This window comes from Mycobacterium sp. SMC-8, from assembly GCF_025263565.1.
Taxonomy (GTDB): Bacteria; Actinomycetota; Actinomycetes; order Mycobacteriales; family Mycobacteriaceae; genus Mycobacterium.
The window spans coordinates 4635798-4692377 of record NZ_CP079865.1 but is presented as its reverse complement, the minus strand read 5'-3'; the positions used below and the strand labels follow the sequence as shown (position 1 = coordinate 4692377).

Genomic DNA, 56580 nt, shown 5'->3' with positions numbered 1-56580 from the left:
CGCGCGGCGCGCAGGATGTGCACACCGGGGGCCACGCCGGTCCTTTCTGCACCTTCGTTCCGTTCAAAAGAGTTGTGACGCAACCAATTTCGAACCGCATTGCAACGCGCATGCAACGTCACGGGAGTAGTGTGCTACCCCACACGTCGAAGGGAGTTCGGTTCATGAGCGGCGAGAGTCGTGCCCACCGCGCCACGCGCGGTGTCGAGGAGCACCGCGAGTCACAGGAATATCTGCAGAAGCGGCAATTGCAGAAGGGTACCGCCGGCTGGATCCTGCTGGCCGGGCTGGGCATCAGCTACGTGGTGTCCGGGGACTACTCCGGATGGAACTTCGGCCTCGGGCAGGGCGGCTTCGGCGGTCTGGCCATCGCCGCGGTCATCATCGCGGCGATGTACCTGGCGATGGTGCTCGGCATGGCCGAGATGTCGTCGGCGCTGCCGGCCGCCGGCGGCGGGTACACGTTCGCGCGCCGGGCACTCGGCCCGTGGGGCGGGTTCGCCACCGGCACCGCCATCCTGATCGAGTACGCGATCGCGCCGGCCGCGATCGCGACGTTCATCGGCGCCTACGTCGAATCGCTCAACCTGTTCGGCATCACCGACGGGTGGTGGGTCTACCTCGCCGCGTACGCCATCTTCATCGGCATCCATCTGTCCGGTGTCGGGGAGGCGCTCAAGGTCATGTTCGTGATCACCGCGATCGCGCTGGTCGGCCTCGTGGTGTTCGCCATCGCGGCGATCCCGCGGTTCGACAGCGCCAACCTGACCGATATCGCGGTCACCGACGCTGCCGGCGCCTCGCCCCTGTTGCCCTTCGGTCTGCTCGGAATCTGGGCGGCGATCCCCTTCGCGATCTGGTTCTTCCTGGCCATCGAAGGCGTCCCGCTGGCCGCCGAGGAGGCCGCCGAACCGGAGCGCAACGTCCCCAAGGGAATCATCGCCGGAATGGCGGTGCTGCTGGTGACGTGCGTGACCGTGCTGGTCCTCACACCGGGCGCCGGCGGCGCGGCCGCGATGTCGGAGTCGGGGAACCCGCTCGTCGAGGCCCTCGGTGACAGCACCTGGGCCAAGGTCGTCAACTACATCGGACTCGCCGGGCTGATCGCCAGCTTCTTCTCGATCATCTATGCCTACTCGCGCCAGCTCTTCGCGCTGTCGCGGGCCGGGTACCTGCCGAAGATCCTGTCGGTGACGAACTCGCGCAAGGCACCGACGCTGGCGTTGATTGTGCCCGGCGTGATCGGGTTCCTGTTGTCGCTGATCGGCCAGGGGGCCCTGCTGTTGAACATGGCGGTGTTCGGAGCCGCGCTGAGTTACGTGCTGATGATGGTCAGCCACATCGTGCTGCGCAAGAACGAGCCGGACATGCCGCGGCCCTACCGCACCCCGGGCGGCGTGATCACGACGGGCTTCGCCCTCGTGATCGCGGTACTGGCGGTCATCGCGACGTTCCTGGTGGACAGCGTCGCCGCGTTGTGCTGCCTATTGGTCTTCGCGGCGTTCATGGCGTACTTCGGTCTCTACAGCCGGCACCATCTGGTGGCCAACTCCCCCGACGAGGAGTTCGCCGCCGTGGCCGCCGCCGAGGACGAGCTCAGGTGACCTACCGCCAACAGGTTTGCGGGCACACCTACCAGTTCGACGGTCTCGTCGAGGTGATGGCCAAGGCCACCCCGGTCCGCTCCGGCGACGAGCTCGCCGGGTGCGCGGCCGAATCCGATGCCGAAAGAGCCGCTGCGGCATGGATTCTCGCCGATCTACCGTTGGCCACCTTCCTCGACGAACAGGTGGTGCCCTACGAGACCGACGACGTCACGCGGCTGATCATCGACACCCACGACCGGCAGGCGTTCGCCCCGGTGGCCCACCTGACCGTCGGCGGCCTACGAGACTGGTTGCTGGACACCGCATGTCAGGCCGGCAGCGCCGAACGCATCGCGGCGGTCGCTCCGGGGCTCACCCCGGAGATGGTGGCGGCGGTGTCGAAGATCATGCGCAACCAGGATCTGATCGCGGTGGCCGCGGGCGCTGCCGTGCACGCCGCGTTCCGGACCTCGATCGGGGTGCCGGGCACGCTGGCGACGCGGCTGCAACCCAACCACCCGACCGACGATCCGCGGGGCATCGCGGCGGCCACGCTGGACGGGTTGCTGATGGGCTGCGGTGACGCGGTCATCGGTATCAACCCGGCCACCGACTCGCCACAGCACACCGAGGATCTGCTGCATCTGCTCGACGAGATCCGGCTGCGGTTCGACATCCCGATGCAGTCCTGCGTGCTGACCCACGTGACCACCACGATGGAGCTCATCGAGCGGGGTGCCCCGGTCGACCTGGTGTTCCAGTCGATCGCCGGAACCCAGGGCGCCAACGCCAGCTTCGGCATCACGCTGCCGATGCTGCAGGAGGCCAACGAGGCAGGCCGTGCGCTGGGCCGCGGCACCGTCGGCGACAACGTGATGTATCTGGAGACCGGGCAGGGTTCGGCACTGTCGGCGGGAGCGCACCTGGGCACCGGCGGCCGCCCGGTGGACCAGCAGACCCTGGAGACCAGGGCCTACGGCGTGGCCCGGGCGCTGGACCCGCTGCTGGTGAACACCGTCGTGGGTTTCATCGGCCCCGAGTATCTCTATGACGGCAAACAGATCATCCGGGCGGGGCTGGAGGACCACTTCTGCGGCAAGCTGCTCGGGCTGCCGATGGGTGTGGACGTGTGCCACACCAACCATGCCGAAGCGGATCAGGACGACATGGACACGCTGCTGACCCTGCTCGGTGTGGCCGGTGCCGCCTTCGTCATCACCGTGCCCGGCGCCGACGACGTGATGCTGGGCTATCAGAGCCTGGCGTTCCATGACGCGCTGTATGTCCGCAATGCGCTGAAGCTGCGGCCGGCGCCGGAGTTCGAGGCGTGGCTGGCCCGGCTGGGCATGGCCGACGACGACGGCAGGGTGCTGCCGGTCGATCCAGCCGCCTCTCCGCTGCTGGCCCTGGCGGCTGGGTCATGAGCGCCGCGAAAGACGTTTCCCCCGAGGATGTCTGGGCGCCGCTGCGCAGCGCCACCCGGGCCCGTATCGGTCTCGGGCGGGCCGGCAACGCCCTGCCGTCGCGTCGCGTGCTGGAGTTCAAGGCCGCCCACTCGGCGGCCCGCGACGCCGTCCATGTGCCGTTGGACACCGACGCATTCGCCGCCGAGGTAGAGGCTCTCGGTCTCGGCGCACCGCTGCTGGTGCGCAGCCGCGCGGCCGACCGTGCCGAATACCTGCGCCGGCCCGACCTCGGGCGCCAACCGGCCGACGTCGACGCGCTGCCCCAGACCGGGGCCGACATCGGCGTCGTGCTGGCCGACGGGCTGTCCCCGCGCGCGCTGGCCGAGCACGGCGTCGGACTGCTCACAGCGCTGGCCGATGAGTTCGACGGCCACTACCGGCTGGCGCCGCCGGTGATCGCCACCCAGGCGCGGGTCGCGCTCGGCGACCACGTCGGCGCGGCACTGGGCGTGACGACACTGCTGATGGTCATCGGCGAGCGTCCGGGCCTGTCGGTTGCGGACAGTCTTGGGATCTACCTGACCCATCAGCCGCGGGTGGGCCGCACCGACGCCGACCGCAACTGCATCTCCAACATCCACCCACCGGACGGTTTGGACTACCGCACCGCCGCCCGCACCGCGGCCGTCCTGGTCGCCGGTGCCCGGCGGCTCGGGCGTTCGGGGGTGGCGCTCAAGGACACCTCGCGGGCCCAGTTGCCCGGCTGATCACGCGGTGGTGTCGGCCAGCGCCTCGATCCGCTTCAGCGCGTCGGCGGCCAGCGCCGGCACGTCATAGCCGGGTGCGCCACCGCAGGTGGTGATCTCAACGGCGGCGTTGTGCGCGGCCACGAACAGGTTGTCGCAGTTCCAATCAGACGCGCGCAGGGACCAGAGCACGGTGCCCTCCGGTGCGGTCGACGGGTGTGGCCGCACCTCGAAGTCGTAGGAGCGGTCCCGCATCGTCGTGACGCTCAACGCGGTGCCGCCACACCGTTTTACGGTCTGCCGCACCGTGTCCAGCGCCGTGGCGGGATCAAAATCCGATCGGTAGACCGCAACCATCTCCTCGACGTAGAACCGGCCGTCCTCGGTCATCCAGTGCCCGCCGTCGGTGGCCAGCGGGCCGGGCGCGTCGAGGAACGGCGGGTCCACCTCGCGGGCCAGCCCGGCGCAGCGCTCCGGCTCGGCGACCACGAACAGATTGCCGTCCTCGCCGGACACCTTCGGGCTGAGCAGATCGGCGACCTGAAGCGTGGTGATCGGCGCGGCCAGCGATGCGGGCCGCGCCTGCGGGTTGTCCACGTGCCGGGTGCAGGAGGTCAGCAGCGCGACGACCCCGACCCCCGCCGAGCACCATCGCGCCGCCTTCGTCATCGGCCGAAGCCCGCGTCCCGTAACGCCTGCGCCATCGAGCCGGCCGGGCGGCTCTGCTCACGACGTCCGGAGTTGTTGGTGCGCTGCGGATTCCGCTTCGGAGGTCCTGGCCGTTCGGCGCGCCGGGGGCCGCGCTCGGGCTTGGCCTCGTCGTTGAGGCGCAGGCTCAGGCCGATGCGCTGCCGGTCGACGTCGACGTCGACGACCTTGACCCGCACCACCTGACCTGAGCGCACCACTTCGTGCGGGTCGGAGACGAAGCGGTCGGCCATCGCCGAGACGTGCACGAGCCCGTCCTGGTGCACACCCACGTCGACGAACGCGCCGAACGCCGCCACATTGGTCACCACGCCCTCCAGGATCATCCCGACCTTGAGGTCGGCGACCTTCTCCACTCCGGCGGCGAACGTCGCAGTGGTGAACGCCGGACGAGGGTCGCGGCCGGGCTTCTCCAGCTCGGCGAGGATGTCGGTCACCGTCGGGATGCCGAACCGGTCGTCGGCGAAGTCGACGGGCCGCAGTTGCCGCAGCGCGCGTTCGTTGCCGATGATCTCGGCGAGCGTGACGTTCGAGCGGTCCAGGATGCGCCGCACCACCGGATAGGACTCGGGGTGCACGCCGGACGCGTCCAGCGGGTCCTGCCCGTCGCGGATCCGCAGGAAGCCGGCGCACTGCTCGAAAGCCTTGGGCCCCAGCCGGGGAACGTCGAGCAGCGCGCGGCGGTTCTGGAACCGGCCGGCCTTGTCGCGGTGAGCGACGATCGCCTCGGCCAGCGACTCGGTGATCCCCGAGACCCGCGACAACAGCGGAACCGACGCGGTGTTGAGGTCCACGCCGACGGCGTTCACCGCGTCCTCGACCACCGCGCCAAGGCTTCTGGCCAGGATGCCGGGGGTGATGTCGTGCTGGTACTGCCCCACCCCGATGGACTTGGGCTCGATCTTGACGAGCTCGGCGAGCGGGTCCTGCAGGCGCCGGGCGATGGACACCGCACCCCGCAGGGTGACGTCGAGATCCGGCAGCTCGTGCGCGGCGTAGGCCGACGCCGAGTACACCGACGCGCCGGCCTCGCTGACCATCGCCTTGGCCGGCGCCGTGCCCCCCGCTGCCCGAACGTCGGCGATGAGTTCACTTGCCAATGCGTCGGTTTCGCGGGACGCGGTGCCGTTGCCCACCGCGATCAGCTCGACGCCGTGGCGCACCACCAGTGCTGCCAGCGTCGCCTTGGCCTGGTCCCACTGCTTCTGCGGCTGGTGCGGATAGATCGCGCAGGTGTCGAGCACCTTGCCGGTGCCGTCCACGACGGCGACCTTCACCCCGGTCCGGAAGCCGGGATCGAGCCCCATCGTGGTGCGGTTGCCCGCGGGCGCGGCCAACAGCAGGTCCTTGAGGTTCTTGGCGAACACCGCGACGGCGTCCTGCTCGGCCCGCAGCCGCAGCCGCACCCGGGCGTCCACCGACGCCGACACCGACAGCCGGGTGCGCCACGCGAAGCCGACCGTGGCAGCCAGCCACGGGGTGGCCGGTGCGGCCGCGGTCAGGTCGACGCCCAGCGCGGCGGCGATCATCGCCTGGTAGGTGTCCTCGTCCCCGCCGTCCAGGCTCAGCGCCAGCACCTGCTCCTTCTCGCCGCGCAGCACCGCCAGCACCCGGTGGGACGGCATCGCCCAGAGCTGCTCGCAGTGGTCGAAGTAGTCGCGGAACTTCTGCGCCTTCTCCGCGTTCACGGATCCCTCGGATGCGGGCCTGGTCCTCAGCACGCCGTGCTCCCAGAAGCGTTCCCGCAGTGCGCCCACCAGCTCGGCGTCCTCGGCGGCGCGCTCGACGATGATGTGGCGTGCCCCGTCGAGTGCCGCGGCGGCGTCGGGCACGCTCTCACCGAGGTACTCCGCGGCCGCCTCCTCGGGCACCTGGGCCGGGTCGGTCAGCAGGCTTTCGGCCAGCGGCTGCAGGCCTGCCTCGCGGGCGATCTGCGCCTTGGTCCGCCGCTTCGGTTTGAACGGCAGATAGATGTCCTCGACACGGGCCTTGGTGTCGGCGGCCATCAGCGCCGCGGTCAGGTCATCGGTGAGTTTGCCCTGCTCCTTGATCGAGGCCAGCACCGCGTTGCGCCGGTCGTCGAGCTCGCGCAGATAGGCCAACCGCTCCTCCAGCACACGCAGCTGACCGTCGTCGAGGCTGCCGGTGACCTCCTTGCGGTAGCGGGCGATGAACGGCACCGTCGCACCCTCGTCGAGCAGGCGCACCGCCGCGGCGACCTGCGACTCCCCTACGGCCAGTTCTGCAGCGAGACGGGCGTTTACGGATTTGACCGGGCCAGACTTGATCACGCGCGGAACCCTACTCGGTTTCACTGACAGCCCGGCGGGTAGCCGCCGGTATGCCCACCGATGTGTCCGACTTCATCCTCGACCGCCTCCGCCAGTGGAACATCACCCACGTCTTCGGCTACCCGGGTGACGGCATCAACGGGCTGATCTCGGCGCTGAGCCGCGCCCACGACGATCCCCGGTTCGTCCAGGCCCGCCACGAGGAGATGGCCGCGATGGCCGCCGTCGGGTACGCCAAGTTCTCCGGCGAGGTCGGGGTCTGCCTGGCGACCTCCGGACCGGGCGCGGTCCACCTGCTCAACGGTCTCTACGACGCCAAACTCGACCATGTGCCGGTGGTCGCGATCATCGGGCAGACCGCGCGCAGCGCGATGGGCAGCAGCTACCAGCAGGAGGTGGACCTGCAGGCGCTGTTCGCCGACGTGGCCAGTGACTATGTCGTCGAGGTCAACGTGTCCGAACAGCTGCCCATGGCGCTGGACCGGGCCATCCGGACAGCGAGGACCCGGCGCGCGCCGACGGTCGTCATCGTCCCGTCCGATCTTCAGGACACGGAGTACGAACCGCCAGAGCACCAGGGCAAGCACCTCCCGTCCAGCGATCCCGTCGACGAGTTCGGGGTCATCACGCCCGCCGAGGGCCAGGTGCGGCGGGCGGCGGAGATCCTCAACGACGGCGAACGGGTCGCCATCCTGATCGGCCAGGGCGCACGCGGGGCACGGCGGGAGGTCGTCCGGGTCGCCGAACTCACCGGCGCCGGAGTGGCGAAAGCCTTGCTGGGCAAGGACGTTCTACCGGACGACCTGCCGTTCGTCACCGGCCCGATCGGCATGCTCGGGTCCCGACCGAGCCACAAGATGATGCGCGCCTGCGACACCCTGCTGATCGTCGGCTCGAACTTCCCCTACACCCAGTACCTCCCAGAGTTCGGTCAGGCCCGCGCGGTCCAGATCGACGACGACGGCACCTCGATCGGGATGCGGTATCCGACCGAGCTGAACATCGTCGCCGACGCCCGGGTCACCCTGGCTGGGCTGCAACAGCATCTACGTCCGAAGCCTCATACCCACTGGCGCGAAAGCATCGAAACGGACGTGCGGCGGTGGTGGACTGATCTGGAACAGGAGTGCATGCGTCCGGCTCAGCCGGTGAATCCGATGCGTATCGCCTGGGAGCTGCCGGATCGGTTGCCGGACAACGCGATCGTGACAGCCGATTCCGGATCCTCGACGGCCTGGTATGCGCAGTGTGTGAAGTTCACCGCCGGTGTCCGGGGATCGGTGTCGGGAACGCTGGCCTCGATGGGGTGTGCGGTGCCGTACGCGATCGGCGCGAAATTCGCCTATCCCGACCGTCCCGCGATCGCGCTGGTCGGTGACGGCGCGATGCAGATGAACGGCCTCAACGAACTGCTGACCATCGCCCGCTACCGCGACGAGTGGGACGACCAGCGCCTCGTGGTGTGCGTGTTCGGCAACGGTGACCTCAACCAGGTGACCTGGGAGCTGCGCGAGAGCGGCACGCCGAGGTTCGAGCCGTCCCAGACCCTGCCCGCCGTCAGCTACGCCGCGGTGGCGCAGACCATGGGCGTGGACGCCAGGACGGTCGAATCGGAAGACGACCTCGGCCGCGCGTGGGACTGGGCGTTGTCGGCGCCGGGTCCCACCCTGCTCGATGTGCGCTGCGATCCGGAGATCCCGAGCGTTTGACACGTTCTCCAACGGGTACGTCGGAAGGGCTCCCCCACCCGTCGATACGGAGGCACCACATGCCCGCTCCGCGTAAGCGAGACCAGTCCGCCCCTGCCAAGGTCAGTCCCACCGGTGCGTCGAAAAGCACTGACGAACAACCTGATCCGCGCGCACAGACGGGCCGGTTCCTCACCACCGCGCAGGGCGTCCGGATCCCCGACACCGATCACTCGCTGAAGGCGGGCAGCCGCGGCCCCACGCTGATGGAGGACTTCCACCTCCGGGAGAAGATCACCCATTTCGACCACGAACGGATCCCCGAGCGGGTGGTGCACGCCAGAGGCGCTGCGGCCCATGGCGTCTTCGAGGCCTACGGCAACGCCGCCTCGATCACCAAAGCGGCGTTCCTGGCGTCCAAGGGTAAGCAGACCGACGTCTTCTGCCGTTTCTCCACCGTGCTGGGTTCCCGCGGGTCCGCCGACACCGTGCGCGACACCCGGGGTTTCGCGGTCAAGTTCTACACCGACGAAGGCACGTTCGATCTCGTCGGCAACAACATCCCGGTCTTCTTCATCCAGGACGGCATCAAGTTCCCCGACGTGATCCACGCGGGCAAGCCGCATCCCGATCGTGAGATACCGCAGGCCCAGTCGGCGCACGACACGTTCTGGGACTTCGTGTCCCTGCACACCGAGGCCACCCACCACGTGCTGTGGAACATGAGTGACCGCGGCATCCCGCGGTCCTACCGCACCATGGAGGGCTTCGGGGTCCACACCTTCCGGCTGGTCAACGCCAAGGGCGAGACCAGCCTGGTGAAACTCCACTGGAAGCCGGTCGCCGGGGTGCACTCACTGGTGTGGGAGGAGGCCCAGCTGGCCGCCGGTTTCGATCCTGACTTCCACCGCCGCGACATGGCCGACGGCATCGAGGCGGGCGCGCCACTGGAGTATGAGCTCGGCGTGCAGGTGATGCCCGACGACGGCACCGAGACCTTCGAGGGCATCGACCTGCTCGACCCGACCAAGATCGTGCCTGAGGAACTGGTCCCGGTGCAGCTGATCGGGAAGCTCACGCTCAACCGCAACCCCACCAACTATTTCGCCGAGACCGAGCAGGTGGCCTTCCACACCGGCAACCTGGTCCCCGGAATCGAGGTCACCAACGACCCGCTGATGCAGGCCCGGCTGTTCTCGTACCTGGACACACAGCTGACCAGGCTGGGCGGGCCGAATTTCACTCAGCTGCCGATCAACCGGCCCCGCTGCCCGGTCAACGACATGTTGCGCGACGGTATGCACCAGAGCGCGATCCACACCGGGCAGGCGCCGTACCGGCCGAACAGCATCGACGGCGGCGAGCCCGTGGTCGCCGATGCGGACGAGGGCGGCTACGTGCAGACCGCCCGTCCGGTGGAGGGCCGGGTGGCGCGGGTCGCACCGACGTCGTTCGACGACCATTTCACCCAGGCGGCGATGTTCTACCGCTCGCTGACCCCGATCGAGCAGGCACACGTCGTCGAGGCGTTCACCTTCGAGCTCGGCAAGTGCTACGAGCAAGCCATCAAGGAACGGCAGCTGGAGGTGCTGTCCAACGTCGACGCCGAACTCTGCGAGCAGGTGGCGCAGGGACTCGGACTGCCCGCGCCGAAGGGTAATCCACCGGCCGAGGTGACGCTGTCACCGGCCCTGTCGCAGGTCGTCACCACACGGGGCCCGGTGAAGGGGCGCAAGGTGGCGATCATCGCCGACAGGGATTCCGATCTCGCCGGGGTCGCCAAACTCGTCAAGTCGCTGGACAAGGCCGGTGTCATCCCGGCGATCGTCGCGCCGGCGGGCGGCACTCTGAAGTCGGGCCGGCGCACCCTGACCGTGGACCGCACCTTCGACACCGCGCGCTCGATCGAGTTCGACGCCGTCGTGGTGGCCGGCGGCGCACTGGAGAATGTCGACATCAAAATGGTGATCCTGCTGCACGAGATGCTGCGGCACTGCAAGCCGTTGGGCGCGTGGGGCGATGCGCGTGCGGCGTTGCAGAAGGTCGACATCGACCTGCAGGATCCCGGCGTGGTGACCGACGATGACGCCTCGTCGTCGTTCGGTGCCGAACTGCTGGCCGCGCTGGGTCTGCACCGGGTGTGGGACCGCGCCGATTCGGTGATGGCCTCGGCGGTGGCACCGGTGCGCGCGGCGGCACCGGCCACCCGCCGGACTCGCCGCAGAAAGTGATGTTCGCTTTCCGGATACTGCTCCGCACAGCGTAGGACAGAAGATCAGGCGATCGCTGCGTCGTCCGCACCGCCCATTGCGGAGCGCAGGCGGCGCAGCGACTGGGCCAGGAGCCTTGACACGTGCATCTGCGACATCCCCATCCGCTCGGCGATCTCGGTCTGGGTCAGCGACTCGAAGAACCGCATGATGACGATCCGGTACTCCCGCCGCGGAAGTGACGCCAATTGCGCGCGCAGCTCGTCGCATTCGTCGACGAGGTCGAGGGCCGGATCGGGATCGCCGAGTCGGTCGGCGAGCGACGGGCTGTCCTCACCGGAGGTCGACGCGGCGTCGATCGACCGGGTCTTGAATCCCGCGGCGGCGGTGAGCGCCTCGGCGACCTCCATCCGGTCGACCTCCAACAGGGCTGCCAGTTCCGCCGCGTTCGGGGACCGGCCCAGGCGCTGAGTCAGCTCGGCGCTCGCCGGCGCCAGCGAGGGATAGAGGTCCTTGAGCCGCCGCGGCACGTTGACCGCCCAACCGCAGTCCCGGAAATAGCGTTTGACCTCGCCCAGCATCGTCGGGATCGCGAACGACAGGAACTCTGGGCCGGCCGCCGGATCGAACCGGTTGACCGAGTTCACCAGGCCCACCCGTGCCACCTGCACCAGGTCGTCGTGGGTCTCGCCGCGGTGGTCGTAGCGGCGTGCGATCCGGTCGGCGACGGGCAGGCAGCGGCGGATGATCTCGTCGCGCAGCCTGCCGCGATCGGCCGAGTCCGGGGGCAGCGCGCGCAGCCTGACGAACGCCGCGTGGATCCACGCGAAGTCAAGCTCGTCGCCGGAACTCATGTGGTTCGGGTACCCGTCGCGGTACGGGCGCCACCCGCTTACACGAACGCTTCGTTTGATGGATGACCGGCCGCGTCAGGCTGATCCTGGGGCCGGCGCCTGGCCCTGAGCCTCCATCAGCAGCAGCGCGCCGTTGACCGCATTGTCGGCGGAGCGGAACGCCGTGCACAGCACCCGAACCCGGGTGGCCCGCCCGCGCCTGTTCACCGCATCCACGGTGGTGTGCTCGCTGAGGTCACCGTCGACGAAGACCGCGCCGATGAGTGGTTTCAGCTCTTCGGTGGGCAGCCCGATGTCCAAGGTGGGCAGCGCTTTTCCGACGGCCTCATCGGAGCGCAGCCCCCACAGTTCCTCGCACCCGCGGTTCCACACCACCACCCGCATCTGCCGGTCCACCACCGCGAGGCCGAGCCGGATGGCCCCGATCAGGGATTCGACGAAAGCCGTCGACTCGTCGAGCTCAACGCTGCGCTCCCGCAACGTGTCGTTGATCGTGTGCAGCTCGTCGTTGGTCGACTGGAGTTCCTCGTTCATGGTCTCGAGCTCTTCGTTGGTGGACTGAAGTTCCTCGTTGGTGGTCTCGAGTTCCTCGTTGGTCGACTGAAGTTCTTCGTAGGCGGTCTCCAGCTGCCGGTTGGTCTGCACGATCTTGTCCACCAGCGCGCGGGTCGAGGTCACGTCGAAGAACACCACCGAGACGCCGAGCAGCGCGTTGTCGCCGTCCACCAGCGGGTTGACGTGGATCTCGAACCAGACCGAATCGCTGCCGGGCCGCTGCCACTGCACGTCCTGGATGCGTGCCGAGCGACGTTCCGACTTCGCCTGGTCGAGGTAGGCGCGCAGCTCGACCGGGCGGTACGAGACGTCGAGGTCGCGCAGCACCCGGCCGATGTCGCGGGCCGACAGCCCGAACGTGGTCTCTGCCTGCTGGTTGATCATGGCCACGGTGTCGTCGGCGGCCAGGACGATCTGCGCCACCGGACTGGCGCGGAAGGCGAGATCTCGGATTGTGGGCAGCCCGGTCGTGTCGGGGTGACGCTCGAACATCATCGCGGCGGGGTGACGCTCGCCGTTGTCGCCGGCCGTCGGCACCCTCCGGAAGACGCGGTGTCTCAGGTTCAGCGGTGTGAACCGGTCGGTGTGGCTGAGCAGCATCTCGGCGTGCCCGAGGAACAGCACCCCGCGCGGGGCGAGCGCGAAGTGCAGCCGGCTCACCATGTTGCGCTGGGTGTCGGCGTTCAGGTACATCAGGGTGTTGCGGCACACCAGCAGGTCCACGCGGGAGATGGGTGCGTCCTTGACCAGGTCGTTGCGGCCGAAGATCACGGCCCGCCGCAGGTCTTTCCGGAAGACGTACCGCCCGTTGACCTGGTCGAAATGACTTTTCAGAAGATCCACCGGCACCGATTCGACGGCCCTGGCGTCGTAGGAGGCCACACGCGCCTCGGCGAGGATCATCGCCAGCGTGAAGGCCTCCTGACCCGACGCGCACCCGGCGCTCCATACGCGGATCGGGTCGGCGGGGCCTCGCTCGGCCAGCAGTGTGGGCACCACCTCGTCGCGCACGTAGTCCCACGCGTCGGGGTCGCGGAAGAAGCTGGTGACGTTGATCAAGATCGTGTTGAACAGCGCCGCGAACTCGTCGGCGCTGGCCTGCAGCGTGTCCAGGTACTCCTCGTAGCTGCTGAACCCGGCCTGATCCATCCGGTGCCGGACCCGCCGAATCAGCGAGGTGCGCTTGTAACCGGTGAAATCGAAACCCCGGGCGTCGCGGATGTACCGCAACAAGACTTCGAAGGTCTCGTCCGCGTCATTGTCGGGCTGTGCGTTCAACCGTCATCGGTTCGCCGAGGTGCTCGGACGTGTCTGAACTTACTCGGTTTGACATCGTGTTCCCCGGGTACGGGGCCACAACGACGAGACTTCTGGGGACACCATGCGCGACGAATTCCATCAGGCCCTCGAGGTCCTGATCGAGGATCTGGCCGAGATGTGCGGCCGCGCCTCGGCGCTCGCACAGGGTGCCTCCACCGCACTGCTCGAAGGCGACGTCGCCGCCGCCGAGCGTGTCGCGTTCGACCTGAAACGGCTGACGCAGCTCGGTAACGCGGTCCACGAGCGCGCGTACAGCATGCTGGCCCTGCAGGCCCCGGTCGCGCGGGACCTGCGCGCCGTCGTCGCCGCGCTCTACATCGCCGCGGACGCCGACCGGATGGGCGGGCTGGCCTCCAACGTGGCGCGCACGGCGCGCCGCAGGCACCCGGAGTCCGTGGTGCCCGCCGACGTCCATGATCTTTTCGCCGAGATGGCTTCCACAGCAACGGAACTGGCGAATCTGGCGCAGGCGACCGTGCGGAGCCGGGACGCGGATCTGGCGCGCAAGGTCTGTGACAGCGACGTACGGATGAACGATCTGCACCGTGAGTTGTTCGCGCGGTTGATGAGCCCGCAGTGGCCGCACGGTCCGACCGTCGCGGCCGACCTGGTGCTACTCGGACGGTTCTACGAGCGCTTCGCCGACCACGCGGTCGAGATCGCCCGTCGTGTCCATTTCCAGGTCACCGGCACCCAACTCAGCGGCGGCGGGGACGAGCACGGCGCCACCCGTCAGAATCCGTCGGCGCATCCGCTGCCGAGGTAGCCGAGCCCGGCGGACCTGACCGCCGCGGGGTCGAGCATCGTGCGGGTGTCGGCGACCACCGCGCCCGGCGCCTGGTCGGCGATCTGCGACCAATCGAGGTCGCCGAACTCGGGCCACTCGGTGAGCAGCACGATCGCGTCCGCGGACTTGGCGGCGCGGTACGGGTCGTCGACGGCGATCACCCCGACCCGGTCCAGCGCACGGGCGTCTATCGCTGACAGTTGCGGATCGTAGCCGCACACCACCGCACCGTGGGCCGCCAGATGTGCGCACACCGCCAGCGCCGGGGAGTCCCTGGTGTCGCTGGTGTCCGCCTTGAAGGTGAGCCCGAGCGCGGTGATCCGGGCGCCGTCGAGACCGTCCCGCAGCGCTGCGAGCAGCGCGTCGCTGATGCGCCGCGGTTGCGCGGCGTTGGTAGTCCGCGCCGCTTCCACCTCGCCGAGTACCAGATTCCGCGATCGGGCCGTATGCACCAGCGCCGCAGTGTCTTTCGGTAGGCAGGAGCCGCCCCATCCGGGCCCCGGCCGCAGGAACGACGCGCCGATCCTGTCGTCGGCGCCCATGCACGCGGTCACATCCCCGATGTCGGCGCCCAACCGTGCGCACAGCGACGCGATCGAGTTCGCATACGAGAGTTTCACCGCCAGGAAGGCGTTGCTGGCATACTTGGCCAGCTCCGCGCTCTCGGGGCTCATCCGCAGCACCGGGCCGGCGTCGCCGTACGCGGCGCATACCAGCTCCGCGTCATGACAGGTCAGGGCGCCGACGACGATGCGGTTCGGGTGCACGAAGTCGGCGACCGCGTGACCTTCCCGGAGGAACTCCGGGCTGGACACCACCCCGATCCGCGCCGGCCTCAGTCGTCGCGCGGCCCGGCGCGTGGTGCCCACCGGCACGGTGGATTTCAGTGCGACCACCGCCCCCGGCTGCAGCACCGCCTTCAGCCGGTCCAGCGCCTGGTCGACCGCTCTCAGGTCGGAGGCCCCGTCGTCGCCCTGCGGTGTCGGCACACAGACGAACACCACGTTGCGGTCGGCCAGCCTCGCGAAGTCCGTCGAGAACCGCAGCGTGCCGGCCCGCGTGCCGGCGGCCAGCAGCGGCGCCAGTCCGGGCTCGTCGAGCACCGCGACGCCGGCGCACAAGCGGTCCACCTTGGCCCGGTCGATGTCGACGGCGACGGTGTCCACGCCGCGGTGCCCGCCCAGGCAGACCGCGGTCGTCAGCCCGACGTAGCCGGTGCCGACCACGCCGACACGCACCGGTCCGCTCATGGATGCCTGGCCAGCACGTCGCGGGCGGCGTCGAGCACCTGTGCGGCCGACAGCTGTAGCAGCCCGGGGTCCGGTTCGCCCGCGTGCGGGTCGCCGCGCTCACCGGCCCATAACGTGACGTGGCACCCGTCGCCGCGCGGGCCCCAGTGCGCGGGCGGGGTGGGGCCGAACAGCAGCACCGACGGCGTCCCGGTGGCCGTCGCCACGTGCCCGACGCCGGTGTCACCGCAGATCAGCAGCCGGCAGTCGCTGACCAGCGCGACAAGCGCGAGCAGATCCGAGGTGTCGGGCCAGATCGCCGAGCCCGGCAGCCCCGACGCCGCCCGGACCTCCCGGACCAGACCGGCTTCGGCGCCCGACCCGGTGATCACCACCCGCGCACCGTGCTCGGACAATGCCGCGGCGACCTCGGCGAACCGCTGCGCCGGCCACTGCCGCGCCGGCGCCCCGGCGCCGGGGTGGATCACCACCGCATCGGAGTGGTCGGGGTACCCGTCGGGCCGTCTGATCTCCAGATCTCCTGCGCGGCAGGTGATTCCGCCCCAGTGCAGGATCTGGCACCAACGGTCGACCTCGTGCTGGTCGGGTTGCCACGGCGGGCCGGCGATGTGCGGGAAGTCGTCGTGCCGGTGGGTCAGCAGCATTCGTGGCCGCAGGGCCAGCAGCGCCGCGATCGACTGCGGTCCCCGTCCGTGCAGGTTGACCGCAAGGTCCGGCCGGTCCGCAATGCCGCGGATCGGGCCCAGCTCCGGGGTGTCGACGACGTCGTCGACGGCGCCGGTGTGCAGGGCCAGCGCGCGGTACCGTGCGGGTGCGGCCAGCGTGATCCGAGTGTCGGGGTATCGGCGCCGCAGTCCGCGCAGCGCGGGCACCGCGGTGAGCAGGGTCGCCGAGCCCCAGCGCGCGCAGCACCACGATGGTCTGCGGGTCGCGACTGTCCGGCACTAGGGCCATGACGATTCTGTTGATGCGCACACCACGAGTTCGCGTATCTCACAGCCAGGGGGCTGTGAGAGTGCGAACAACACGGCGGCGGCCACATCCGAGGGCTGGTTGAGCTTGGCGTCCGGTGGCGGCTTGTACTGCTCGGTGCGGCTGTCGAAGAACGCGGTGTACATGCCGCCCGGGACCAGCAGGGTGACCCCGATGTCACCGGCAAGTTCGGCGGCCAGCGCGCGGGTGAACCCGACCACCCCGAACTTCGACGCGCAGTAGGCGGTCGCGTCGCTGACCGCCTTGATCCCCAGCGTCGACGCGCAGGTGACGATGCGGCTGCGGCCAGTCGCCAGGTAGGGCAGCGCCGACCTGATCACGGCCGCGGTGCCGAACAGGTTGACCATCACCACCCGCTCCCACTCCTTGGCGGGGACCTGGCGTAGGGTGCCGCAGGCGTCGATGCCCGCCGCGGTGAACACCCCGTCGATCGGCCCGCCGGTCTGCTCGGCCAGCGCGGCGACAGCGGCCTCCACGGCGTCGGTGTCGGCCAGGTCCGCGCACACGTGGGTGACGCCGTCGGCCGGACGGTCCTTGTCGATCACCAGCGGTGTGCCGCCGCGTGCCCGCACCGCATCGGCGACCGCCGCGCCCAGTCCGGACGCGCCGCCGGTGATCAGCACCGTCCCGGGGTTCGCGATGTCTGCCATGTGTCTCACCTTTCTTCGGTTGGCCCGGACCGCGCCGCGGCGATCAGGGCGGACGAGGAGTAGCCGGCCACCGTCGGCACGATGACGACGTCACCGCCGTGGCGTCTCACGACGCCGGCCTCGGGCAGGGCGTCGGCCGTGTAATCGCCGCCCTTGACCCAGATGTCGGGCCGGATATCGGACAGCAGCCGCTCCGGCGTCGCCTCGTCGAACACCGCCACGGCGTCGACGCAGGCCAGCGCGGCAAGCACCCTGGCCCTGTCTGCGGCCGCCACCACCGGCCGGCCGGGACCCTTCAGCGCGCGCACCGACGCGTCGGAGTTGATCAGCACGATCAGCGCATCACCGAATTGCCGTGCGGTGCGCAATAACCGGACATGGCCGGTGTGGAGTAGGTCGAAACATCCACCGGTGGCTACCACCGTGCGCCCCACCGCGCGCAACCGCTGCGCCAGCGCGACCGCATCGGTGGCGTCATGGTCGTCGGTACCCGGGTGCATCTCGCTGCACACCGGCGCCGACACCGCACCCGCCCCGCCCGCGGCGACGAAGCGGGCGGCGGCGTCCACCGCTTCGGTGACGGCGGCCACGGGGCCGGCGCCGGCGCCCAACGCGGCGGTCGCCGCCACGGCGAACCGGTCGCCGGCGCCGCACGCGTCGCCGGCCGATCCGGTGCCGACCGGCGCCGCGGGGCCGATGTGGGTGGCGCAGCCGTCCGCGGTGAAGACCCGGGCGCCGCGGACGCCCAGGGTCACGCACACCGCGTCAGCGTTCCAGCGCTCCCGCAGCACTACCTCGGGTAGTCCTTCGGTACCGCAGAAGTGTTGGGCCTCAGCCTCATTCGGCGTGACCAACCGGCATCTCGGGGTGGGTACGGCGCCGCGCGGGTGCGGATCCCACACCACCGGAACGCCGCGCGCGGCGTGGCCGAGCGCGGCACGCAGCGCCGGCAGTGCCGCGACTCCCCCGCCGTAGTCGGCGACGCAGACCGCCTGCGCGTGGGACAGCGCGTGCACCGCCTCGTCGGGCAGCGGCGCGGCAACCGGGGTGGCTGTGCCGCGGTCGATGCGCAGCACCGACTGACCGCGCGCCCTGACCCGGGTCTTGGTCACGGTGGCCCCCCGCATCGGCAGCGCGATCAGCCGCACCCCGGCCGACCGCAGTAGTTCGCGGAGTTGTTGTGCCGCAGCGTCTTCGGCGATTCCGGCGATGAGGACGACGTCGTCGCGGGTGCGCGCCGCCAACTGTGCGGCCAGCCCGGCCCCTCCCGGCCGCTGCCAGCTGCGTTCGACGTCGACCACCGGGACGGGGGCTTCCGGGCTGAGTCGCGTCGCGGACCCCTCGACGTCCAGGTCGAGCATCACGTCGCCGACGACGACCAGCGGTGCGGCGCTCATGCCGGCACCGATCCGAGGATGCGCTCGTCGACCGCCATGCACAGGGCGTGGACCAGCAGCAGATGCACCTCCTGCACGGTGGCCGTGCCCGGTGCGTCCACGCTGATCGCGTGGTCGCACATGGCCGCCAGCGGATTGGGCGCCGGCCCGGTGAGGGCCCAGGTGCTCATCCCGATCTCATGCGCGGCCTTGACCGCCGTCAGCACGTTGTGACTGGTGCCGCTCGTCGACAGCGCCATCAGGACGTCGTCGCGGCGGCCGTGGGCGCGGACGCCCCTGGCGAAAATCTCGTCGCCGCCGTAGTCGTTGACCACCGCGGTCAGCGCGGACGTATCGGCGTGCAGCGCGATGGCCGACAGCGGCTGCCGCTCGTCCTTGAACCGCCCGACCAGTTCGGCGGTCAGGTGCTGGGCCTCGGCGGCGCTGCCGCCGTTGCCGCACGCCAGCAGCCGTCCGCCGCCGAGCAGGACCTCGGCGAGCCGGTGCCCCCAGGTGTCGACCAGGCGGATGTGACCGCGGGTTCGATCCACCGCCTCGATGAGATCGTCGAAATGGGTCGCGATCATGGTGTACCTCCCCACTCGTGCACCGCGGCCAGCAGTGCGATGTCGGTGATGTCGTCGAGACAGGTGTGTCGGCTCAACGGGCAGGTGCGAGCCCGCGAGCCACGGCACGCGGCGTTCTGGTCGCCGAGGACGGTGACCGGGACCCCGTACGGGGCCCACTGGGACGGGGGCACCACCGGGGCGAACAGCGACACCACCGGGGTTCCGACTGCCGCGGCCAGGTGTGCTGCCCCGGTGTTGGGCGCCACCACCACCCGGGCGCCCGCCAGCACCGCCGCGAGCTCCGCGAAGCCGGTGCGGCCGCCGAGGTCGAGCGCGTGGTCGGCGGCGACCTCGGCGGTCAGGTCCCGTTCGTCGGCACCGCCCGTCACCACGACGCGGTATCCGGCCCGGTCCAGGGCGGTCACCATGGCCGCGCTGCGGTGTGCGCTGGGCCGGCGGGCCGGGACCGCCGCGCCGGGATGGAACACGATGTAACCGCCGGTGCCGGGCAGCTCGGCCAGCGCGGGCACCGGAGTCGCCGGCCGCAGGACGCGCAGCGCGCCGTCGTCCCCGTCGGGCAGCCGGCAGCCGGCCGCTTCGGTCAGCGACAGCGCGCGCAACGGTTCTGGGATCCCGTCGGGCACCTGGTGGCGCAGATCCAGCAGGCTGCCCGGGTAGTCGACGCTGATCGCCCCGACCCACGGCACGCCGGCCATGCGGCACAGCAGCGCCAGCGGCAGCGGCGACTGGTGGAACGACGTGAAGATGTAGGCGCGGTCCGGGGCGGTGTCGCGCAGTCGTTTGATCAGGCCGTCGGCGTGCGCCGCGGTGAGCTCGGGGGCGTCGAAATCGACCCAGGGCGCCTGCCATTCGATGATCTCGTCGACTCCTGGCAGGAACTGGGCGGCGGCGTGCCCGCGCGGGCCGGCCAGCATCACCACCCGGTCGTGTGACGCGGCGACGGCGCGGATCGCCGGGCCGGTGACGAGCACGTCGCCGGCGCTGTCCAGGCGGGCGACCAGGGCCGAGGTCATCGCGCCTCCCGCAGCACCAGATCCACCGCCGCGGCCAGCGTGGGCGCCACCGCGGCGCGCGGATGCGCACGTGCGGCGACGATCTCCTCGGGGCGGGTCCGCCCGGTGGGTACCAGCACCGCCCGCGCCCCCGCCGACAGCGCGGCAGTGACGTCGCCTCCGGTGTCGCCGATCATCACGCACCGCTGCGGTGGCACCCCGAGCTCGGCGGCCGCCGACAGCACCATCCCGGGCGCCGGTTTGCGGCAACGACATCCGTCGTCCTCGCCGTGCACACACACCTGCCAGCAGTCGAACGGGCCGAGCGCTCCGTTCACGGCCGCGTTGACCGCGACGAGCTGGCGCGGGGTGATCAGCCCGCGCGCAACGCCGGACTGATTGGTCACCACCGCCAGCAGCAGCCCGTGTCTGCGCAGCCGGTCCAGCGCGCGGTCGGCGCCGGGCATCGGCACGACACCGTCCGGGTCGTTGAGGTATGGACCGTCCTCGATCAGCGTGTCGTCGCGGTCGAGCAGCACGGCCAGCGGCGGCTCCGGCCGCGCGTGCCGGTGCTGCCACTCCCCGACCACCCTGTGCGCCACCGCCGCCGGAGGAATCATGGTGCTGCTCAATAGGATCCGGCTGAACTCCGGAACCGTTCGGGGACCGTGCAGGAACCGGCGGGCGGTGAACTCGGCGGTCAGCCCGGCCCACAGCAGCCCGGACACGGCGGCGGCGGCGCGCCGCCGCCAGAGCGCGGCGGCCAGGCCCGCGACGGCGCTCGCCGTGGTCGCCAGGTGCCCGGGAAGCCGTCCCCGGCCCTCCCCGCTCCGGGACCGCCAGTGGCGGCCGAACTTGCGGCGCATCAGTGCGTTGTCCCGGTTGCCGATCTGCACCCGGACCGACGTCAGCCAGGTCGCCGGCGCCACCGGGTGGCTGCAGCGGCGCGAGCCGTCCACGATCCGGTGCCCGGCCGAGACGATGCGCAGCGCGAGATCGGAGTCCTCGCGGTAAGCGCGGGGGAATCGCTCGTCGAAACCTCCGACGCCGACCAGGACGTCGCGCCGGTAGGCCATGTCGGCGGTGATCCACCGCGCGCCGGCCAGCCGCAGCGTGCGCTGCTCATCGTCGCTGGGCGCCCGGCTTGCCTCTGCGCGGGGCACCTCGATGCCGCCCTGCGATCCGGCCGCCCGCACCGACTCGGCGACCGTGAGGTCCTGTCGCAGTGCCCCCAGCCAGCCCGCGCACGGCAGCACGTCGTCGTCGAGGAAGCACACCCACCGGGTGGCGGCGGCCCGCCACCCGACGTTGCGGGCCGCCGCGGGGCCGCATCCGCCGCCGTGCAGCACCTGCACGGTCACACCGTCGGGCAGTGGCAGCGGTCCCGGCCTGGCACGGTCGTCGACCACCAGGATCTCCGCGGGCCGCGGCCCGGCGTCGCGCTGCAGCGCGGACAGCAACTGCGCCAACGACTTCCGGCCGATGGTCGGGATCACCAGGGTGACGTCCATGCTCATCGCGGCCGCCGGATCAGGTAGGGACCGATGGCGAGCAGGTCGATCGGCGCGCTGCCGAAGCACTCCAGCGCGTCCTGCGGGCTGTCGACCATGGGCCGGCCGGCGGTGTTGAAGCTGGTGTTCACCACCACCGGCACGCCGGTGCGGCCCGCGAACCGGGTGATGGCGGCGTGCAGCAGGGGCTGACCGTCGTCGACGGTCTGGACACGCGCGGTGCCGTCGACGTGGGTGACCGCCGGGATGCGGGCGCGCCACCGTTCGTCAACGTCGTGCACGAACAGCATGTAGCGGCTCGGCAGCGGACCGCGGCCGGAGATCTCACCGGCGCGGTCGGCCAGCACCATCGGGGCGACCGGGCGGAACTGCTCGCGTCCCTTGACGTCGTTGAGCCGTTCCAGGTTCGCCACGCTGCGCGGATCGGCCAGCAGCGACCGCCCGCCCAGCGCCCGCGGACCGAACTCCGAGCGGCCCTGGAACCACCCGACGAGCTGGTTGTCGGCCAGGGCGTCACCGACCGCGCCGGCCAGATCGGCGGGCCGCTCGTACGGCACCGCCGCCCGGTCCAGCACCGTACCGATCTGCGCGTCGGTCCAGCCGCGGCCCAGCTGGGCCGACGGCATCGGCGCGATGCGGTCACCGGCCTCGGCGGCCAGGGCCAGTGCCGCGCCGAGCGCGGTCCCGGCGTCGCCGGCGGCGGGCTGAACCCACACCCGGTCGAATCCGCTCTCGGCGTAGATGCGGGAACTGGCGACGCAGTTCAGGGCGACCCCGCCGGCCAGGCACAGACTGTCGCCGTCGACACGCCGGCGCAGCCACCCGGCCAGGTCGAGGAGCACCTCCTCGACCACGCGCTGGACACTGCACGCCAGGTCGGCATAGACCGGCTCGGGTCGGGCCAGCGCGGAGATCTTCTCGCGGGGCGTCGGTGTCCGCGGCGGCGCGAACTCGGTCCAGTCGACGGGCTCGGTCTGGAAGCCTCCGTCCCCGCGCGCGTACACCTTCTCGCGCAGTCGGTCGGCGAACCGCGGGCTCCCGTAGGAGCCCATCGCCATCACCTTGTACTCGTCGCTGGAGCGCGCGAATCCCAGGTGTTCGGTGAGGCTCTCGTAGAGCAGGCCCAGGGAGTGCGGCAACGGCTGAGAAGCCAGCACGTCGAGTTTCTGGTCGCGATACACCCCGGCCAGCATCGAGGTGCGCTCCCCGCGGCCGTCGACCACGAGCACCGCGGTGTCCGGGTGCGGTGAGGCCAGCGCGGTCGACGCCGCATGCGCGACGTGATGGCGGACGTGGCGCACGACGGACGGATCCAGTCCCGGCAGGGCGGTCGCCAGGAATCGCGGCGCCCGCTGCGCGTACGTCGTGCGCAGATACTCCCAGTCGCGGTCCAGGCCGTCGGTCTGCCCGTTCTCCCCGTCCATCAGCGCCGGTTCGTAGGAGTAGCCGACCGCATCCAGGTCCGGGGGCCTCAGGCCGGCCTCCTCCAGGCACCAGCGGGCCGCGGCCACCGGCAGCTCCCAGGTCGAGAACGGCACCGCCTGCTTGCCGTGCTTGCGCCGTGAGAATCGCTCCTCCTCGGCCGCGGCCGCGATCTGTCCGTCGACCACCACCGCAGCGGCGGGATCGTGAAAGACCGCGTTGATACCGAGAATTCGCATGTTTCTCCTCAGGTTCGGGGTTCCGACATCGGCTGGAGGGCGCAGCGGAACCACTCCACGGTGGCGGTGAGCCCGTCGAGGTAGCCGACCTTCGGCGACCAGCCCAGTCGTTGCCTGGCGACCGTGATGTCTGGGCACCGGCGCTGTGGGTCGTCGGTGGCGGCAGGGAGGTGCTCGATCGGCACCTGTGCGCCGACCAGATCGCGGATGATCTCGGCGCAGCGCAAGACCGGCAGCTCCACCGGGTTGCCGATGTTCACCGGCCCGGGACAGTCGGCGGCCGCCAGGGCGATCAGGCCGGCGATCGTATCGTCGACGTAACACAGGGAACGGGTCTGGGTGCCGTCGCCGGCCACGGTGAGCGGCTCGCCGCGCAGCGCCTGACCACAGAACGTCGGCACCATCCGGCCGTCGTCCGGACGCATACCCGGCCCGTAGGTGTTGAAGATCCGGGCCACCCCGATGTCGGTGCCCCGTTCCCTGCGGTGGGCGAAGGCCAATGCCTCGGCATAGCGTTTGGCCTCGTCGTACACGCTCCGCGGCCCGATGGGATTGACGTTGCCCCAATAGGTTTCGCACTGGGGGTGTTCCAGGGGGTCCCCGTACACCTCGCTGGTCGACGCCAGCACCACGCGGGCGCCGTGCCGGTCGGCCATGTCGAGCACCTCGGCGGTGCCCAGTGCCCCGGTCCGCAGTGTCGCCAGCGGCAGCCGCAGATAGTCCGGTGGGGACGCCGGGCACGCGAGGTGGAAGATCGTGTCGAACGCCGTGTGCCGCCACGGCTCGGGCAGTGGACGGCTGACGTCGTGGTGGACGAACTCGACACCGGGCACGGGGTCGGCGTCTCTTGAGCTGGTGGACAGGTTGTCGACACACACCACCTGCGCGCCGCACCGGACCAGTGCCGCGCACAGGTGCCTGCCCAGGAATCCCGCGCCGCCGGTGACCAGCACCCGCGCGAAGCGGGTTTGTCCGGCCTCGGGGCGGGTAGCACCGGAGGTCATGCTATCGGGCTCCCGCACCTCGTTCGTGATCGCCAGCCGGAACCGCTGCGAGGAGCTCGCCGTGGTGCTGCAGTTGTTGCTGGACACCACTCGGTCCCCGATCATCCTGGTGGACAACAATTCTTGCGACGATTCCGTCGCCGTGGCCACGCGCATCGCGGCCGCTTCGGGCCATCGGCTCTCCGTGATCGAGCTGTCCGACAACCTCGGTGCGGTGGGCCGCAACGTCGGGGTGGCGCACTGCGCCACCCCGTACGTGGCGTTCTGCGACGACGATTCGTGGTGGGAGCCGGACGCGCCGGCCGTCGCCGAAGAGGTCTTCGATGCCCACCCGTCGGTGGCGGTGCTCGCCGGCCGTACGCTCGTCTGGCCCGACCTGCGCGAGGACCCGATCGTCGCCGACCTCGCCGGGAGCCCGCTGGGCCGCGACCCGATATTGCCCGGACCGTCCCTCCTCGGGTTCCAGGCGTGCTCGGCGATCGTCCGCCGGTCGGCCTTCCAGGCGGTCGGCGGGTTCTCCCCGATCCTGCACTTTCGCGGTGAGGAACAACTGCTGGCGTTGGACCTGGCCAGCCACGGTTGGGACCTGTGCTTCTGTGACCGCTTGACCGCATACCACCGCCCGTCGCCGCGGCGTGAGTCGAGCTCGGCTGAGAAGGCGCGGGTGCTGCGCAACACCGTGCTGACCGCCTGGCTGCGGCGGCCGCTGCGCCGATGTGTGTGCAGCTCAGCGGATTTCGCGCGGGCGGCGACCCGCGATCGGGCCCATGCCAGGGCGCTGGGCGAGGCGCTGCGCGCGGTGCCCGCGGTCATGTCGGCCCGGCACCGGCTGCCCGCCCCGGTGGAGCGGGCGGTCCGGACGCTGGAGACCAGCTGACTCACCGTGCCGTCTCCGCGAGCCGGCCGTAGATGGCCGCGGTGTCGCGTGCCACCCGGTCCCAGGTGTAGCGTTCGTGCACCCGCTGCCTGCCCGCCCGGCGCAGCCGTGTCCACCGGCGACGAAGGCCTCCGTCCACGAACCGTGGACGTGCCAGATGAGCACCGAGCGGCGCCGACAGATCGGCGGCATGGCGCGCGAAATACCCTTAAGAGAATTCACCAAACGGTTTCGGGCGAAGAAGTTCATGATCACCCGAAAGAATTCAAAAGCGCTGATGCACAGCGACTTTCAAGTATTCGCGGTCGACGTTGACGCGCAGCTCAGTGCACGTTGACGGGTTTGCGGTTGCGCGCCGAGTCGTACACCACCTCGGCGTCCGTCGCGATCCGGTCCCAGCTGTAGCGGGAGCGGGCACGCGAGCGGCCGGCCAGACCCATCCCCTGGCGCAGCACCATCTGCCCGAGGATCGACCGCAGCGCACGGGCCAGCGCGTCGAGTCTGCCCGGAGGCACCAGCAGCCCTGTGACGTCGGCGATGACCGCGTCGCGCACACCGCCGGCGGCCGGGGCGACGATCGCTGCGCCGCACGCCATCGCCTGCAGCACCGCGTCGCACGACGGCTCGTACAGCGCCGGCGCAACCACCACGTCGGCCGTGCGGAACAGCGCGGTCAGCTCGTCGCCGGTGGCGCCGGCATGCAGGCGCACCCGCGTGTCGACTTTGAGCGTGCGCGCCATGTCGATGATCTGGCCGGCGTGGGGTCCTTCAGCGGCGTCGGTGGCGACCAGCACGAGTTCCGCGGCGCCCACCGAAGGCAGCACCCGCACCATCTGCCCGAGGCCTTGCTGCGGGGTGAAGTCACGCGCCACGGCGACGATCCGGCGAGACGGCTCGGCGCCCCGAGACACGATCTCCTCGGCGGGAACCTCGTCGACCTCGATGCCGGGCGGAAGCACCGCGACCCGCGCGCGCGGGCATCCCAGCCGGATGACTTCCTGCATGTCATCGTGGCACGCCACCGTCACCGCGGTGGCGTTGCGGGCCAGCAGGGATTCGATCTTGACGGTGGTCGCGGGCTGGCCGACGTTCCCGCGACGCCGCCGGGCGGTCGCGCTCAAACCGGCGAAGGCCTGCACCGTGGCCACGGGGCGCCGTTTGGCGGCGAGCTGGGCCGCCATGCCGTAGGCCCAGCCCTGGCAGTGCACGACGTCGGGCGCCGTGCCGTCGAACGTTTCGACAAGGTGGTGCCCCAAGTCGCCGATGAGCGGGATGAGGTCTTCGGGGCGTGTCATGCCGGTGGTGTCGACCGGTAGCCGCTCCACGACGACACCCTCGGGTGCGGGCAGCGGTGTCTTCGGGGCAGCCGCGGTGAGCACCCGCACCTCGTGCCCGTGTCGCGCCAGTGCCTCGGCCAGAGCCACCACGTCGTAGCGGCCGCAGTCGATTCGCTCGTCACCGGACACCGCGCCCACCATCGCCAGCTTCATCTGAACCCTCCCGCAACAGCACTCTGCGATAGAACTGCCGCAACCGGCGCAAACCAAACGGATCGGCCGCGTCCTCTTCGTGTTCTGTCCCACCGGCTTCGCCCGCGGGACTTCGTGGCGAAAATCGGTTACCGGCGCAGCCAGCGGGTAACACTGAATCGTGACTGCCTCGCCGAAGGACGAGCTGCGCGGAGCGGTGGCGATGGGCGGCTCCGCAGGCGGTGTCGAAGCATTGTCGAAGGCCGCATCCGGGCTGCCCGCCGACCTGCCGTTCGCGGTCCTGATGGCGCTGCATCTGCCCACCCACGGGCCCAGTGTGCTGGCGCAGATCATCAACCGCGCGGGTCCGCTGCCCGCGGTGAGCGCTCAGAACGGGACGAAGCTCGATGCCGGCCGCATCTACGTGGCGGTGCCGGGCCGCCACCTGCTGACCCGCGACCACCACATCGTGCTGTCGAACGGTCCCAGTGAGAACGGGCACCGCCCGGCGCTGAACGCGCTGTTCCGTTCGGTGGCGGTGGCATTCGGACCGCGAGCGGTCGGAGTGCTGCTGTCGGGAGTCCTCGACGACGGCGTGCTGGGCCTGGCAGCGATCCGGGCCCGCGGCGGCACCACCCTGTGCCAGTCGCCGGAAGATGCGTTGTTCCCCACGATGCCCACCAATGCGCTGCGGGCCGGGGTGGTGGACCGCACGGTCTCCGCGGTGAACATCGGGTCGGTCCTCACCGAGCTCGCCGCGCACGACGTCGTGCGGCGCGACCGGCTCCCCGACCCGTACCTGGAGCTGGAGAACCGGATCGCCATGACCGAACCGCTCTCCGCCGAACTGGAGCCCGAATTGTTCGGCACGCCTTCGGGTTTCACATGTCCGGACTGCAATGGGTCGCTGCAGACGGTGGACGAGGGTTACTACCGATGCCACATCGGTCACGCGTGGAGTGCCTACGCGTTGCTCTCGGCCAGGGACAACGAGGTGCACAACGCGCTGCTGGTCGCGGTGCGCAGCCTTCAGGAGAAGGCACGGCTGGCGCATCAGCTCGCCGGCAAGGCCATCTCTACGGACGTCCGCCGCCGGTATACGGCGCTGGCCGCCGAAACCGACAAGGCACTGCCCGTCTTGCGGGAACGCATCGCACTCGTCGACACCGGAATGCCCGCCGAGGATGAGTGACCGCAGTTCCGTCGACGTCGCGGTGACACCGTCACCGGAGGGCAGCACCACGCTGACGGTGGCCGGCACCCTGGACAGCTCGACCTACCGGCAGGTCCGCGACAGCGTCATCAAGGCCGCGCTGGACGAGCCGACGGCGGTCCTGGTCGACGTCAGTGCCCTGCGGGTGCCCACCGACAGCGCATGGACCGCGTTCACCAGCGCGCGCTGGCATGTCAGTACGTGGCCGGATGTCCCGGTCATCCTGGTGTGCGACCATCCGGCGGGCCGCAGGTCCATCACCCGGTCGGGTGCGGCCCGCTATGTTCCGGTGCGCTCCGACATGGCCGGCGCTGTGGCGTCGATCGGAGACTCCCAGCGCATCCGGCGGCGGGCGTCCGCCCAGCTCGAGGCTGACCGCAGCAGCCTCGGACAGGCCCGGGAGCTGGCGGCGCAGTGGCTGACCCGGTGGGGCCGCCCCGAGATGATCCGGACCGCTTCGACTGTGGCCACCGTGTTCGTCGAGAACGTCCTCGAGCACACCTCGAGCCGGCCGGTGCTCGTCCTGGAGATCCACGACGGCCGGGTGACCGTGGCGGTCAACGACGGGTCCGTCAATCCGACGGCGCGGCATGAAGATCCGGCGTCCGGCGCCCACACCGTCTCCGGGCTGACCATCGTCGCGACGTTGAGCCGTGCGTGGGGCTCAACACCGACGGTCAGTGGGAAGACGGTGTGGGCGGTACTCGGACCCGAGAACCGGCTCTGACCTTCAGGGGGTCAGCGCAGGTCGAAGCGGTCGTTGTTCATCACCTTGACCCAAGCGGCGACGAAGTCCTCGACGAACTTGCCCTTGTTGTCGTCCTGGGCGTACACCTCGGCCAGCGCGCGCAGCACGGAGTTCGAGCCGAACACCAGGTCGGCCGCCGTCGCGGTCCACTTCGGCTGGCCGGTGGCCCGGTCCTTGCCCTCATAGACGTTCTCGGTGGCCAGCGACGGCTTCCACTCCGTGCCCATGTCCAGCAGGTTCACGAAGAAATCCGTGCTGAGGACGCCGGGCCGGTCGGTGAACACACCGTGCTTGCTGCCGCCGTGATTGGCGTTCAGCGTGCGCAGACCGCCGATCAGGGCCGTCATTTCGGGAGCAGTCAGGTCGAGGAAGTACGCCTTGTCGACCAGCAGCTGCTCGAGCGGGGCCTTCTCACCCGGCTTCGCGTAGTTGCGGAAGCCGTCCGCTTGCGGTTCGAGCACCGCGAACGAGTCCACGTCCGTCTGCTCCTGCGAGGCGTCGGTGCGGCCGGGCGCGAAGTGCACCGAGATCTCAAAACCGCCGTCCTTGGCCGCCTTCTCGACCGCCGCCGAACCCGCCAGCACGATCAGGTCGGCCAGGGAGACCTTCTTGCCGCCGGTCGCCGACGCGTTGAAGTCCTGCTGGATCTTCTCCAGCACCGGCAGCACCTTGTTGAGTTCGGACGGCTCGTTGGCTTCCCAATTGCGTTGCGGCTCAAGGCGCAGACGGGCACCGTTGGCGCCGCCGCGCTTGTCGGTCCCACGGAAGCTCGACGCCGACGCCCAGGCCGTCTTCACGAGCTGGGGCACTGACAGACCCGACTGCAGCACAGAGTTCTTCAGCGCCGCAATGTCCGACTCGTCGATCAGTTCGTGATCGACGGCGGGCACCGGGTCCTGCCAGAGCTGCGCCTCGGCCACCCACGGTCCCAGGTAGCGGCTGACCGGGCCCATGTCGCGGTGCATGAGCTTGTACCACGCCCTGGCGAACGCCGCGTTCATCTCCTCGGGATGGTCGAGCCAGCGCCGGGTGATCTGTCCGTAGATCGGATCGACCCGCATCGAGACGTCGGTGACCAACATGGTGGGCTTGCGCGGCGGGCCGCCGAACGGATCCGGGATGATCGCCTCGGCGTCCTTGGCCTCGAACTGCCAGGCGCCGGCCGGGCTCTTGGTCAGCTCCCACTCGTAGCCGTACAGCAGTTCCAGGTAGGCGTTGCTCCACTTGGTGGGCGTGGTGGTCCACACGACCTCAAGACCGCTGGTGACGGTGTCGCCGGCGTTGCCGGTGCCGAACGGGCACTTCCAGCCCAGGCCCTGCTCCTCGATCGGTGCGCCCTCCGGTTCGGGACCGACGTTCACATCGGCCGCGCCGTGGGTCTTGCCCAGGGTGTGGCCGCCGACGATCAGCGCGGCGGTCTCCTCGTCGTTCATCGCCATCCGGCCGAACGTCTCGCGGATGTCGTGCGCGGCCGCCAGCGGATCCGGCTTGCCTTCGGGGCCTTCGGGATTGACGTAGATCAGACCCATCGTGGTGGCGCCGAAGGGCTCGGCGAGCTTGCGGTCGCTGTCGTTGGTGCCACCGTAGCGCTTGTCGGTGCCCAGCCAGGTGTCCTCCTGGCCCCACAGCATCTCCTCGGGCTCCCAGATGTCCTCACGGCCGAACGCGAAGCCGAAGGTCTGGAAACCTGCCGACTCCAGCGCGGCGTTGCCGGCGTACGCGATGAGGTCGGCCCAGGAGATCTTGTTGCCGTACTTGCGCTTGATGGGCCACAGCAGCCGGCGTGCCTTGTCCAGGTTGGCGTTGTCCGGCCAGCTGTTGAGCGGCGCGAACCGCTGGGAGCCCTGGCCCGCGCCACCGCGTCCGTCGAAGATGCGGTAGGTGCCGGCGGCGTGCCAGCTCATCCGGATGAACAGTCCCGCGTAGCTGCCGTAGTCGGCGGGCCACCAGTCCTGCGAGGTATTGATCAGGTCGATGACGTCACGCTTGAACGCCTCGACATCGAGCTTGGCGAACTCGGTCGCGTAGTCGAAGTCCTCGCCGAGCGGGTTGCCCTTCTCGTTCTGCTTGTGCAGCACCGAGACGTCGACCTGCTGGGGCCACCAGTCCTTGTTCGTCAGCGGTGCATGGACTTTGGGCTCCGGCGAGTGAATCACCGGGTTTTCGCTCTCGCTGTGGCCGTGGATGTCGGTGCCGGGGCGCGGGGGGCGGGCGTCGGAGGTATCGGTCACAGTGTTCCCTTTCGTAATCCGTACATCATTGCGGGGATGGGGCTGTCGAACAGTCGGGGCAGATGCCCCAGTAGATGACCTCTGCCTCGTCGACCTCGAAGCCGAGATCGTCCGATGCGGTCAGACAGGGGGCGTCGCCAACCGCGCAGTCCACGTCGGCGATCACTCCGCAGGATCGGCACACGACGTGGTGGTGGTTGTCCCCGACGCGGGCCTCGTACCGGGCCAGCGAGCCGGCCGGCTGGATGCGTCGCACCAATCCTGTTGCGGCAAGGGCGTTCAGCGCGTCGTAAACGGTCTGGCGCGACACATCGGGAAGTAGTTCGCGGGTCGCGTTGATGATGAGTTCGGTGTCGGCGTGGGGATGCTCTCCGACAGCGTGTAATACCGCCATCCGCGGCCGCGTGACACGTAACGCCGCCGACCTGAGCACCGTCGAGTAGTCGGGTTGGTCGGTCATCGGTACCGATACTTGTCTGCTTTTTGGATTAAATCAAGTTTTCCGGAGAACTTGGGACAGGCATTCGCGTTCTGTCCCGCACATCCACGACGCGAACTCAGATTGTTGGTCAGGGCGAGCCGAGCACTGTCCGTGCCGGCGGGACACTGGGCACGCCCGGCACGGTCGCACACAGCCTGGCCGTCGCGGCGAGCGCCAGGAAGGCGCCCAGCGCGGACCAACCCGCTGCGGTGCCCAGCCCGAATTTCGCGGTCACCACCAGTGCGACCGCCGACAGGCACGTCAGCGCGCCGGCCATCGCGGCGCGGGTGCCGACCGCCCCCACCGGCCGGTCCCACCCGGGCAGCGGCCGGCGCTCCAACGGTGTCAGCAGCCGGAAGAGCCCGAACATCACCGCGGCGAACACGACGCCCCTCAGCGCGAGCCGGCCCCAGAATCCCGGCGCCGCCGCGTCGTAGGCGTCGAGGCCTGCGGCGTGCAATCCGAACGCGGCAATCGCGATGGCCACGATGTGCCAGAGATACAGCGTCATCGCGCCCGCGTTGCCCGCGGACACGACGCGCCACACGCGGGGACGGGCGGCCCAGCGCCGCAGGGGCGTGGCGGCGCAGACGAACGCGCACGACATCCAGATGCAGTGCAGCGCGAGCACCAGCGTGGGCGGCGCGACATTGGAAAGATCCTCGGCGCCGGTGACGACGAGCGATGTCTCGTACGGCCCGTACCCGACGAGGGCCAGCTGTGCCGACAGCGCCGCGACGCCCACGACGACGGCGACGCGGCGCGTCACCAGACCGCGGGCGTAGCCGACACCGATGGCCACCGGGATCAACCAGACGAACAGGAAGTTGAGCACCCCGGCCCCCGCCTCGCCAGTAGACAGCCGCACCGCGTCCATCACCGCCGCGGCCGCGGTCAGTCCGGCCACGGTGAACGCCACCGCGCGCCCGTCGCGCAGGCGCATCAACACCGGCACGAAGGCCAGCGCGACCACGTACACGCCGAGGAACCACAACAGCGCAACGCTCTCGGCGCCCAGCCGGGCCGCCGAGCCGGCGCCGAACACCAGCCGCGCGACGAGCAGGCCGGCGCACCAGGCCCCGAGATACCAGAAGACAGGCCGATACAGCCGCAGCGCGCGGGCGAACACCCAGGCTCCCCACGGCGTCCCGCTGCGACAGTCGTACGCGGCCGCGGCGCCGCCGGCGAGGAAGAACAGCGGCATCACCTGCGCCAACCAGGTCAGTGGCGCCACGGCGGGCACTTCGCCGATCAGATTGCCGATCCGCACGCCGGACGCGTCGATGGTGGCGAGCAACAGCGCGCAGTGCCCGAACATGACCACCAGCAGCGAGCCCAGCCGCGCCACGTCGAGAGCACGGTCACGCGGAGGCGTCTGGGTCATGCGTTCAGCATGCCCGCCGACGCCCGCCCGGGCATGAGTAGTTCTACCGGCGTCAGGGCAGCGCGCGGAACAACGCGCCCAGCGGACCGGCGGGCGCCGGCGGTGCGGGCGGTGCAGCCGGCACCGGCGCGGTCGTGACGGGCGCCGCCGGGACCACAGGCGCGGCCACCGCCTGCGCGGGGCCGGTTACCGGCCCGGCGCCGGACAGGTGCGGAACGCCGATCATCGTCGAAACCGGCTGAGGTGCGGCGGGATTGATTGCGTGCACGGTCGGCATGGACGTCGGTGTGGGCACTTCGGCGGCCAGAGCGTCGGGCACGTCGGGTGTCACGGTGACCTCGTCGGCGGCGACCGGTTCGGGCACCCAGGCGTACTCGGGCTCGAGCTCGACGGGCGCCTCCGGGACCGCCACGACCGGCGGCGCTGCCTCCGGCACGGCGGGCACCGCTGCCGGAGCCGGCAACACCACTGCAGCCGGCGGAGCCGGCAACACCGCTTCGGCGGCGACGGTGTCGGGCGTCTCGTGCGACGGGGTGCCCGTGCTCAGCAGCGCGTAGCCGACCAGCCCGCCGACCATCGCCACCAAGGCAGCCGCGGCCGCGCGGCCCGCGACACCGCCCGGGATCGCGGCGACGGCGGCGCGGGCGCGGTCGCCGACCCGCTCGGCGACCGACGGCATGACGGGCATGCCGGCCGGCTCCCGGTGCGGCAACTTGTCCGCGATGCGGCGCAGCACACCGGTGTCGTCGTCGTTCGCGGCGGCACGGGCGGCGCCGTACGCGAGCACCATGTGGGGCGCGATGTGGCGGGCGGTGCGGTTCCTGCCCTCGCGCGCCGCCTCCTCGGTGACGGCCTCGATGTTGTCGAAACCGAACAGCCGTAGCTTGGTCCGCAACCGGATGCCGTGCTTGCGCGCCACCGGGTCGTCGTCATCCCACACCAGCCGGACGGCGTCGATGTCGCGGTCACTGCGCAACGAGAACGACTGGACGCTGCGCGCCGCCGCGCTGGCAATCTCGTCGGAACGGTCGAGCGCGACCACCTCGTCGGCGAGGATGCTGCCGTCCCGGGTGTCGACGAGCACCCACACAGCGCTCGTCGACGACAGTGACAAACCCAGTACCACGTGCATGACTACCCCCAGACGGTTGCCGGTTGATGGCTCTTTATCGGCAGGTCAACCGGAGATGTTACGCACGCCACAAGCGGAGTTCACGGCGTGCCGGCGAATCCGGGTTTGACCCGGTGGCAAATCGAGCAAACCAGCGGCCGCCCTGTCAGCTACGTGCCGCCTCCAGCGCTTCGTTGAAGGTGGGGCTGGGACGCATGACCTTGGTCGTCTTCTCCGGGTCCGGGTAGTAGTAGCCGCCGATGTCGGCCGGCTCGCCCTGGACCGCGTTGAGTTCCTCGACGATGGTGGACTCCTGGTCGGCCAGCGTCTTGGCCAGCGGCGCGAAGTGCTCGGCGAGTTCCTTGTCCTCGGTCTGGTCGGCGAGTTCCTGGGCCCAGTACATCGCGAGGTAGAACTGGCTGCCGCGGTTGTCGAGCTCCCCGGCCTTGCGCGACGGGCTCTTGTTGTTGTCGAGCAGCTTGCCGATCGCCGAGTCCAGCGTTTTGCCCAGCAGTTCGGCCTTCTTGTTGCCCGCCTTGGCGCCCATGTCCTCGAAGGAGGCGCCCAAGGCCAGGAACTCGCCGAGCGAATCCCAGCGCAGGTGGTTCTCCTCCAGCAGCTGGCTCACGTGCTTGGGGGCGGACCCGCCCGCGCCGGTCTCATACATCCCGCCGCCGGCCATCAACGGCACGATCGACAACATCTTGGCGCTGGTGCCCAGCTCCAGGATGGGGAACAGATCAGTGAGGTAGTCGCGCAGGATGTTGCCCGTTACCGCGATGGTGTCCTCGCCTCGGATCACCCGTTCGATCGTGTACCGCATCGCCCACACCTGCGGCATGATCTGGATCTGCAGGCCCTCGGTGTCGTGATCCTTAAGGTAGGTCTTGACCTTCTTGCGAAGCTCGATCTCGTGCGGGCGCTCGGTGTCGAGCCAGAACACGGCGGGCATGCCGGACAGCCGGGCACGGGTCACCGCCAGCTTCACCCAGTCGCGGATCGCGACATCCTTGACGATCGGCATGCGCCAGATGTCGCCCTCTTCGACGTTCTGACTCAGCAGCACCTCGCCGGTCTCGATGTCGACGATGTCGGCCACCCCGTCCTCGGGGATCTCAAACGTCTTGTCGTGAGAGCCGTACTCCTCGGCCTTCATGGCCATCAGCCCGACGTTGGGCACGGTGCCCATCGTGCGCGGATCGAACTGGCCGTGCGTCTTGCAGAAGTTGATGATCTCCTGGTAGATGCGGGAGAACGTGGACTCCGGGTTGACGGCCTTGGTGTCCTTGGTGCGGCCGTCGGCGCCGTACATCTTGCCGCCGAGCCGGATCATCGCCGGCATCGACGCGTCGACGATCACGTCGCTGGGCGAGTGGAAGTTGGTGATGCCGCGGGCCGAGTCGACCATCGCCAGCTCGGGGCGGTGCTCGTGGCAGCGGTGGATGTCTTCGATGATCTCCTCGCGCTGCGAGGCGGGCAGCGACTCGATCTTGTCGTAGAGATCGGACATGCCGTTGTTGACGTTGACTCCGAGCTCGTCGAACAGCTTCTGGTGCTTCTCGAAGGCATCTTTGTAGAACACCTTGACCGCGTGGCCGAACACGATGGGGTGGCTGACCTTCATCATGGTCGCTTTGACGTGCAGGGAGAACATGACGCCGGTCTTGTAGGCGTCCTCGATCTGCTCCTCGTAGAAGGCGATCAGCGCCTTCTTGCTCATGAACATGCTGTCGATCACGTCGCCCGCCTCGAGGGCCACCTCGGGCTTCAAGACGAGGGTCTCACCGCCTTTGGTGGTCAGCACCATCTTGACCTTGCGGTCCTTGTCGATGGTCATCGACTTCTCACCGTGGTAGAAGTCGCCGGTCTTCATCGTCGCGACATGCGTGCGCGACGCCTGGGACCACTCCCCCATGCTGTGCGGGTGCTTGCGGGCGTACTCTTTGACCGCCTTCGGTGCGCGACGGTCCGAGTTGCCTTGGCGCAGAACTGGGTTGACGGCACTGCCGAGCACTTTGGCGTAGCGCTCCTTGATCGCCTTCTCTTCGTCGGTCTTCGGGTCGCCCGGGTAGTCGGGCAGCTCGTAGCCCTTGGCCCGGAGTTCCTTGATCGCGGCCAGCAGTTGGGGCACCGACGCGCTGATGTTGGGCAGCTTGATGATGTTGGTCTCGGGCAGCTGGGTCAGCTCGCCGAGCTCGGCCAGATTGTCGGGCACCTTCTGGTCGTCGGGCAGCAGGTCGCTGAACTCGGCCAGGATGCGTGCCGCGACCGAGATGTCGGTGGACTTGACGTCGATGCCCGCCGCGGAGGCGAAGGTGCGCACCACCGGCAGGAATGCATAGGTCGCAAGCAGCGGCGCCTCGTCGGTCAACGTATAGATGATGGACGGCTGCTCGGCGCTCATTGTGGTCTCCCGCGTCAGTTTCGGTCAGTTTCGAAGGCACCCTTCCGGCGAAGCCTATCGAACCACTGCGTCCCGGGGATCTGTAGGAGTCGCGATCTGCGGCCCCGGCATCAGCTGCCCCAGCTGTCCACCTTTTGCCCGGGGGGGGCGGTGGGACGGGGCCCGCTTGGGGAGCCTCACCCCCGTCCGAGAGAACAGTTCCGGCACAGCACCATCACGGTTGGTGACGGCACCGGCAATTTCAATGGGGGCAGGGTGCGCCCACCGTTAGATTCACGCCGATCGAGCAAACGGATGGGCGAAAGAGGCCGGACATGTCATTGACCACACAGGCGGGCTGGGGTGCTGCGGCGCTGGGGACGGCGCTGCTCGCGGCCGGCTGTTCCTCGCCGCCCGCACCCGAGGGTGCGGCAAACGCGGCGGCGGTGACGCCCGCGCAGTCGGTGACAGGCTCGTTGGCCGAGTGGCAGGACGCGGTGTGCCGCGATGACGCCGGCACCGACTCCGGGACCCGCCACACCGTGGAAGGCGCCACCTGCGTGCCCAAAGACGGCGACGGCGTGGTGAACTTCGACCATTTCGAGTCCGAGCCGTCGATGGACTCCATGCTGTCGTGGCAGCCGTCCACCCACATCGCCGAAACGGTGGTCGACGGGAAACCGCTGGCGATATGGACGCCGTCCGGCGAGGTGTCCGACCTGGAACCTCTGAAGAACTTCGGCTTCACCGTCGCGTCGTACCAGGCGACGGGCCTCGCCCGCGCCACCGTCGACGCCCCCGCCGCACTGCCGTCCGGCGATGTCGAGACAATCCCCCCGAATCAGTACGGCTACGTCGTCGTGCAGACCGCCGCCGGTGACACCCAGTGCATCGTCGAGACGACGTTCATCGGATGTGAGACCGACGGATCCAACTGGCAGCAGCACGTCGACGGCAGTGGGCCCTACCACGGCGTGCGCATCAACACCGACGGCACCGGATCGTGGGTGGACGGCAACCTCGGCGCTGCGGCGCCGATGACGTTGGCGGACAAGACATATCGCGCACTCGGCTGGACCATCGTGACGACCCCGGCGGGGCTGCGCTTCACCAACGACAAGACCGGGCACGGCGCGGTCGTCAGTGTGCAGAGCGTGCGACCGTTCTGATGGGTTGACGCTGCGACACTTCACGGATCAAATGGCAGGCATGCAGAAGGTGTCGATCGAAGCGCTGGCCCGTCAGCAGCTGGAGAAGGCGACGTCCACCGGTCGCAACGCCGCCGACACCGTGGTGGGCGGCCACGAACGGGTGCTGCGGCAGACGGTGATCGGAATGCCGGCGGGCGCCGAACTCGGCGAGCACGAGAACCCCGGCGAGGCCTCACTGTATGTGCTCAAGGGTTCCGTGCGGCTGGTGTGTGGCGACCAGCAGTGGGACGCGCGCACCGGCGACATGCTGTTCATCCCCGACGCCCGACACTCGCTGGTGGCGCTCACGGAGGCGGCCCTGCTGCTGACCGTCGCGAAGCTGCCCTAGTCGTTCATGGCCGGTCAGCGGGGGCGGGGGCCGGAGGAAATTCGTGCACTGGCCGGTCGGTGGGGCCAGATAGAATCGAACACATGTTCGATAGATTGTATGCGGGGTTGGATGAGCCGGCCCTGCTCGCTGCGATCGAACAGGCTGCCCGCGAAGAAGCCCAGGCCGGGGCGCGCAAGATGGCCGCGATCGCCGAGTTGGTGAATCTGACGGTCGATGAGGATGACGAACGAGGCATGTGGGCCTTTGATCCGTGGAAGAACGCCGCCTGCCAGGTCGGGGCCGCGCTGTCGATCAGCCAGCAGCGCGCCTCGGCTCAGATGTGTGTTGCGACGGCGCTGCGTTACCGGCTGCCCAAGATTGCGGCCCTGTACCTGCAGGGCCGCCTGAGCGCCCGGTTGATTTCGGAGATCACCTGGCGCACCCACCTGGTCACCGACGACATCATCGCCGTCGTTGACGCGGCGCTGGCAACCAAGGCCCAGACGTGGGGACCGCTGTCGGACGAGAAACTGGTCAACAAGATCAACGCCGTGATCGAGCGCCACGACCCCGACGCGGTACGCCGCGCCAAGGAAGCCCTCAAGCAGCGGGATGTGCAGATCGGGGCACATGAGGACCCCGACGCGGTCACGTCGCTGTGGGGGTTGTTGTTGGCGCCGGACGCCGCGGTGTACAAAGCGCGGATTGCCCGACTGGTCAACGGTTTGTGCGAGGCGGATCCGCGTTCCATCGGTGAGCGGCGCTCCGATGCCATGGGCGCGATCGGTCGGGGCGAAGACCACCTGCGGTGCCGGTGCGGATCTTCGGCCTGCACCGCCAGCGGCCCGGCGAAATCACCGGTGGTGATTCACGTGATCGCCGACAAGGCGGCAGTCGATGCCGCAAAGCAGTTGATCGCCGCCGAGGACCGCGAACAGCAGAACATCGGGCACGAGGCCGAACCCGAGCCTGAGCGTGCGGAGCCCGAGCCTGAGCTCGATTCCTGCGCCCCCGATTCCGGGGTGGCGTTGCTTGCGGGGGCTCAGGTCCTGCCGATCGTGACGTTGGCAGAAACCATCCGCTCCGGAGCGTTGATCAAGCCGTTGTGGCTGCCTGGCCCCGATCCCGAACCGCACTACCAGCCCTCGGCGAAGCTGGCCGCGTTCATCCGCGCCCGCGATGTGTTCTGCCGCTTCCCGGGCTGCGATGTCCCCGCCGAGCGTTGCGACATCGACCACGTCGTGCCCTACCCCAACGGGCCCACTCACGCGTCGAACATGCACTGCAAGTGCCGAACTCACCACTTGATGAAAACCTTCTGGGGTGGCCCCCACGGCTGGCGCGACGAACAACTCCCCGATGGCACCGTCATCTGGACCACCCCGGCCGGGCAGACCTACACCACCACACCCGGCAGTCGACTGTTCTTCCCGACCTGGAACACCACCACCGCGCACCTGCCGCCGATGTCCCCACCCCCACCCGGGCCGGGCCGCGAGGTCCAGATGCCCAAACGCCAACGCACCCGCGCCGCGGACAGGGCTGCCCGCATCAAGGCCGAGCGTCAACACAACGCAGCCCAACGACTCATCGAGCAACAACCCCAAAACCCGCACCCGCCACCCGATTACGGCGACGACCCACCACCCTTCTGAGTCTGACGGCGGCGGCCACCGTCGCCACCGTTCTCGTCGTTCGGGTGGTCCAGGTTGACCAACCGCTCGGCCACCTCGGCGAGTCTGATGTTGGACTCCTGAGAGATCTTGCGAAGGAGATCGAACGCGGCCATCGCGTTGATGTCGAAACGCTCCATCAGGATGCCCTTGGCCTGGCCGATGACGTCCCGGCTGGCCAGCGCACTGCGGAACTGCTGCTGGCGGCGCATCATGTTCCAGGCCACGGTGGTGTGCGCGGCGTAGATCAGCCCGATCTCCACCGATTCCTCGTCGAAGGCGTGGGTCGGCTCCGCGTACAGATTGAGCGCGGCCAGTTTGCCGCCCTCGCTGAACAGCCGGAAGGACAGCACCGAGCGCACCGGGGTGCGCAGGATCGCCGCGTCCCGATACTGCGGCCAGCGGTCGTCGACATCGAGGTTTTCGATGCTGATGGTGTGGTGCTCCCACGCAGCCGACAGGCACGGCCCTTCTCCGGTCTCGCGCTGCACGTCGTCGAGCAGCACCGGATACGGGTGGGTCGGCCCCACGGACTCGATCTTGTCGCCGACGACGGTGATGCATCCGTACTGCGCGCCGGGCACGGACTCGACCGTCACGGTGTTGAGTTCGCGCAGGACCGACTCGACATCGCTGACCGCGCGCCGCTGCATGCTGTCGACCAGTTCGACGACGCTGTAGAGATGTCGCCGTTCCTTGGACAGTTCGGGTTTGGGCCCGTCAACCAGGCCCGGCGTTCCAGCTGACCGCACGTTGTCACTGGCGGACACGGAGTCCCCTCTCCGGCCCCGGCCCCGGGGCGACCCTCAGGTCGAGACCGGTTCCCGTTCGCTCGTGTGACGTCGGTGCACCACCACACCGGCGACGACGATGAACACCGCCGAGACTACCGACAGTGGGATGCCCTGTTGCGGACTTGGGCCATCAAACCCGGAACAGGCGGGACGAATTCCGCGATCGCGGTCGGACGGAACCGGACGGCCACTAAGGTGTCTGTCCGTGGGCAGCAAACTCTTGGCCAACGGACGAGGGCGGTGGCTGGCCGTCGCCACATCGCTCGTGGTGTCCGCGGGCATGGTCTACGCCCAGACCACGACGACACCCCGCCACGTGGAGACCCCTCCGAGCGCCGCCGGGCAGGAGCCCACACCGACGATGTCCGCGCCACCTCCCACCGAAGCGGAACTACTGGCCGCCAGTGCGCCGGCCGACGCGCGGGTGTTCGACTTCGCGCTGCCTGCCGGGGTCGCCCCCGAAGGCGGCTTACAGGTCAAGACGATCTGGGCTGCGCGCGCGATCAGTGCGATGTTCCCGGAGATCACCACGATCGGCGGGTACCGGCAGGATCCGCTGAAATGGCATCCCAACGGGCTCGCGATCGACGTGATGATCCCGAACCACAACAGCGAGAAAGGCATCGAGCTGGGCAACCAGATCGCCGGGTACGCACTGGCCAACGCGAAGCGTTGGGGTGTGTTGCACGTGATCTGGCGGCAAGGTTTCTACCCCGGCATCGGTGCGCCGAGCTGGACTGCCGACTACGGCTCGGAGACGCTGAACCACTTCGACCACGTCCACATCGCCACCGACGGCGGCGGCTACCCCACCGGCGACGAGTCGTACTTCATCGCCTCCATGCAGCGCTGACTCACACCGCCACCGAATCCCCGCACGCGAACACGGCGCTCGACACCCGCCCGCTGGTGCACACGAGCGCCACCAGATCCGGGGTGGAGACGCCCTCGGGCGCGTCCGGGAACGACGGCGGGGCGGGCGGCCACAGCGGGAAGATGCTCGCGCCGGTGACACCGGTGAGCCGCGCGACGATCTGCGCGACGACATTGGTGCCCACGTAGGTGAGTCCGCCGACGATCCTGACCGGGATGATCGCCAGTGCGGCCAGCGTGCTGATCAGGAAGATGTCCTGATCGACGATCGACTGCAGGCTTGCGGTGATGCCGTTGGTGAGCATGTCGACGTAGTAGGGCACCGACGCGAAGATGGTGCGCGCGCCCAGCGCCAGGTTCGTGCCGATGTCGGGATAGCCGTACTTGGCGATGATGTCCAGCAGTGTCTGGCGCAGCGCTTCGTCGTCGTTCACGGGCGTGAGGTCGGCGTCGCCCAATTCTGTCAGCGACACCCCGTCGAGGTTGTCGACGGTGGGCTGGAGGTCGAACAGCGACAGTACGGTCGGGGTCACGTCGACGATCGAGTACTTCGTGTTGACCAGGCCCTCACCGAACAGGCCGGGACTGCGCGCGACGACGAAAGTGGTTGTCTCATCTGGCGATTGGAATCCATGGCCGAAGCCCAGCTGCGGTTGGTGGCCGTGGTCGGTCACCATGATGATCGTCCACTTCTCACCCGTCGCGTCTTCCCACAGGTTGATGGCCTGCATGATCTCACCGAGGTTGCGGTCGAAGTTCGCCAGCGCCGCCAGGTATTCCGGGGAGTCGCCGCCGTACAGGTGCCCGTTCTCGTCGACGCCGACGAAGTAGCTGAACATGAAGTTCGCGGTATCGGCGCGCGCCGCCGCGATGGCGGCCTCGGTGAGATCGCCGACCCTGTCGTCGGTGAGCAGCCAGTTGGTGTCGCCGGCCACCTGCGCCACATTGAGCACTTCGTCGGCGCCGATGCCCGACGCCGCGATCGCCGAGATCACGTCCCAGTTGGCGATCGACGTGGTCTGGATGCTGCTGTTCTGCCCCTCGAGTTGGGTGAACACCGTCGGCCACTTGTCATACGTCCACGGCGTGAAGACGTTGTTGATCACGCCGGTCTTCTCGCCCCACGCCCCCGTCAGGATCGACGACCACGAGGGGTTCGAGATCGTGGTGTGCCCGACGATGGTCGATGCGGCGGTGGTGCCTCCCTGCATCAGGCTGAAGAAGTTGGTGGTGAGTTCCGGATTGGCCAGCACGCGGGACAGGTTCGTACCGTCCACGCCGATCACCAGCACGTTGGGGGTGCCGTCGTCGATGTAGGCCGCCGCGGCGGTGGTCGCCGCCGTTCGCCTGATTGCGTTGCGCTCCAGCTCGTCTCGCACCGCGGCCAGCGACGCCAGCATGGTGGCACCCTCGAGCGGTGCCGCGGGCGCGGGTTGCGGCTGCGGCGTGAGCGGCGAATCCACCAGATCGGTGACGACGGTGAGCAGTGTGGGCTCGGGTGCCGGCTCGGCCGGTGCGGTCGGCGGCGCGGGGGTCGTGATCTGCGGGTCGGTGCTCGTGGATTCCGGTGGGGTGCCCGTGGCTTCCGGTGGGGTGGCGGTATCGACGGTCACCACGGTGTCGACGGACTCGACGTCGGCGACGGCTTCGTCTACCTCTGCGGCCGTCTCGGTCGGTTCCAGCTCAACCCGGGCTTGCCGGTCCCCCGAGCTCACCTTCACGTCGTCGGGCTCATCGGCGTCGTCGGGCTCATCGGTGTCGTCCTGCTCCGCGGCGTCCTCGTCGGCCGTCTCGTCGGTCGTCTCGTCGCCGCCCGTGTCCTCCGCGACGCCGGTGTCGCCCGCCCCATTCGCCGACGATGCGTCGGACGACGGTGCGGACGTACCCCCGGACGGGGATTGGCTGGAACTCGAGGATTCGGTCGTCTCGGCGGAGGCCACGCCGGGCGCGGACGCCACCGCCCAGCCCACTCCCAGTGTCACCGCGAGTGCTCCGACGCGACCAATGTGGTTGGCGTAGCCCATGACAATCCTCCCGACCGAGCGCGTGTCAGCGGCGTCGGCCTGAGCCGTCGCTGCCTGTTCGCTGATTGCGCTGTCCGTAAATTACGCCCCGTCGGGGGTTCGCTGGCCGTGTTTGGGCGAGATGGGTATGGGTGCGATCGACGGGCCTCGTCAACCGGGACGACGTGCAGAACCGGTTCGCCGCAGCCACCATCGAGGGCCGGGGAGGTCGGGAGCCATCCGGGCTCCTCGACGGGGGGGAATGGCGGCGCAGGCCCAACGATACATAGACCAGCGCGACCAGGACGGGGACCTCGATCAGTGGTCGGACGGCGCCGGGCCCGAGGGCGCGCCGTAGGTCGCGATCGTGATCGCGACCTACGGCCGAGGAGGTATCCCCAGCGGCAGGAACCGGTACAGCGTAAGACCTTTCACGCAACCGTCGTTCGGTGCCCGCCGGTATTCCGCTCAGGGATTCAGCAGCACGACGCTGACGCCGCGGGAGCAACTCCGAACGTCTCCGAATCGGCTAGCACGGTGTAGACCTCCCACTTCTCGCCTCCCGGTCCGGTGACCCACACCTTGTCTTGGGTGGCGAAGCAGCACGTCGTCCCGATCTCCTCCTCGGTGAACATCTCAGCTTCGGTCAGCCGGGCGATCTCGGCATGCACGGCCTCGCTCGAGGCCACCTCGACCCCTAGGTGGTTCAGGCTGCCACCCTTGCCGGGGTTCTCCAGCAGCACGAGCTTGAGCGGCGGGTCGGCGACGACGAAGTTGGCATAGCCCGGCTTGACCTTGGCCGGTTCGACGCCGAAGAGTTTGCCGTAGAACGTGATTGCCTCGTCGAGATCGTCGACGTTGAGCGCCAGCTGCACACGGGACATTACGCACCTCCAGGTTTGCGACATATATCGAATTGGCGCGTCCACTATGCGCCACCTTTTCGATATATGTCAAGAGTGTGGCAAGATGGCGTCATGCCCAAGGCATTGCCCGTCATCGACACGACCGCACCGGTGTGCTGTGCACCCGTCGCGTCCGGCCCTTTGTCCGACGCCGATGCGCTCGAGATCGCGGTGCGACTCAAGGCGCTGGCCGATCCGGTGCGCGTCAAGATCGTGTCGTACCTGTTCAGTTCCGCTTCCGGCGAGGAGATCTCGGGTGACCTCGCCACGGTGCTGAGCCTGAGCGAGTCGACTGTGAGTCACCACCTCAGTCAACTCCGGAAGGCCGGCCTGGTGCTGTCCGACCGTCGCGGAATGAACGTCTACCACCGTGTCCGGCCCGAGGCGCTCCAAGCGCTGTGCACCACGCTGGATCCGAACTGCTGCCGGTAGTGCAGACCGGCGGCGCGTCGGTCTAGATAACCGGCTGCGGCGCTTCGGTCGCGGCGACGGGTTGGTCCCGTCGCCCGTCGTCCGGTACCGCCATCGGCTCCCGGGGCGAACGGTCGGCCCCGCCGCGCCAGCCGGCATAGCCGAGTCCCGCACTGACAGCCGTGTACGTCGCGGCTTCGATCCAGGCATACTTTGCGCCCCAACGCCTTCCGCGAAAGACGGGTTCGCTCAACACTCCTGAGGAGATCGCGACGGCGTACGCCACGTGGGTATACGCCAACCCCGCGAACACTCCAGAGAAGAACTTGCATACTTCACGCTTCATCTGCCTCACCTTTCATCGTCACCGTTGTGGCGTGCGCTTTAAGTCTCGGCGGGGATGTCAGGCCCCTGCCAGAGCCGAAGGACCCTGCTATAGCGCGCGGAGCTCGACGGACCGTGGGCCAAACCCCCCACTCGCGGCCTCGACCCGGTGACGAAGAAATCTCGGTCCGGTCGAGATGTGGATTCAGGCAACCGTTCCGCGGCCGGGTACTGACATCATCGGACGGTGACAGCCAGGACAGCGACAACGACCGACAGCGGACTGGCGGCGCGCCTCGCCGCGCTTGCCTCCCTCGGTGCAGCCGTCATCCATTTTGCCGTCGTCGGTAGCCACTGGCACGAATGGATCCCGGCGGGCCTGTTCTTCGTCACCCTCGCGCTCTTCCAGCTGGTCTGGGCGGGGCTGATACTCACCCGGATGACGACACCGGTGCTCGCCGCCGGGATCACGGTCAACGTCGGAGCGGTCGTGTTGTGGGCGCTGTCCCGGACAGCCGGACCACCGTTCGGCCCTCATGCGGGTGTGGCAGAGGTCGTCGCGGCCGCGGACCTGTGCGCGCTGCTGCTGCAGATCTACGTCGTGATGGGAGCCGGGTGGGTGTGGTACCGCGGTCACCGCGGAGATCTGATCCCCCTCTACGCGAATGCGGTGGTGCTGATCGGCGCCGCCACGGTCGTCGCGCTGGCCTCGACCGTCGGTGTGGCGTCGGGTCTTCGGCACAGCCACCATGCAGAGCCGGCGATCGCGCCGCGGACGGTGGACCCGATGGGCACGCCTACCCCACCGCAACCGCGGGAGGCCCCCGCCGCTCCGGCGCAGCCTGCGCAGAACGGCCACACCGATCACGCTCACGACCACGCCGGGTGAGGTCGCCGGTCAACGGTTCAGGACCGCTCGGGTGCTGGCCTCGGGCCGCAGATCGATGCGCCGCAGCAACTGCGCGTTGAGCGCCACCACAACCGTCGACAGAGACATCAACAGCGCCCCGACGGACATCGGCAGCACGATTCCGACGGGGGCGAGCACACCGGCGGCCAGCGGCACGGAGACGAGGTTGTATCCCGCCCCCCACCAGAGGTTCTGTTTCATCTTGCGGTAGGTGGCGACGGACAGCTGGATCACCGAGAGCACCGAACGTGGATCGGAGCTGGCGAGAATGACGCCCGCAGAGGCGATCGCGACGTCCGTCCCCGCGCCGATCGCGATGCCCACATCGGCCTGCGCGAGGGCAGGCGCGTCGTTGACACCGTCACCGACCATCGCGACCTTCTTGCCTTCCTGTTGCAGCGCAGCGACTTTGGCCGCCTTGTCCTCCGGGCGCACCCCGGCGAACACGCGGTCGATGCCGAGTTCGCGGCCTACGGCACCGGCGACCGCCTCGGCGTCGCCGGTGATCATCACGACTTCCACGCCCAGCGTGTGCAGCGCGTCGACCGCCTCCCGGGATTCGGGGCGGATCTCGTCGGTCAGGCGCAGGCCGCCCAGGACGGTGCCGTCACGTACGACGTGCAGGATGATCGCCCCCTCGTCGCGCCAGTCGGAGGCGGCCCCGACCTCGGCAGCGCCGACCTCCTCGAGCAGGCGCGGGCCGCCCACTCGGACCTCGTGCCCGTCGACCCACGCGGTCACCCCGACGGCCGGGGACGAGGAGAACCCGGTAGCACGGGGCACTGCGAGCCCCCGTTCCTCGGCGGCGCGCACGATGGCCCGTGCCAGCGGATGTTCGCTGTCCGCCTCGGCCGCGGCCGCGAGCGCGAGCACCTCATCCTTGCTGGCCTCGCCGGCGGTCTCGATCGCCGTAACCGTCGGTTCACCCTTGGTCAGGGTGCCGGTCTTGTCGAACAACACGGCGTCCACCGTGCGCATGCTCTCGAGCGCGAGCCGGTCCTTGATCAGAACGCCGCCCCGGGCGGCGCGTTCGGTGGCGATGGACACGACCAGCGGGATCGCCAGACCCAGCGCATGAGGGCAGGCGATGACGAGCACGGTGATGGCCCGCACCACGGCGGCATCGGGATCGCCGACGGCCGTCCAGACCACCGCGGTAAGCGCGGCGGTGAGTAGGGCGAACCAGAAGAGCCATCCGGCGGCCCGGTCGGCGAGGCGCTGAGCCCGCGACGAGGAGTTCTGCGCCTCGGCGACCAGGCGCTGAATGCCGGCCAGCGTGGTGTCGGCACCGGTGGCGGTGATCTCCACCCGCAACCCGGAGTCGGTGGCGACGGTGCCGGCCGTGACGGCATCCCCCACCCCGCGGGTGACCGGGCGGGATTCCCCGGTCACCATCGACTCGTCCATGTCCGCGCGGCCGTCGACGATCCTGCCGTCGGCCGGGACCCTGCCGCCGGGCCGGACCACCACCACGTCGCCGACCTGCAACTCCGCCGGGGAGACGGTGACGGTGTGATCGCCCTCGACCTTCTCGGCCTCATCGGGCAGCAGCGCGGCCAGTGAGTCAAGCGCCGAGGTCGTCTGAGCCAGCGCGCGCATCTCGATCCAGTGGCCGAGCAGCATGATGACCACCAGCAGCGCCAGCTCCCACCAGAACTCCAGCTCGTGGTGGAGCAGGCCCAGGCTCGCGCCCCAGGACGCCACGAACGCGACCGTGATCGCCAGCCCGATCAACAGCATCATTCCCGGTTTGCGGGACCGGATTTCGCTCACCGCGCCCATGAGGAACGGACGCCCGCCGACGACGTACATGACCGTGCCGAGCAGCGGCGCGATCCAGCGCACACCCGGCAGGTCCGGCACCTGGTAGCCCAGCAGCATCGCGAACATACTCGAGAATGCGACCACCGGGACCGCGAGAATCAGGTTGACCCAGAACAGTTTTCGGAACTGCGCCACGTGATCGCCGCCGTGGCCGGCGTGCCCGTGCGCCGTGGACGATCCGGGATGCGCGGCACCGTGGCCCAGTGCGGTTGCATCACGGTGTCCGTGCCTGTCGGTGGCAACCGGTGGGCCGTGGCGATCGTGAGGGTGTGTCATGCCGCTCCTCTCGGGAGTCGCACAGTGCCCGGTGTGCGGACGGTTCGCGTCACAGACCCCGCCGGGGCTCGCGGAGCGGGCAACGCAGTCGACATTATACCCCCTATGGGTATGGACGCCAGGGCTATCCGTGACGCCTCGAAAGCCTTCTTCGTCCGGGGCTTTGTGCTTTATCAATTCTTCACAGAACGCCTAGGCCCGCTCAAGGCCAAGCGGGAAGGCTTGTGAGCTGACTGAACGTGAACGAGGAGAGGAATGTGCTGTGGACAGGAAGAAGAGCCTGGTCGTCGCCATGGGCGCGCTGGCCGCGATGACGGTCGTCGCATCGTGTGGCAATTCTGCGGACAATCAGGCCCAGGAGGCGCCTGCCTCCCCGACCACGTCGCAGACCGCCGGTGCGGCGCCGGTCGCCGCCCACAACCATGCCGACATGATGTTCGCCCGGCACATGATCCCGCATCACCAGCAGGCCATCGAGATGAGCGACATGATCCTGGGCAAGCAGGACATCGACCCTCGGGTGGCCCATCTGGCGCGGCAGATCAAAGACGCGCAGGGCCCGGAGATCGAGACGATGCAGTCGTGGCTCGATCAGTGGGGCATGGCGGGCATGGACGGAATGCCCGGCCATTCCACGATGCCGGGAATGGCAGGCATGGACGGGATGATGTCACCGGCGCAGATGCAGGCACTGCAGAATGCCCAGGGCGCGGAGGCCGCCAAGCTGTTCCTCACCGGGATGATCACGCACCATCAAGGCGCGATCGCGATGGCGGAGAACGAGATCCAGAACGGTCAGTTTCCCGACACGGTAGCACTGGCCGAGTCGATCAAGACCAGCCAGCAAAAGGAGATCGACACCATGAACGACCTCCTAGATTCGTTCTAGACTTCACACGGTGGCGATCGCGATAACAGGCCGCGGCGAGCAGATCGACCCCTAAACCCCGGTAGGTTTCGATGCCGATCACAATCCGGGGCTGGCGGCCCGGTCATCAACCTCCCGCGGGCGGGTGCCGCGGCTGGCCGCCGGCGGCCGACTCGGAATCGTGACCGTGAGAGTGGTGCCGGTGCCGGGCCCCTGGCTCCCCGCACTGATTCGGCCACCATGGGCCTCGGTCAGCGCTCTAGCGATCGCCAGACCGATTCCCGCGCCGCCGCGGCCGCGATGCCGGGCCGGGTCGGCCCGATAGAAGCGCTCGAAAAGATGTGGGAGGTGCTCGGCCGCGACACCCTCGCCGTCATCGGTGACGGTGAACACCGTGTCGAGACCCTGTTGCACGGCGGCAAGGGTGACGTGCCCACCAGAGGGCGTGTGGCGTAATGCGTTGTCGACCAAGTTTCCCAACACCTGGGTCAGGCGCTGACGGTCCGCCCAGAGGAAGATCGGGCCGTCTTCGCGCGCGGTGATCTCCACACCCTTGGCGGTGTACCGGTCGGCGGCGGCATCACGTACGGCCCCGAGCAATTCGCCGGCGTCGAGCCACTCCGGTGCAATCGTCGCCTGGGCCTCCTCGGCTTGCGCCAGCGCGGCGGCGTCGGCCGAGAACCGCACCAACCGCGCCGTCTGGTCGCGCAATGTCGTAATAGTCTGCAAATCAAGTGTTTTCACACCGTCCTCGACAGCTTCCAGATAGGCCTCGAGCACCGACACCGGCGTGCGGATCTCATGGGCGAGATCGCCGAACAGTTGGCGACGCGTCGATTCCACCGCCTGCAGACGTTCTGCCATCTGGTTGAACGCGGACGCGAGCTCGTCGAACTCCCCGCCGAGCTGAGGCGAGGACACGCGGATGTCGTAGCTTCCCTCCGCGACCGCGCTCGCAGCGGCCGACACCTCGGCCACCGAGCGCTGTACGCGCCGGCTCAGGTACGCGGTCACCACGAAGGCGGTCAGCGCCGCGACGGCGATCGCCACTGCGATGGAGATCGCGGTGGCGTGCTGGTAGGCCTGCTCGGCGTGATACTGCTCGCTGGAATCGCGCGGGACGCCGGCCTGGTGCAGGTGCTCCCGGAACAGCGCCGGGCCGACCAGCAATGCCACCAGCCAGGTGGTGGCTCCGCTGGTGAGCAGCACCAACGCCTGAGCCAGCAGCAGCCGACGCTGCATCCCCCACCGTCGTGACGTCGTCATCGCCCAGTCCCCATCCGGTAACCCACGCCGCGCACCGTGACCACGAATCTCGGTGCTGACGGCTCGTCACCGAGTTTGCGGCGCACATGGCCGACGTGGACGTCGACGAGATGGTCGTTGCCCACCCAGTTTTCGCCCCACACCGCGTCGATGAGCTGACGGCGGCTCCACACCACACCCGGTCGCGACGACAGTGCCGCCAGAATGTCAAACTCCGTGCGCGTCAACGTGACCGGTTCACAGTCGAGGTCGACTTGCCGACCGGAGACGTCGATCGACAACGGACCGAACACTCGCGGCGGCGGTAACTGCTGCTGCACGGGTGCAACGGGTGCGCCCACCGAGCGCGGACGGCGCAGCATGGCGCGGATCCGGGCGACCAGTTCGCGTGGGCTGAACGGCTTGGTCACATAGTCGTCGGCCCCGACGGACAGGCCGACGATGGTGTCGATCTCGGTGTCGCGTGCGGTCAGCATGACCACATACGCATCGGAGAAAGTGCGCAACTGGCGGCACACCTCGACACCGTCGATGCCGGGTAGTCCGATGTCGAGCACCACCACGTCGGGATCGACGTCGCGCGCCATGGCCAGTGCCTGCACCCCGGTGTGACACACCGTCACCTCGAAGCGCTCCCGCTCCAGATAGGTCGCGACGACTTCGGCCAGCGCAGCCTCGTCGTCGACCACGACGGCGCGGTAGCCCGGACCCGCAGTGCCGGCGGAAAGAGGCTGGGCGCTGTCCATCACTCCATCGTGCCGTGCTTCAGTGGTGGCTGTCGGCGGGATAGGCGTGGATGAGCGCCGTCGACAGCTTCGGCACCGCATGGGTCAGGGTGTGCTCGGCCTCGTGGGCGATGCGGTGGGCTCCGTCGAGGGTGGTGCCGGGGGCGACGTCGAGCTCGGCATCGGCATGGAGCTGATGCCCGATCCAGCGCATCTTCACGCTGCGCACTCCGATGACGCCGGGTTCGGCGCGCAGCGCGGCTTCCGCCGCGTCGACCAGAGCGGGATCCACACCGTCCATCAGACGGCGGAAGACGTCGAGCACCACCGTGCGCAGCACCGCCAGAATGGCGACCGTGATCACGATCCCGATGATGGGATCGGCGAGCGGAATGCCCAGAGCGACACCGCCTGCGCCGAGCAGCACAGCCAACGACGTGAAGCCGTCGGTGCGTGCGTGCAGCCCATCGGCGACCAGAGCGACCGACCCGATTCGGCGGCCGACGCGGATACGGTAAAGAGCGACCAATTCGTTGCCGACGAAGCCGAGCAGTCCGGCGGCGGCCACCCAGCCCACATGGTCGATCTGCACCGGGTTGATGAAGCGGCGGACCGATTCGACGCCGGCGACGATGGCGGACAGCGCGATCATGGCGACGACGAACAACCCCGCGAGGTCCTCCGCGCGACCGTAGCCGTAGGTGTAGCGCCGGGTCGCGGCGCGGGTGCCGACAGCGAAGGCGATCCACAGCGGTATGGACGTGAGCGCGTCGGAGAAGTTGTGCACCGTGTCGGCGAACAGGGCGACCGACCCGGAGATCATCACGATGGCAAGTTGGGCGACCGCGGTGGCGCCGAGCGCCAGGAGGCTGATCTTCACCGCGCGGATGCCGGCGGCGCTGGATTGCAGCGCGCCGTCGATGCTGTCGGCGGGGTCGTGGCTGTGCGGCGCGAACACCTCCGTGACTGCCGCCCGGAGCCTGCCCGCGGTTCCATCCCCATGAGGGTGAGGGTGTGTCATGCCCGGCGTTCCTTCTCCCCCGACGGTCCACCCACGCGGTGCAACTCGGCCAGCTGCTCGGTGTTGCGGTGGTGACCCGGAACGCCGGGACCGGCGTGCTCGGCGTTGAAGACCGCGTCGCGGACCAGTTGCTTGATGTGGTCGTTGTCGACCGCATAGAAGATCGAGGTGCCTTCCCGGCGCGTCCGCACCAAGCGAGCCATGCGCAGCTTCGCCAGATGCTGCGAGACCGACGGCGCGGGCTTGCCGATGTGGGCCGCCAGATCGTTGACCGACATCTCCCCGCTGGAGAGTGCCCACACGATCTGCACGCGGGTGGCGTCGGCCAGCATGCGGAACGACTCGACCACCAATGCCACCTCGTCCTCCGGGAGACGGCGGCGGCACAGTCCGTTATCTGCATTCATATGCAGATAGTAGATCAGGCGCCGGGGGTGAAACGGCTGTTCGTCTCGCAGGATCAACTCAACCCCCATTACCTGGTGCCCGGGGGCTGAAGTACCCGGCAGGGTCGTTAGGCATGGTTGGTGGGTGTTTCCGCTGCCATCACCGTTTTAGGAGGAGCCTGATATGACGACACCCGCTGCGTACGCGATGATGCTGTGATCACGGCGGAGACAGTCAACCGGATCGTCGGCTTTCGGGGGAACGGCATGCCGGTCATCTCGCTGTATGCCGCCGTGCCGTACGAGCCCGAAGACCGCGTGACAGTCGTTCGCAGCAAGCTAGACAGTCTGCTGCACGAAATCCAGCCGATGGCCCAAGACCGCCAACTCGGCCACGACGCGATGCTGTCCGTCCGTGCCGATATGGAGCGGTTCACCGAGGCGGTCGAGAAGCACGACCGTTGGTCGCCCGGTTCGGTTGCGATGTTCTCGTGCAGCGGTCGCGACTTCTTCGAGGAAGTTCAGCTTCCCCGCAGCGTGCATGACCGGATTGTGGTCGATGAAACCCCCTGGGTCCGGCCGATGTTGGCAGTGCTCGACGAGTATCACCGCTGTTGCGTCGCGGTCGTCGACCGAAAGGCCGCTCGTATCTGGGAGCTTTTCGGGGACGATATGTCTGAGATCGGCACACGACGGGTTGACACCGACCCCGGCCGCAATCAAGACAAGGCCGAGGAGCTGACCAAGCGTCACTATCTCGACGTGGTCACCATGCTCGACAAGCTGCACCGCGACGGTGCATTCGAGCTGTTGATCGTCGGCGGCCACCACGCCGAGTTGCCACGCTTCCTTGACTACCTCACCCACGAGCTGCGGCCTACCCTCGCGGGCACGTTCACGGTGGACGACGATGCGCGCACCGTTTTCGGTGATGTGAAGCGGCAGGCCGCAGCGGTCCTGCAGCGCTTTGAGCGCGACGAGGAGGAGCGGATGGTCGCCGAGACGGTCGAGAAGGCGGCTGCGGGCGGATTGGCGGTTCTCGGTCTTCCCGGATGCCTGTGGGCCGGGACGGTCGCAGCGGTAGACGAGCTCCTGGTCCAGGATCAAACGGTGACACCGGGCGTGATATGCGACCACGATCAATGGATGGCCCTTTCCGGCGAAACGTGCCCGCTATGTGGACGCCCGGTCCGCCGTACCCCAGACATCGTGGACGAACTGGCCCAAGTGGTGATGAACGAGAGCGGGTCGATCGAACACGTCTTGGCCGACACCGTTCTCAAGCAGCATCTGACAGCCGCGTCGTTGCGCTTTCCGCTTCCGCCCCAACCGGAATGATCGTCAGGGTCGCAACCTTCGTTTGACTCTGGATTCGATATCCATCAATATCGGAACATGTCGAATCCGCACGAGCCGTCGGCCGCTCTAGCCTGCTGTCCGCCTGGGGCGCTTCTGCGCGAGCCGATCTCGGCGGCAGCGGCAGCGGACATGGCGACGAAACTGAAAGCCCTGGCCGATCCCGTGCGGCTTCAATTGTTTTCGGCGGTCGCCAGCCACGCCGGAGCAGAAGCGTGCGTCTGCGATGTCTCCGCGGGGTTGGAGGTCTCCCAGCCCACCGTGTCGCATCACCTGCGAGTGTTGCGGGACGCCGGGCTCCTCACGTCGGAACGCCGGGCGTCGTGGGTGTATTACGCGGTGGTACCCGAAGCGTTGGCCAGCCTGTCGGTGCTTCTCGGCGCGGTGACCGCGTCGACGGCGGCGGGGACACCGGCATGAGCACCACCACTGCCGCGACGCCGGCGGTGGTCGGCAAGCTCTCCACCCTCGACCGTTTTCTCCCGCTCTGGATCGGTGCGGCGATGGTCGCCGGGCTGCTGCTGGGCCGGTGGATTCCCGGCCTGAACACCGCACTGGAACGCGTTCAGATCGACGGGATTTCGCTTCCGATCGCGCTCGGTCTCCTGATCATGATGTACCCGGTGTTGGCCAAGGTCCGCTACGACAGGCTCGACACGGTCACCGGAGACCGAAAACTCCTGGTGTCCTCGCTGGTGCTGAACTGGGTGCTCGGTCCGGCGTTGATGTTCGCTCTCGCGTGGCTGCTGTTGCCCGACCTGCCCGAGTACCGCACCGGGCTGATCATCGTCGGGCTGGCCCGCTGCATTGCCATGGTCATCATCTGGAACGACCTGGCCTGTGGCGACCGTGAAGCCGCCGCTGTCCTGGTGGCTTTGAACTCGTTCTTCCAGGTCGTCATGTTCGCGGTGCTGGGCTGGTTCTACCTGTCCGTGCTGCCCGGGTGGCTGGGACTTCCCCAGACGACAATCGACACGTCACCGTGGCAGATCGCCAAGTCCGTGCTGATCTTCCTCGGCATCCCGCTGCTGGCCGGCTACCTGTCCCGCCGTGTGGGCGAACGCGTAAGAGGCCGCGATTGGTATGAAGCGAAGTTCCTGCCGCGGATCGGGCCGTGGGCACTCTACGGGCTGCTGTTCACGATCGTAATTCTGTTTGCGCTGCAAGGAGATCAGATCACCCACCAGCCGTGGGACGTTGCCCGCATCGCGCTCCCCCTGTTGGCGTATTTCGCCCTCATGTGGGGTGGCGGCTACCTGCTCGGCACGCTGCTGGACCTCGGGTACGAGCGGACGACCACCCTGGCGTTCACCGCCGCCGGAAACAACTTCGAACTCGCCATCGCCGTCGCGATCGCCACCTACGGCGCCACCTCCGGCCAAGCCCTGGCCGGTGTCGTCGGACCGTTGATCGAAGTACCTGTCCTGGTCGCTCTGGTTTACGTCTCCCTGGCGTTACGTCGCCGGTTCAACGGAGTCCTCCCATGACTGACAGTCCCGTCACCGATGGCCGCCGCCGTGATCTCTCGGTCGATCAGCGGTTGGCCCTGAGAACGGCCGCGACCCGGCTGGATGGTGAGTTCAACGGGTCCTTCGGCACCGAAACCATCGAGCGCTTTCTGCACTCGTCCTACGACCAGTTCGCCGGCCGTGCCACCATTCCCAACTTTCTTCCGCTACTGGCAGAACGGTTCGCCCGCCAACGACTTCACGCTTTGGCGCGCGTGGAAGGCCGAGTCAGCGACGGCAGACCCACTGTGCTGTTTCTCTGCACCCACAACGCCGGCCGCTCCCAGATGGCGCTGGGCTATTTCACCCACCTGGCCGGCGACTTGGCCATCGCCTGGTCGGGAGGATCAGAACCCGGCACCGAGATCAATCCGGCCGCCATCGCTGCCATGGCCGAGGTCGGGATCGACATCACCGGTGAATACCCGAAGCCCTGGACCGATGAGATCGTGCAAGCCGCCGACGTCGTCATCACCATGGGTTGCGGAGACGCCTGCCCCGTGTTCCCGGGCAAGCGTTACGAGAACTGGGACCTTCCCGACCCGGCCGGTCAGGGCGTCGACGCAGTCCGGCCCATCCGCGATCAGATCGAACAACGGATCCAGCGCCTGCTTTCCGACCTCGGAGTCGCCGCACAGCAGCACGACCGCAGCTCTGAGTGAACGAGCCGTTGTGTCAGTCGATGCCGCGGGCGATGAGCGCTTCGTTGAAGTCGTCGGCGGCACGAAGCGCACCGACGATCACGGGCACGAACACGATCCGCGGGGTGACCCGCAGCCCGCGGGCCCGTCGCGCCTCGTCCACTTGGCCGATGATCTCGACCAACAGCGGGATCGACCGGATGGTCAAAGCCAACGCGATGGCGACCTGCCGGACCGGAAACCCGAACCGCGCCATGGGATTCATCGCCCGGGTGGCCGCGTCCAGCATGTCGGTTGTCCGCGTCGTCGACGTCACCATCGCCGCGAGGCACACCGCGAGCAGCAGCACCCCACACACCACCAGCGCGCGACGCCAGTCGGTGAGCACGACCTGCAATACGAAGATGAACCCGACGACCCACAGCACCTGCCGCAGCTGCAGAATCAGCGCCCACACGTTCAGCCGCGCCGAAAGCACGCCTGCCAGAACGATTCCGGCCACGACGCCGAGCCGCACCGGCGAATCCACCCACACCGTCATCGCGACGATCAGTCCACCGAGCGCGAGCAGCTTCGCCCCGGCCGGCAGGCGATGCAGCCACGACGTTCCGGGCCGGTAATCCCCCAAGACCGTCACGCCATCAGCCGCCGGTAGGTGGCCAGCGCGACCGGCGGTACATCGTCGGCGATCACCCGGCCGTCCTCGAGCACGATGACGCGGTCGGCGTCGTCGGCCAGATCCAGATCATGGGTGACGATCACCACCTGGGTGTCCAACGCGGCGAAGGCTTTTCGCAACATCCGGGTATTGCGCAGGTCGAGCAGCGTCGTCGGCTCGTCGGCCACCACCACGGTCGGCTCGGTGACCAGCACCGTCGCCAGCGCCAGCAACTGCTTCTGGCCGCCGGACAGCAGGTGCGCGGGTTGGTCGGCGTGCCCGGCCAACCCGAACCGTTCCAGCACCTGCGCCACCTTCGCAGCGCGGGTCTGCCGGTCCAGCGACTGGCGGGACAGCGAGAGTTCGACATCCTCAGCGACGGTGGGCATCAGGATCTGGCGGTCCGGATCGGTGAACACGAAACCGACCTGCCGGCGGACCTGTTTGGCCGAACGCCGGGTGTCCAGACCGTGCACGCGCACCGACCCTGCATCGGGCAGCACCAACCCGTTGAACAGCCGTGCCAGTGTGGATTTCCCGCTGCCGTTGGCGCCGACGATGG

General features: G+C 68.9%; 51 protein-coding genes and 2 pseudogenes (1 of these 53 cut by a window edge). 21 read left to right on the top strand and 32 right to left on the bottom strand.

Annotated elements, in window-relative coordinates; genetic code table 11:
* Window positions 1-164: 164 nt before the first annotated feature.
* From eat to eutC, 3 genes are read left to right on the top strand one after another with little or no spacing between them, the layout of a single operon-like run.
* Window positions 165-1604, top strand: coding sequence for an ethanolamine permease (gene eat, locus KXD97_RS22740; protein ID WP_260752616.1), 1440 nt, complete (start codon window positions 165-167; stop codon window positions 1602-1604).
* Complete coding sequence (locus tag KXD97_RS22735) at window positions 1601-3010, top strand: ethanolamine ammonia-lyase subunit EutB (protein ID WP_260752614.1); 1410 nt, start codon at window positions 1601-1603, stop codon at window positions 3008-3010. The genes eat and KXD97_RS22735 overlap by 4 nt, the downstream gene beginning before the upstream one ends.
* Window positions 3007-3759 carry an ethanolamine ammonia-lyase subunit EutC gene (eutC, locus tag KXD97_RS22730; protein WP_260752613.1) on the top strand — a complete coding sequence of 251 codons (753 nt, stop codon included), beginning with the start codon at window positions 3007-3009 and terminating at the stop codon, window positions 3757-3759. The genes KXD97_RS22735 and eutC overlap by 4 nt, the downstream gene beginning before the upstream one ends.
* Here the strand turns inward: eutC and KXD97_RS22725 are convergent, their stop codons facing one another.
* Together KXD97_RS22725 and KXD97_RS22720 are read right to left on the bottom strand one after the other, a co-directional pair.
* Window positions 3760-4407 (bottom strand): sensor domain-containing protein, encoded by a 648-nt coding sequence (locus KXD97_RS22725; RefSeq protein WP_260752611.1) that lies wholly within the window; start codon window positions 4405-4407, stop codon window positions 3760-3762.
* Window positions 4404-6737, bottom strand: coding sequence for a Tex family protein (locus KXD97_RS22720; RefSeq protein WP_260752610.1), 2334 nt, complete (start codon window positions 6735-6737; stop codon window positions 4404-4406). Before KXD97_RS22720 ends, KXD97_RS22725 begins: the two co-directional genes overlap by 4 nt.
* 50 nt (window positions 6738-6787) lie before the next feature.
* Between KXD97_RS22720 and KXD97_RS22715 the strand changes: the two genes are divergently transcribed.
* Window positions 6788-8446, top strand: coding sequence for a thiamine pyrophosphate-requiring protein (locus KXD97_RS22715; protein WP_260752608.1), 1659 nt, complete (start codon window positions 6788-6790; stop codon window positions 8444-8446).
* A gap of 59 nt (window positions 8447-8505) precedes the next feature.
* The gene (locus tag KXD97_RS22710; protein ID WP_260752607.1) at window positions 8506-10656 is read left to right on the top strand and encodes a catalase; all 2151 of its coding nucleotides are present in this window, start codon (window positions 8506-8508) and stop codon (window positions 10654-10656) included.
* A 44-nt stretch (window positions 10657-10700) separates the two neighbouring features.
* On the opposite strand, the gene KXD97_RS22705 is transcribed toward KXD97_RS22710, so the two are convergent.
* Both KXD97_RS22705 and KXD97_RS22700 read right to left on the bottom strand, forming a co-directional pair.
* Entirely contained in the window at window positions 10701-11489 is a 789-nt protein-coding gene (locus KXD97_RS22705) for a SigB/SigF/SigG family RNA polymerase sigma factor (protein WP_260752605.1), read from the bottom strand.
* A 75-nt stretch (window positions 11490-11564) separates the two neighbouring features.
* Window positions 11565-13322, bottom strand: coding sequence for a CheR family methyltransferase (locus KXD97_RS22700; RefSeq protein ID WP_260752603.1), 1758 nt, complete (start codon window positions 13320-13322; stop codon window positions 11565-11567).
* A 103-nt stretch (window positions 13323-13425) separates the two neighbouring features.
* On the opposite strand from KXD97_RS22700, the gene phoU reads away from it, so the two are divergent.
* Window positions 13426-14130, top strand: a complete 705-nt coding sequence (phoU, locus tag KXD97_RS22695) for a phosphate signaling complex protein PhoU (protein WP_260752602.1) — start codon at window positions 13426-13428, stop codon at window positions 14128-14130.
* Here phoU and KXD97_RS22690 read toward each other — a convergent pair.
* From KXD97_RS22690 to KXD97_RS22650, 9 genes are all read right to left on the bottom strand, one after another.
* On the bottom strand, window positions 14097-15401 hold the full coding sequence (locus KXD97_RS22690; protein WP_260752597.1) for a UDP-glucose/GDP-mannose dehydrogenase family protein: 1305 nt from the start codon (window positions 15399-15401) through the stop codon (window positions 14097-14099). The two genes, phoU and KXD97_RS22690, sit on opposite strands and share 34 nt — an antisense overlap.
* Window positions 15398-16273, bottom strand: a complete 876-nt coding sequence (locus tag KXD97_RS22685; RefSeq protein ID WP_313901321.1) for a glycosyltransferase family 9 protein — start codon at window positions 16271-16273, stop codon at window positions 15398-15400. Before KXD97_RS22685 ends, KXD97_RS22690 begins: the two co-directional genes overlap by 4 nt.
* Window positions 16274-16345: 72 nt before the next feature.
* Entirely contained in the window at window positions 16346-17044 is a 699-nt protein-coding gene (locus KXD97_RS22680) for an SDR family oxidoreductase (protein ID WP_260752592.1), read from the bottom strand.
* A 5-nt stretch (window positions 17045-17049) separates the two neighbouring features.
* A complete protein-coding gene (gene rfaE2 / locus KXD97_RS22675; RefSeq protein ID WP_260752587.1) occupies window positions 17050-18441 on the bottom strand; it encodes a D-glycero-beta-D-manno-heptose 1-phosphate adenylyltransferase in 1392 nt (463 codons plus the stop codon).
* Window positions 18438-19007: an SIS domain-containing protein gene (locus KXD97_RS22670; RefSeq protein ID WP_260752585.1), complete on the bottom strand. Its 570-nt coding sequence runs from the start codon at window positions 19005-19007 to the stop codon at window positions 18438-18440. The genes rfaE2 and KXD97_RS22670 overlap by 4 nt, the downstream gene beginning before the upstream one ends.
* Window positions 19004-20023 carry a glycosyltransferase family 9 protein gene (locus KXD97_RS22665; protein WP_260752584.1) on the bottom strand — a complete coding sequence of 340 codons (1020 nt, stop codon included), beginning with the start codon at window positions 20021-20023 and terminating at the stop codon, window positions 19004-19006. The genes KXD97_RS22670 and KXD97_RS22665 overlap by 4 nt, the downstream gene beginning before the upstream one ends.
* A complete protein-coding gene (locus KXD97_RS22660; RefSeq protein WP_260752582.1) occupies window positions 20020-21519 on the bottom strand; it encodes an HAD-IIIA family hydrolase in 1500 nt (499 codons plus the stop codon). Before KXD97_RS22660 ends, KXD97_RS22665 begins: the two co-directional genes overlap by 4 nt.
* Window positions 21516-23174: a carbamoyltransferase C-terminal domain-containing protein gene (locus KXD97_RS22655; RefSeq protein ID WP_260752581.1), complete on the bottom strand. Its 1659-nt coding sequence runs from the start codon at window positions 23172-23174 to the stop codon at window positions 21516-21518. The genes KXD97_RS22660 and KXD97_RS22655 overlap by 4 nt, the downstream gene beginning before the upstream one ends.
* Before the next feature lie 8 nt (window positions 23175-23182).
* Complete coding sequence (locus KXD97_RS22650; RefSeq protein ID WP_260752575.1) at window positions 23183-24178, bottom strand: NAD-dependent epimerase/dehydratase family protein; 996 nt, start codon at window positions 24176-24178, stop codon at window positions 23183-23185.
* Here KXD97_RS22650 and KXD97_RS22645 point away from each other — a divergent pair.
* Window positions 24177-25055: a glycosyltransferase family 2 protein gene (locus KXD97_RS22645; RefSeq protein WP_260752574.1), complete on the top strand. Its 879-nt coding sequence runs from the start codon at window positions 24177-24179 to the stop codon at window positions 25053-25055. The two genes, KXD97_RS22650 and KXD97_RS22645, sit on opposite strands and share 2 nt — an antisense overlap.
* A gap of 1 nt (window position 25056) precedes the next feature.
* Here KXD97_RS22645 and KXD97_RS22640 read toward each other — a convergent pair whose 3' ends face one another.
* Window positions 25057-25194, bottom strand: coding sequence for a hypothetical protein (locus KXD97_RS22640; RefSeq protein WP_260752573.1), 138 nt, complete (start codon window positions 25192-25194; stop codon window positions 25057-25059).
* A gap of 18 nt (window positions 25195-25212) precedes the next feature.
* Here KXD97_RS22640 and KXD97_RS22635 point away from each other — a divergent pair, with 18 nt between their 5' ends.
* On the top strand, window positions 25213-25392 hold the full coding sequence (locus KXD97_RS22635) for a hypothetical protein (protein WP_260752572.1): 180 nt from the start codon (window positions 25213-25215) through the stop codon (window positions 25390-25392).
* Here KXD97_RS22635 and KXD97_RS22630 read toward each other — a convergent pair.
* Complete coding sequence (locus KXD97_RS22630; RefSeq protein ID WP_260752570.1) at window positions 25379-26545, bottom strand: glycosyltransferase; 1167 nt, start codon at window positions 26543-26545, stop codon at window positions 25379-25381. The genes KXD97_RS22635 and KXD97_RS22630 overlap by 14 nt on opposite strands.
* Before the next feature lie 202 nt (window positions 26546-26747).
* Between KXD97_RS22630 and KXD97_RS22625 the strand changes: the two genes are divergently transcribed.
* Complete coding sequence (locus KXD97_RS22625; RefSeq protein WP_260758117.1) at window positions 26748-27716, top strand: chemotaxis protein CheB; 969 nt, start codon at window positions 26748-26750, stop codon at window positions 27714-27716.
* A complete protein-coding gene (locus tag KXD97_RS22620; protein ID WP_260752569.1) occupies window positions 27709-28464 on the top strand; it encodes an STAS domain-containing protein in 756 nt (251 codons plus the stop codon). The genes KXD97_RS22625 and KXD97_RS22620 overlap by 8 nt, the downstream gene beginning before the upstream one ends.
* A gap of 11 nt (window positions 28465-28475) precedes the next feature.
* Here KXD97_RS22620 and katG read toward each other — a convergent pair whose 3' ends face one another.
* The 5 genes from katG to KXD97_RS22595 all read right to left on the bottom strand — a co-directional run bounded on the left by katG (window position 28476) and on the right by KXD97_RS22595 (window position 36096).
* Window positions 28476-30716 carry a catalase/peroxidase HPI gene (gene katG / locus KXD97_RS22615; protein WP_260752568.1) on the bottom strand — a complete coding sequence of 747 codons (2241 nt, stop codon included), beginning with the start codon at window positions 30714-30716 and terminating at the stop codon, window positions 28476-28478.
* 25 nt (window positions 30717-30741) lie between these two features.
* Entirely contained in the window at window positions 30742-31176 is a 435-nt protein-coding gene (locus KXD97_RS22610; RefSeq protein ID WP_260752565.1) for a Fur family transcriptional regulator, read from the bottom strand.
* A 109-nt stretch (window positions 31177-31285) separates the two neighbouring features.
* Entirely contained in the window at window positions 31286-32581 is a 1296-nt protein-coding gene (locus KXD97_RS22605; RefSeq protein ID WP_260752564.1) for an acyltransferase, read from the bottom strand.
* 52 nt (window positions 32582-32633) lie between these two features.
* Window positions 32634-33713, bottom strand: coding sequence for a hypothetical protein (locus KXD97_RS22600; protein ID WP_260752562.1), 1080 nt, complete (start codon window positions 33711-33713; stop codon window positions 32634-32636).
* Between the two features lie 145 nt (window positions 33714-33858).
* Window positions 33859-36096, bottom strand: coding sequence for an NADP-dependent isocitrate dehydrogenase (locus KXD97_RS22595; protein ID WP_260752558.1), 2238 nt, complete (start codon window positions 36094-36096; stop codon window positions 33859-33861).
* 314 nt (window positions 36097-36410) lie between these two features.
* On the opposite strand from KXD97_RS22595, the gene KXD97_RS22590 reads away from it, so the two are divergent.
* The 3 genes from KXD97_RS22590 (at window position 36411) to KXD97_RS22580 (ending at window position 39251) form a co-directional block, all read left to right on the top strand.
* Window positions 36411-37244, top strand: coding sequence for a hypothetical protein (locus KXD97_RS22590; RefSeq protein ID WP_260752557.1), 834 nt, complete (start codon window positions 36411-36413; stop codon window positions 37242-37244).
* 40 nt (window positions 37245-37284) lie between these two features.
* Entirely contained in the window at window positions 37285-37614 is a 330-nt protein-coding gene (locus tag KXD97_RS22585) for a cupin domain-containing protein (protein WP_260752556.1), read from the top strand.
* 83 nt (window positions 37615-37697) lie between these two features.
* Complete coding sequence (locus KXD97_RS22580) at window positions 37698-39251, top strand: HNH endonuclease signature motif containing protein (RefSeq protein WP_260752555.1); 1554 nt, start codon at window positions 37698-37700, stop codon at window positions 39249-39251.
* Here KXD97_RS22580 and KXD97_RS22575 read toward each other — a convergent pair.
* Window positions 39224-39922 carry a GAF and ANTAR domain-containing protein gene (locus KXD97_RS22575; protein WP_260758116.1) on the bottom strand — a complete coding sequence of 233 codons (699 nt, stop codon included), beginning with the start codon at window positions 39920-39922 and terminating at the stop codon, window positions 39224-39226. The two genes, KXD97_RS22580 and KXD97_RS22575, sit on opposite strands and share 28 nt — an antisense overlap.
* 346 nt (window positions 39923-40268) lie before the next feature.
* On the opposite strand from KXD97_RS22575, the gene KXD97_RS22570 reads away from it, so the two are divergent.
* Window positions 40269-40916 (top strand): glycoside hydrolase, encoded by a 648-nt coding sequence (locus KXD97_RS22570; protein ID WP_260752554.1) that lies wholly within the window; start codon window positions 40269-40271, stop codon window positions 40914-40916.
* 1 nt (window position 40917) lies between these two features.
* Here the strand turns inward: KXD97_RS22570 and KXD97_RS22565 are convergent, their stop codons facing one another.
* From KXD97_RS22565 to KXD97_RS22555, 3 genes and pseudogenes are all read right to left on the bottom strand, one after another.
* Window positions 40918-42960 carry an alkaline phosphatase family protein gene (locus tag KXD97_RS22565; protein WP_260752553.1) on the bottom strand — a complete coding sequence of 681 codons (2043 nt, stop codon included), beginning with the start codon at window positions 42958-42960 and terminating at the stop codon, window positions 40918-40920.
* A gap of 211 nt (window positions 42961-43171) precedes the next feature.
* Window positions 43172-43317, bottom strand: a pseudogene (locus KXD97_RS33385) (arsenical-resistance protein); the annotation flags it as partial.
* A 98-nt stretch (window positions 43318-43415) separates the two neighbouring features.
* Complete coding sequence (locus tag KXD97_RS22555) at window positions 43416-43823, bottom strand: ArsI/CadI family heavy metal resistance metalloenzyme (protein WP_260752552.1); 408 nt, start codon at window positions 43821-43823, stop codon at window positions 43416-43418.
* Window positions 43824-43916: 93 nt separating this feature from the next.
* On the opposite strand from KXD97_RS22555, the gene KXD97_RS22550 reads away from it, so the two are divergent.
* Window positions 43917-44276, top strand: coding sequence for an Rv2640c family ArsR-like transcriptional regulator (locus KXD97_RS22550; RefSeq protein WP_260752551.1), 360 nt, complete (start codon window positions 43917-43919; stop codon window positions 44274-44276).
* A gap of 22 nt (window positions 44277-44298) precedes the next feature.
* Here the strand turns inward: KXD97_RS22550 and KXD97_RS22545 are convergent, their stop codons facing one another.
* Window positions 44299-44601, bottom strand: coding sequence for a hypothetical protein (locus tag KXD97_RS22545; protein ID WP_260752545.1), 303 nt, complete (start codon window positions 44599-44601; stop codon window positions 44299-44301).
* 225 nt (window positions 44602-44826) lie between these two features.
* Here KXD97_RS22545 and KXD97_RS22540 point away from each other — a divergent pair, with 225 nt between their 5' ends.
* A complete protein-coding gene (locus tag KXD97_RS22540; RefSeq protein ID WP_260752542.1) occupies window positions 44827-45468 on the top strand; it encodes a hypothetical protein in 642 nt (213 codons plus the stop codon).
* Between the two features lie 9 nt (window positions 45469-45477).
* Here the strand turns inward: KXD97_RS22540 and KXD97_RS22535 are convergent, their stop codons facing one another.
* Window positions 45478-47589 (bottom strand): heavy metal translocating P-type ATPase, encoded by a 2112-nt coding sequence (locus KXD97_RS22535; protein ID WP_260752539.1) that lies wholly within the window; start codon window positions 47587-47589, stop codon window positions 45478-45480.
* Between the two features lie 292 nt (window positions 47590-47881).
* On the opposite strand from KXD97_RS22535, the gene KXD97_RS22530 reads away from it, so the two are divergent.
* On the top strand, window positions 47882-48478 hold the full coding sequence (locus KXD97_RS22530) for a DUF305 domain-containing protein (RefSeq protein ID WP_260752538.1): 597 nt from the start codon (window positions 47882-47884) through the stop codon (window positions 48476-48478).
* Window positions 48479-48556: 78 nt separating this feature from the next.
* Here the strand turns inward: KXD97_RS22530 and KXD97_RS22525 are convergent, their stop codons facing one another.
* The 4 genes from KXD97_RS22525 to KXD97_RS22510 are packed head-to-tail and all read right to left on the bottom strand — an operon-like array spanning window position 48557 to window position 51876.
* Window positions 48557-49723, bottom strand: coding sequence for a HAMP domain-containing sensor histidine kinase (locus KXD97_RS22525; protein ID WP_260752537.1), 1167 nt, complete (start codon window positions 49721-49723; stop codon window positions 48557-48559).
* A complete protein-coding gene (locus tag KXD97_RS22520) occupies window positions 49720-50469 on the bottom strand; it encodes a response regulator transcription factor (protein ID WP_260752536.1) in 750 nt (249 codons plus the stop codon). Before KXD97_RS22520 ends, KXD97_RS22525 begins: the two co-directional genes overlap by 4 nt.
* A 19-nt stretch (window positions 50470-50488) precedes the next feature.
* Window positions 50489-51469, bottom strand: coding sequence for a cation diffusion facilitator family transporter (locus KXD97_RS22515; RefSeq protein WP_260752535.1), 981 nt, complete (start codon window positions 51467-51469; stop codon window positions 50489-50491).
* Window positions 51466-51876, bottom strand: a complete 411-nt coding sequence (locus tag KXD97_RS22510; RefSeq protein ID WP_260752534.1) for a metalloregulator ArsR/SmtB family transcription factor — start codon at window positions 51874-51876, stop codon at window positions 51466-51468. The genes KXD97_RS22515 and KXD97_RS22510 overlap by 4 nt, the downstream gene beginning before the upstream one ends.
* A 195-nt stretch (window positions 51877-52071) precedes the next feature.
* Here KXD97_RS22510 and KXD97_RS22505 point away from each other — a divergent pair, with 195 nt between their 5' ends.
* The 4 genes and pseudogenes from KXD97_RS22505 (at window position 52072) to KXD97_RS22490 (ending at window position 55381) form a co-directional block, all read left to right on the top strand.
* Complete coding sequence (locus tag KXD97_RS22505; RefSeq protein WP_260752533.1) at window positions 52072-53193, top strand: hypothetical protein; 1122 nt, start codon at window positions 52072-52074, stop codon at window positions 53191-53193.
* Between the two features lie 57 nt (window positions 53194-53250).
* Window positions 53251-53631: a metalloregulator ArsR/SmtB family transcription factor gene (locus KXD97_RS22500; RefSeq protein WP_260752532.1), complete on the top strand. Its 381-nt coding sequence runs from the start codon at window positions 53251-53253 to the stop codon at window positions 53629-53631.
* A pseudogene (gene arsB / locus KXD97_RS22495) lies at window positions 53628-54700 on the top strand (ACR3 family arsenite efflux transporter); the annotation flags it as partial. The gene KXD97_RS22500 and the pseudogene arsB, both read left to right, overlap by 4 nt.
* Window positions 54695-55381, top strand: a complete 687-nt coding sequence (locus tag KXD97_RS22490; RefSeq protein ID WP_260752528.1) for an arsenate reductase ArsC — start codon at window positions 54695-54697, stop codon at window positions 55379-55381. The pseudogene arsB and the gene KXD97_RS22490, both read left to right, overlap by 6 nt.
* A 13-nt stretch (window positions 55382-55394) precedes the next feature.
* On the opposite strand, the gene KXD97_RS22485 is transcribed toward KXD97_RS22490, so the two are convergent.
* Both KXD97_RS22485 and KXD97_RS22480 read right to left on the bottom strand, forming a co-directional pair.
* A complete protein-coding gene (locus KXD97_RS22485) occupies window positions 55395-55997 on the bottom strand; it encodes an energy-coupling factor transporter transmembrane protein EcfT (protein ID WP_260752527.1) in 603 nt (200 codons plus the stop codon).
* A protein-coding gene (locus KXD97_RS22480) for an energy-coupling factor ABC transporter ATP-binding protein (protein ID WP_260752526.1) crosses the window boundary here: on the bottom strand, window positions 55994-56580 show its 3' portion. Its footprint extends 109 nt past the window's final position; 587 of the gene's 696 nt are visible here — the last part of the coding sequence; the start codon falls outside the window, past its right edge; the stop codon is at window positions 55994-55996. Before KXD97_RS22480 ends, KXD97_RS22485 begins: the two co-directional genes overlap by 4 nt.

Bases quoted from the DNA above. Each gene is read 5' to 3' on its own strand.
- eat (WP_260752616.1), top strand. From the start codon at position 165: ATGAGCGGCGAGAGTCGTGCCCACCGCGCCACGCGCGGTGTCGAGGAG.
- eutC (WP_260752613.1), top strand. From the start codon at position 3,007: ATGAGCGCCGCGAAAGACGTTTCCCCCGAGGATGTCTGGGCGCCGCTG.
- KXD97_RS22725 (WP_260752611.1), bottom strand. From the start codon at position 4,407: ATGACGAAGGCGGCGCGATGGTGCTCGGCGGGGGTCGGGGTCGTCGCG.
- KXD97_RS22715 (WP_260752608.1), top strand. From the start codon at position 6,788: ATGCCCACCGATGTGTCCGACTTCATCCTCGACCGCCTCCGCCAGTGG.
- KXD97_RS22710 (WP_260752607.1), top strand. From the start codon at position 8,506: ATGCCCGCTCCGCGTAAGCGAGACCAGTCCGCCCCTGCCAAGGTCAGT.
- KXD97_RS22705 (WP_260752605.1), bottom strand. From the start codon at position 11,489: ATGAGTTCCGGCGACGAGCTTGACTTCGCGTGGATCCACGCGGCGTTC.
- phoU (WP_260752602.1), top strand. From the start codon at position 13,426: ATGCGCGACGAATTCCATCAGGCCCTCGAGGTCCTGATCGAGGATCTG.
- KXD97_RS22690 (WP_260752597.1), bottom strand. From the start codon at position 15,401: ATGAGCGGACCGGTGCGTGTCGGCGTGGTCGGCACCGGCTACGTCGGG.
- KXD97_RS22680 (WP_260752592.1), bottom strand. From the start codon at position 17,044: ATGGCAGACATCGCGAACCCCGGGACGGTGCTGATCACCGGCGGCGCG.
- rfaE2 (WP_260752587.1), bottom strand. From the start codon at position 18,441: ATGAGCGCCGCACCGCTGGTCGTCGTCGGCGACGTGATGCTCGACCTG.
- KXD97_RS22670 (WP_260752585.1), bottom strand. From the start codon at position 19,007: ATGATCGCGACCCATTTCGACGATCTCATCGAGGCGGTGGATCGAACC.
- KXD97_RS22665 (WP_260752584.1), bottom strand. From the start codon at position 20,023: ATGACCTCGGCCCTGGTCGCCCGCCTGGACAGCGCCGGCGACGTGCTC.
- KXD97_RS22660 (WP_260752582.1), bottom strand. From the start codon at position 21,519: ATGAGCATGGACGTCACCCTGGTGATCCCGACCATCGGCCGGAAGTCG.
- KXD97_RS22655 (WP_260752581.1), bottom strand. From the start codon at position 23,174: ATGCGAATTCTCGGTATCAACGCGGTCTTTCACGATCCCGCCGCTGCG.
- KXD97_RS22645 (WP_260752574.1), top strand. From the start codon at position 24,177: ATGCTATCGGGCTCCCGCACCTCGTTCGTGATCGCCAGCCGGAACCGC.
- KXD97_RS22650 (WP_260752575.1), bottom strand. From the start codon at position 24,178: ATGACCTCCGGTGCTACCCGCCCCGAGGCCGGACAAACCCGCTTCGCG.
- KXD97_RS22635 (WP_260752572.1), top strand. From the start codon at position 25,213: ATGAGCACCGAGCGGCGCCGACAGATCGGCGGCATGGCGCGCGAAATA.
- KXD97_RS22630 (WP_260752570.1), bottom strand. From the start codon at position 26,545: ATGAAGCTGGCGATGGTGGGCGCGGTGTCCGGTGACGAGCGAATCGAC.
- KXD97_RS22625 (WP_260758117.1), top strand. From the start codon at position 26,748: ATGGGCGGCTCCGCAGGCGGTGTCGAAGCATTGTCGAAGGCCGCATCC.
- KXD97_RS22620 (WP_260752569.1), top strand. From the start codon at position 27,709: ATGAGTGACCGCAGTTCCGTCGACGTCGCGGTGACACCGTCACCGGAG.
- KXD97_RS22610 (WP_260752565.1), bottom strand. From the start codon at position 31,176: ATGACCGACCAACCCGACTACTCGACGGTGCTCAGGTCGGCGGCGTTA.
- KXD97_RS22605 (WP_260752564.1), bottom strand. From the start codon at position 32,581: ATGACCCAGACGCCTCCGCGTGACCGTGCTCTCGACGTGGCGCGGCTG.
- KXD97_RS22600 (WP_260752562.1), bottom strand. From the start codon at position 33,713: ATGCACGTGGTACTGGGTTTGTCACTGTCGTCGACGAGCGCTGTGTGG.
- KXD97_RS22595 (WP_260752558.1), bottom strand. From the start codon at position 36,096: ATGAGCGCCGAGCAGCCGTCCATCATCTATACGTTGACCGACGAGGCG.
- KXD97_RS22590 (WP_260752557.1), top strand. From the start codon at position 36,411: ATGTCATTGACCACACAGGCGGGCTGGGGTGCTGCGGCGCTGGGGACG.
- KXD97_RS22585 (WP_260752556.1), top strand. From the start codon at position 37,285: ATGCAGAAGGTGTCGATCGAAGCGCTGGCCCGTCAGCAGCTGGAGAAG.
- KXD97_RS22580 (WP_260752555.1), top strand. From the start codon at position 37,698: ATGTTCGATAGATTGTATGCGGGGTTGGATGAGCCGGCCCTGCTCGCT.
- KXD97_RS22575 (WP_260758116.1), bottom strand. From the start codon at position 39,922: ATGCAGCGGCGCGCGGTCAGCGATGTCGAGTCGGTCCTGCGCGAACTC.
- KXD97_RS22565 (WP_260752553.1), bottom strand. From the start codon at position 42,960: ATGGGCTACGCCAACCACATTGGTCGCGTCGGAGCACTCGCGGTGACA.
- KXD97_RS22555 (WP_260752552.1), bottom strand. From the start codon at position 43,823: ATGTCCCGTGTGCAGCTGGCGCTCAACGTCGACGATCTCGACGAGGCA.
- KXD97_RS22550 (WP_260752551.1), top strand. From the start codon at position 43,917: ATGCCCAAGGCATTGCCCGTCATCGACACGACCGCACCGGTGTGCTGT.
- KXD97_RS22545 (WP_260752545.1), bottom strand. From the start codon at position 44,601: ATGAAGCGTGAAGTATGCAAGTTCTTCTCTGGAGTGTTCGCGGGGTTG.
- KXD97_RS22535 (WP_260752539.1), bottom strand. From the start codon at position 47,589: ATGACACACCCTCACGATCGCCACGGCCCACCGGTTGCCACCGACAGG.
- KXD97_RS22530 (WP_260752538.1), top strand. From the start codon at position 47,882: ATGGGCGCGCTGGCCGCGATGACGGTCGTCGCATCGTGTGGCAATTCT.
- KXD97_RS22525 (WP_260752537.1), bottom strand. From the start codon at position 49,723: ATGACGACGTCACGACGGTGGGGGATGCAGCGTCGGCTGCTGCTGGCT.
- KXD97_RS22520 (WP_260752536.1), bottom strand. From the start codon at position 50,469: ATGGACAGCGCCCAGCCTCTTTCCGCCGGCACTGCGGGTCCGGGCTAC.
- KXD97_RS22515 (WP_260752535.1), bottom strand. From the start codon at position 51,469: ATGACACACCCTCACCCTCATGGGGATGGAACCGCGGGCAGGCTCCGG.
- KXD97_RS22510 (WP_260752534.1), bottom strand. From the start codon at position 51,876: ATGAATGCAGATAACGGACTGTGCCGCCGCCGTCTCCCGGAGGACGAG.
- KXD97_RS22500 (WP_260752532.1), top strand. From the start codon at position 53,251: ATGTCGAATCCGCACGAGCCGTCGGCCGCTCTAGCCTGCTGTCCGCCT.
- KXD97_RS22490 (WP_260752528.1), top strand. From the start codon at position 54,695: ATGACTGACAGTCCCGTCACCGATGGCCGCCGCCGTGATCTCTCGGTC.